Annotated in this window: 53 protein-coding genes (1 of these 53 running past the window's edge); 25 read left to right on the plus strand and 28 right to left on the minus strand. The window is 67.0% G+C overall.

What is annotated here, in order from left to right:
- Positions 1-29: 29 nt before the first annotated feature.
- From HF886_RS12665 to HF886_RS12680, 4 genes are all read right to left on the minus strand, one after another.
- Entirely contained in the window at positions 30-857 is an 828-nt protein-coding gene (locus HF886_RS12665) for an ABC transporter ATP-binding protein (protein WP_169652472.1), read from the minus strand.
- A gap of 73 nt (positions 858-930) precedes the next feature.
- Positions 931-1692, minus strand: a complete 762-nt coding sequence (locus tag HF886_RS12670; RefSeq protein WP_169652473.1) for an alpha/beta fold hydrolase — start codon at positions 1690-1692, stop codon at positions 931-933.
- The gene (locus tag HF886_RS12675; RefSeq protein ID WP_169621587.1) at positions 1689-2744 is read right to left on the minus strand and encodes an isopenicillin N synthase family oxygenase; all 1056 of its coding nucleotides are present in this window, start codon (positions 2742-2744) and stop codon (positions 1689-1691) included. Before HF886_RS12675 ends, HF886_RS12670 begins: the two co-directional genes overlap by 4 nt.
- Complete coding sequence (locus HF886_RS12680) at positions 2725-4122, minus strand: nucleobase:cation symporter-2 family protein (protein ID WP_169652474.1); 1398 nt, start codon at positions 4120-4122, stop codon at positions 2725-2727. The genes HF886_RS12675 and HF886_RS12680 overlap by 20 nt, the downstream gene beginning before the upstream one ends.
- A gap of 224 nt (positions 4123-4346) precedes the next feature.
- Between HF886_RS12680 and HF886_RS12685 the strand changes: the two genes are divergently transcribed.
- Positions 4347-4721, plus strand: coding sequence for a helix-turn-helix transcriptional regulator (locus HF886_RS12685; RefSeq protein ID WP_169652475.1), 375 nt, complete (start codon positions 4347-4349; stop codon positions 4719-4721).
- Between the two features lies 1 nt (position 4722).
- Here HF886_RS12685 and HF886_RS12690 read toward each other — a convergent pair whose 3' ends face one another.
- From HF886_RS12690 to HF886_RS12705, 4 genes are all read right to left on the minus strand, one after another.
- Positions 4723-5319: an ATP-dependent Clp protease proteolytic subunit gene (locus HF886_RS12690; protein ID WP_169652476.1), complete on the minus strand. Its 597-nt coding sequence runs from the start codon at positions 5317-5319 to the stop codon at positions 4723-4725.
- Complete coding sequence (locus HF886_RS12695) at positions 5316-5927, minus strand: ATP-dependent Clp protease proteolytic subunit (protein WP_169652477.1); 612 nt, start codon at positions 5925-5927, stop codon at positions 5316-5318. The genes HF886_RS12690 and HF886_RS12695 overlap by 4 nt, the downstream gene beginning before the upstream one ends.
- Positions 5928-6001: 74 nt before the next feature.
- Complete coding sequence (locus tag HF886_RS12700) at positions 6002-7333, minus strand: MFS transporter (RefSeq protein ID WP_169652478.1); 1332 nt, start codon at positions 7331-7333, stop codon at positions 6002-6004.
- A gap of 58 nt (positions 7334-7391) precedes the next feature.
- Positions 7392-7865 carry a VOC family protein gene (locus HF886_RS12705; RefSeq protein ID WP_169621581.1) on the minus strand — a complete coding sequence of 158 codons (474 nt, stop codon included), beginning with the start codon at positions 7863-7865 and terminating at the stop codon, positions 7392-7394.
- A 282-nt stretch (positions 7866-8147) separates the two neighbouring features.
- Between HF886_RS12705 and HF886_RS12710 the strand changes: the two genes are divergently transcribed.
- Both HF886_RS12710 and HF886_RS12715 read left to right on the plus strand, forming a co-directional pair.
- Complete coding sequence (locus HF886_RS12710) at positions 8148-8573, plus strand: ATP-binding protein (RefSeq protein WP_169621580.1); 426 nt, start codon at positions 8148-8150, stop codon at positions 8571-8573.
- Positions 8574-8702: 129 nt separating this feature from the next.
- Positions 8703-9203 carry a hemerythrin domain-containing protein gene (locus tag HF886_RS12715; RefSeq protein ID WP_169621579.1) on the plus strand — a complete coding sequence of 167 codons (501 nt, stop codon included), beginning with the start codon at positions 8703-8705 and terminating at the stop codon, positions 9201-9203.
- A gap of 46 nt (positions 9204-9249) precedes the next feature.
- Here the strand turns inward: HF886_RS12715 and HF886_RS12720 are convergent, their stop codons facing one another.
- The 6 genes from HF886_RS12720 to HF886_RS12745 form a co-directional block, all read right to left on the minus strand.
- A complete protein-coding gene (locus HF886_RS12720) occupies positions 9250-10683 on the minus strand; it encodes a lipase maturation factor family protein (protein ID WP_169652570.1) in 1434 nt (477 codons plus the stop codon).
- Positions 10684-10758: 75 nt separating this feature from the next.
- Complete coding sequence (recD, locus tag HF886_RS12725) at positions 10759-12654, minus strand: exodeoxyribonuclease V subunit alpha (protein ID WP_169652479.1); 1896 nt, start codon at positions 12652-12654, stop codon at positions 10759-10761.
- Positions 12651-15980 (minus strand): UvrD-helicase domain-containing protein, encoded by a 3330-nt coding sequence (locus HF886_RS12730; RefSeq protein ID WP_346765358.1) that lies wholly within the window; start codon positions 15978-15980, stop codon positions 12651-12653. Before HF886_RS12730 ends, recD begins: the two co-directional genes overlap by 4 nt.
- A gap of 14 nt (positions 15981-15994) precedes the next feature.
- Complete coding sequence (gene recC, locus HF886_RS12735; RefSeq protein ID WP_169652481.1) at positions 15995-19285, minus strand: exodeoxyribonuclease V subunit gamma; 3291 nt, start codon at positions 19283-19285, stop codon at positions 15995-15997.
- A gap of 159 nt (positions 19286-19444) precedes the next feature.
- Positions 19445-19636, minus strand: a complete 192-nt coding sequence (locus HF886_RS12740; RefSeq protein WP_169621575.1) for a hypothetical protein — start codon at positions 19634-19636, stop codon at positions 19445-19447.
- 117 nt (positions 19637-19753) lie between these two features.
- On the minus strand, positions 19754-20005 hold the full coding sequence (locus tag HF886_RS12745; RefSeq protein ID WP_169652482.1) for a hypothetical protein: 252 nt from the start codon (positions 20003-20005) through the stop codon (positions 19754-19756).
- A 331-nt stretch (positions 20006-20336) separates the two neighbouring features.
- Between HF886_RS12745 and HF886_RS12750 the strand changes: the two genes are divergently transcribed.
- Both HF886_RS12750 and HF886_RS12755 read left to right on the plus strand, forming a co-directional pair.
- Positions 20337-21293 carry a ferritin-like domain-containing protein gene (locus HF886_RS12750; RefSeq protein WP_169621573.1) on the plus strand — a complete coding sequence of 319 codons (957 nt, stop codon included), beginning with the start codon at positions 20337-20339 and terminating at the stop codon, positions 21291-21293.
- Between the two features lie 141 nt (positions 21294-21434).
- On the plus strand, positions 21435-22139 hold the full coding sequence (locus tag HF886_RS12755; protein WP_169621572.1) for a type 1 glutamine amidotransferase domain-containing protein: 705 nt from the start codon (positions 21435-21437) through the stop codon (positions 22137-22139).
- Positions 22140-22166: 27 nt separating this feature from the next.
- Here HF886_RS12755 and HF886_RS12760 read toward each other — a convergent pair whose 3' ends face one another.
- The 3 genes from HF886_RS12760 to HF886_RS12770 all read right to left on the minus strand — a co-directional run bounded on the left by HF886_RS12760 (position 22167) and on the right by HF886_RS12770 (position 24934).
- A complete protein-coding gene (locus HF886_RS12760; RefSeq protein ID WP_169652483.1) occupies positions 22167-23138 on the minus strand; it encodes an alpha/beta hydrolase in 972 nt (323 codons plus the stop codon).
- Between the two features lie 174 nt (positions 23139-23312).
- The gene (locus HF886_RS12765) at positions 23313-23801 is read right to left on the minus strand and encodes an FBP domain-containing protein (RefSeq protein ID WP_169652484.1); all 489 of its coding nucleotides are present in this window, start codon (positions 23799-23801) and stop codon (positions 23313-23315) included.
- A gap of 83 nt (positions 23802-23884) precedes the next feature.
- A complete protein-coding gene (locus HF886_RS12770) occupies positions 23885-24934 on the minus strand; it encodes an ABC transporter permease (RefSeq protein ID WP_206038760.1) in 1050 nt (349 codons plus the stop codon).
- Positions 24935-25084: 150 nt separating this feature from the next.
- Here HF886_RS12770 and HF886_RS12775 point away from each other — a divergent pair, with 150 nt between their 5' ends.
- Together HF886_RS12775 and HF886_RS12780 are read left to right on the plus strand one after the other, a co-directional pair.
- Positions 25085-25639: a TetR/AcrR family transcriptional regulator gene (locus tag HF886_RS12775; RefSeq protein WP_169621570.1), complete on the plus strand. Its 555-nt coding sequence runs from the start codon at positions 25085-25087 to the stop codon at positions 25637-25639.
- Between the two features lie 221 nt (positions 25640-25860).
- The gene (locus HF886_RS12780) at positions 25861-26385 is read left to right on the plus strand and encodes a CarD family transcriptional regulator (protein WP_169621569.1); all 525 of its coding nucleotides are present in this window, start codon (positions 25861-25863) and stop codon (positions 26383-26385) included.
- Between the two features lie 53 nt (positions 26386-26438).
- On the opposite strand, the gene mqo is transcribed toward HF886_RS12780, so the two are convergent.
- Positions 26439-27893 carry a malate dehydrogenase (quinone) gene (gene mqo / locus HF886_RS12785; protein WP_346765359.1) on the minus strand — a complete coding sequence of 485 codons (1455 nt, stop codon included), beginning with the start codon at positions 27891-27893 and terminating at the stop codon, positions 26439-26441.
- Positions 27894-27987: 94 nt separating this feature from the next.
- On the opposite strand from mqo, the gene HF886_RS12790 reads away from it, so the two are divergent.
- The 3 genes from HF886_RS12790 to HF886_RS12800 all read left to right on the plus strand — a co-directional run bounded on the left by HF886_RS12790 (position 27988) and on the right by HF886_RS12800 (position 30253).
- The gene (locus HF886_RS12790) at positions 27988-28893 is read left to right on the plus strand and encodes a LysR substrate-binding domain-containing protein (protein WP_169652486.1); all 906 of its coding nucleotides are present in this window, start codon (positions 27988-27990) and stop codon (positions 28891-28893) included.
- 201 nt (positions 28894-29094) lie between these two features.
- A complete protein-coding gene (locus HF886_RS12795) occupies positions 29095-29886 on the plus strand; it encodes a hypothetical protein (protein WP_169652487.1) in 792 nt (263 codons plus the stop codon).
- Positions 29887-29980: 94 nt separating this feature from the next.
- Positions 29981-30253, plus strand: a complete 273-nt coding sequence (locus HF886_RS12800; RefSeq protein WP_169621565.1) for a hypothetical protein — start codon at positions 29981-29983, stop codon at positions 30251-30253.
- A 136-nt stretch (positions 30254-30389) separates the two neighbouring features.
- On the opposite strand, the gene HF886_RS12805 is transcribed toward HF886_RS12800, so the two are convergent.
- Entirely contained in the window at positions 30390-31655 is a 1266-nt protein-coding gene (locus HF886_RS12805) for an alpha/beta fold hydrolase (protein WP_169621564.1), read from the minus strand.
- A gap of 208 nt (positions 31656-31863) precedes the next feature.
- Between HF886_RS12805 and HF886_RS12810 the strand changes: the two genes are divergently transcribed.
- Positions 31864-32652 (plus strand): alpha/beta hydrolase, encoded by a 789-nt coding sequence (locus tag HF886_RS12810; RefSeq protein ID WP_169652488.1) that lies wholly within the window; start codon positions 31864-31866, stop codon positions 32650-32652.
- A gap of 56 nt (positions 32653-32708) precedes the next feature.
- Positions 32709-33668, plus strand: coding sequence for a pseudouridine synthase (locus HF886_RS12815; protein WP_169652489.1), 960 nt, complete (start codon positions 32709-32711; stop codon positions 33666-33668).
- A gap of 518 nt (positions 33669-34186) precedes the next feature.
- Here the strand turns inward: HF886_RS12815 and HF886_RS12820 are convergent.
- Complete coding sequence (locus HF886_RS12820) at positions 34187-34540, minus strand: DUF1801 domain-containing protein (protein ID WP_169652490.1); 354 nt, start codon at positions 34538-34540, stop codon at positions 34187-34189.
- 461 nt (positions 34541-35001) lie between these two features.
- Here HF886_RS12820 and HF886_RS12825 point away from each other — a divergent pair, with 461 nt between their 5' ends.
- Positions 35002-35931 (plus strand): DUF2971 domain-containing protein, encoded by a 930-nt coding sequence (locus HF886_RS12825; RefSeq protein WP_169652491.1) that lies wholly within the window; start codon positions 35002-35004, stop codon positions 35929-35931.
- Between the two features lie 146 nt (positions 35932-36077).
- The gene (locus HF886_RS12830) at positions 36078-36464 is read left to right on the plus strand and encodes a hypothetical protein (protein ID WP_169652492.1); all 387 of its coding nucleotides are present in this window, start codon (positions 36078-36080) and stop codon (positions 36462-36464) included.
- Positions 36465-37452: 988 nt separating this feature from the next.
- Here HF886_RS12830 and ychF read toward each other — a convergent pair.
- Both ychF and HF886_RS12840 read right to left on the minus strand, forming a co-directional pair.
- Positions 37453-38532 carry a redox-regulated ATPase YchF gene (gene ychF / locus HF886_RS12835; RefSeq protein ID WP_169652493.1) on the minus strand — a complete coding sequence of 360 codons (1080 nt, stop codon included), beginning with the start codon at positions 38530-38532 and terminating at the stop codon, positions 37453-37455.
- Between the two features lie 36 nt (positions 38533-38568).
- A complete protein-coding gene (locus HF886_RS12840; protein ID WP_240955113.1) occupies positions 38569-39024 on the minus strand; it encodes a hypothetical protein in 456 nt (151 codons plus the stop codon).
- A 157-nt stretch (positions 39025-39181) separates the two neighbouring features.
- Between HF886_RS12840 and HF886_RS12845 the strand changes: the two genes are divergently transcribed.
- Positions 39182-40408: an AI-2E family transporter gene (locus HF886_RS12845; protein ID WP_240955114.1), complete on the plus strand. Its 1227-nt coding sequence runs from the start codon at positions 39182-39184 to the stop codon at positions 40406-40408.
- Positions 40409-40424: 16 nt separating this feature from the next.
- Here the strand turns inward: HF886_RS12845 and HF886_RS12850 are convergent, their stop codons facing one another.
- Positions 40425-43403 carry an SMC family ATPase gene (locus tag HF886_RS12850; protein WP_169652495.1) on the minus strand — a complete coding sequence of 993 codons (2979 nt, stop codon included), beginning with the start codon at positions 43401-43403 and terminating at the stop codon, positions 40425-40427.
- Positions 43400-44584 carry an exonuclease SbcCD subunit D gene (locus HF886_RS12855; RefSeq protein ID WP_169652496.1) on the minus strand — a complete coding sequence of 395 codons (1185 nt, stop codon included), beginning with the start codon at positions 44582-44584 and terminating at the stop codon, positions 43400-43402. Before HF886_RS12855 ends, HF886_RS12850 begins: the two co-directional genes overlap by 4 nt.
- Positions 44585-44662: 78 nt before the next feature.
- Between HF886_RS12855 and HF886_RS12860 the strand changes: the two genes are divergently transcribed.
- Together HF886_RS12860 and HF886_RS12865 are read left to right on the plus strand one after the other, a co-directional pair.
- Positions 44663-45826 (plus strand): DNA recombination protein RmuC, encoded by a 1164-nt coding sequence (locus HF886_RS12860; protein ID WP_169652497.1) that lies wholly within the window; start codon positions 44663-44665, stop codon positions 45824-45826.
- Between the two features lie 24 nt (positions 45827-45850).
- Positions 45851-46774 carry a DUF6542 domain-containing protein gene (locus HF886_RS12865; RefSeq protein ID WP_169652498.1) on the plus strand — a complete coding sequence of 308 codons (924 nt, stop codon included), beginning with the start codon at positions 45851-45853 and terminating at the stop codon, positions 46772-46774.
- A 33-nt stretch (positions 46775-46807) separates the two neighbouring features.
- Here HF886_RS12865 and HF886_RS12870 read toward each other — a convergent pair whose 3' ends face one another.
- Positions 46808-47806 (minus strand): 4-hydroxy-3-methylbut-2-enyl diphosphate reductase, encoded by a 999-nt coding sequence (locus HF886_RS12870; RefSeq protein ID WP_169621554.1) that lies wholly within the window; start codon positions 47804-47806, stop codon positions 46808-46810.
- Between the two features lie 78 nt (positions 47807-47884).
- On the opposite strand from HF886_RS12870, the gene HF886_RS12875 reads away from it, so the two are divergent.
- The 3 genes from HF886_RS12875 to HF886_RS12885 are packed head-to-tail and all read left to right on the plus strand — an operon-like array spanning position 47885 to position 50093.
- A complete protein-coding gene (locus tag HF886_RS12875) occupies positions 47885-48568 on the plus strand; it encodes a lipid droplet-associated protein (protein ID WP_169652499.1) in 684 nt (227 codons plus the stop codon).
- Positions 48565-49812, plus strand: coding sequence for an exodeoxyribonuclease VII large subunit (xseA, locus tag HF886_RS12880; protein WP_169652500.1), 1248 nt, complete (start codon positions 48565-48567; stop codon positions 49810-49812). Before HF886_RS12875 ends, xseA begins: the two co-directional genes overlap by 4 nt.
- Before the next feature lie 26 nt (positions 49813-49838).
- Positions 49839-50093, plus strand: coding sequence for an exodeoxyribonuclease VII small subunit (locus HF886_RS12885; protein ID WP_346765138.1), 255 nt, complete (start codon positions 49839-49841; stop codon positions 50091-50093).
- A gap of 6 nt (positions 50094-50099) precedes the next feature.
- On the opposite strand, the gene HF886_RS12890 is transcribed toward HF886_RS12885, so the two are convergent.
- Positions 50100-50669, minus strand: a complete 570-nt coding sequence (locus HF886_RS12890) for a DUF4245 domain-containing protein (protein ID WP_169621550.1) — start codon at positions 50667-50669, stop codon at positions 50100-50102.
- 183 nt (positions 50670-50852) lie between these two features.
- Here HF886_RS12890 and glpX point away from each other — a divergent pair, with 183 nt between their 5' ends.
- The gene (glpX, locus tag HF886_RS12895; protein WP_169621549.1) at positions 50853-51890 is read left to right on the plus strand and encodes a class II fructose-bisphosphatase; all 1038 of its coding nucleotides are present in this window, start codon (positions 50853-50855) and stop codon (positions 51888-51890) included.
- A gap of 84 nt (positions 51891-51974) precedes the next feature.
- A complete protein-coding gene (locus HF886_RS12900) occupies positions 51975-53393 on the plus strand; it encodes a class II fumarate hydratase (RefSeq protein WP_169652501.1) in 1419 nt (472 codons plus the stop codon).
- A 21-nt stretch (positions 53394-53414) separates the two neighbouring features.
- On the opposite strand, the gene HF886_RS12905 is transcribed toward HF886_RS12900, so the two are convergent.
- Entirely contained in the window at positions 53415-54014 is a 600-nt protein-coding gene (locus HF886_RS12905) for an esterase (RefSeq protein ID WP_169621547.1), read from the minus strand.
- Between the two features lie 188 nt (positions 54015-54202).
- On the opposite strand from HF886_RS12905, the gene HF886_RS12910 reads away from it, so the two are divergent.
- Genes HF886_RS12910 through HF886_RS12920 form a run of 3 tightly spaced genes read left to right on the plus strand, consistent with a single transcriptional unit; the run spans position 54203 to position 56745 of the window.
- A complete protein-coding gene (locus HF886_RS12910; protein WP_169652502.1) occupies positions 54203-55834 on the plus strand; it encodes a serine hydrolase in 1632 nt (543 codons plus the stop codon).
- Entirely contained in the window at positions 55831-56274 is a 444-nt protein-coding gene (locus tag HF886_RS12915) for a limonene-1,2-epoxide hydrolase family protein (protein WP_169652503.1), read from the plus strand. The genes HF886_RS12910 and HF886_RS12915 overlap by 4 nt, the downstream gene beginning before the upstream one ends.
- A gap of 51 nt (positions 56275-56325) precedes the next feature.
- On the plus strand, positions 56326-56745 hold the full coding sequence (locus HF886_RS12920; RefSeq protein ID WP_169652504.1) for a carboxymuconolactone decarboxylase family protein: 420 nt from the start codon (positions 56326-56328) through the stop codon (positions 56743-56745).
- 87 nt (positions 56746-56832) lie between these two features.
- On the opposite strand, the gene HF886_RS12925 is transcribed toward HF886_RS12920, so the two are convergent.
- On the minus strand, positions 56833-57671 hold the 3' portion of the coding sequence (locus tag HF886_RS12925; RefSeq protein ID WP_169652573.1) for a PhoH family protein. Its footprint extends 442 nt past the window's final position; the window shows 839 of its 1281 coding nt (coding positions 443-1281); its start codon lies beyond the right edge, outside the window; it ends in the stop codon at positions 56833-56835.

Consider the following 57671-nt stretch of genomic DNA (forward strand, 5'->3'; position numbering starts at 1 on the left):
TATCCAGCACGACTCGTTGATCACTACGTCTACTGCAGAGCCGATCCGAAGTCCACCACTCCACGGGGCACTATCCGAGGCTCCGCCTGAAATGCCGTACGAGACTTAGTGATCAGGTGCTGCGCGGCGGCCCGGTTCGCCAATCCGAGAGTGAGAGTGCGCTCACCGACCCGTCGTTTGAGAGTGTCGGGCGTGTCGTGCGCGACGACACGGCCCTCCCGGAGCACCACGATGTCCGTGGCGAGGACCTCCGCTTCGTGCAGGTCCTGCGTCGAGATCAGAAGAGTGCGGTTCGGGTCGCTGTCGTTCAGTCGCGTCAACTCGTTCCAGAAATCCAGACGGGCGAGTGGGTCCAGTCCGGTTGTCGGTTCGTCGAGAACGATGACGGGCGGTTCGCCTATCAGCGCGACCGCCAGATCGACCTTGCGCCGGGTGCCGCCCGACAGCTGCGCGATTCGTTTGCGGCTGTGTTCTCCGAGGCCGAACAGTTCGACGAGTTCGCGCGCGCGTTCGCGTGCGCCTCGCCGGCCCATTCCGAGCGCGAAGCCCTGGAACTCGAAGATCTCCGTCGGGGTGGCAAGGGGATCGAGCGCATTCGACTGGGGTGTGAGTCCGATCGAACGTCGTGCGTCCCGCAGGTGTTCGCGGGAGTCGTGGCCTTCGATGCGAACACTTCCCGAGGTCGGGGTACGGATAGTCGCGATGATCTCCAGCAGGGTGGACTTTCCTGCGCCGTTGGGGCCGAGGACGATCGTGCGACTACCGCGGGCAACATCGACCGACACGTCGTCGAGGACGACGCGGTCACCGTAGGACTTGGTCAGGGCGTGGATTTCGATCGCGGGTGAAGTAGGCACGAAACCAGACTACCTACCGGAAGGTAGGGCAGCAAACAAGCGGCCCCTGCAACCGAAACCGGGCAGTGCCGTCCTACCGCGACCCCACTGACACGGTTGCTGCAGGTAGCACGGCCGAACACCACTCCACGAGTGCCCGCGCAAGCTCGGTGCGCGCGGACAACTGGGGGGCATGGTCGGTGTCCAGGCTCACGACCGTCGCTCCCGGAACGAGCCGCTGCATCTCCCTCTGCGCGGCGAGTGGGACCGAACGGTCGCGTAGCGCCTCGATGTACAGCCTCGGCAGCGATCCGAATCGATCCGCCGTCCAGATGGGCGCCATGAGCCGCGCAGCCTCGAGTTGCGGACGCAGTCTGCGCGCCGCCTCCATCGCATCGACGGCGTCGGCCTCGTGAAAGAAGACTGCGGCAGCGGCTTCGGGCGGCACCACGGTTCCGCGACCGTCGGCCGTGACCTGCAACCACTTCGAAATCCCCACCGGCGGTTCGAGTCCCAGACCGTCGCACAACTGCCCGAAGTCGACGCCGGACGGCAGCATCATTCCCGCCACGTACGCGACTCCGGCGACACGGTCGGGCATCATCTCCGCGACCTGTGTCGCAACGATGCCACCGCCGGAGTGCCCGACGACGAACACGGTGCCTTCGAGTCCGGCCACGTACTCGGCGACGTGTCCGGCAACGTCGTCGAGCGTGACATCGCGGTCGGCCCACCGGCCCACCCCGGGCAGCGACAACGCGTGCGGTGCATGCCCTGCCGCGGTCAGTGGTTCCGTCACCGTGTCCCAGACCCAGCTACCCGCCCACGCCCCGTGAACGAGGACGACATGGCTCACGATCGGTTCTCCCCCGCTGCGGCGAGCACCCGCGCCGCTTCCCGCTCTGCCGCGGTGTTCTTCGTGCCGTGCCGGGAGCCGGCAAGCTTCGCCTTGATGTGGTCCCGCACGACGACGGGTTCGTACGGATCGGGACCCGCATACTCCGGCAAGGTGGAGACGACCGCGTCGACGTTGCCGTCGTGGAAGTAGGCCACCGAACGACGACGCTGAATGCGACCGTCCACGACGGGAGGCTTGACCCGATGCAACGTGGACATCCAGTGATCGTCGGTGATGCGGGCGGTGAGGTCGCCGAGATTGACGAGCAGCGCTCCCGGCGACGGGGACACGTCGTGCCAGATGCCGTCGCTGCCCAGCACCTGCAAACCCGCAACCCGATCGGCCCACAGCACGGTGACGATCCCGAAGTCGGTGTGCTCCCCCATGCCCGTGAGGTCGCCGTCGAGGTTCACGGTGCCTTCGGGCAGGGCGTAGTTGTTCATCCGCAGCACGTCGATCGAGTGATCGGTCAGGTCGGCGAAGAAGTCCGGTGATTGGCCGAGCGCGTCGGCGAAGATGCGCGTGAGGGTGCGGGCGACCCGGCCGGCCTCGGCGTAGTACGCCTGCACCCGGTCTTCGAAGCCGGGCACGTCGGGCCAGAGGTTGAGTCCGTAGTCGTCTTCGGACAGGTCCAGGTCCGGGAAGGACCGGGCTTCGGTTCCGACGTTGTATGCCTCGAAGAAGTCGTTCATGCGACTCGCGGACTCGACACCGAGGCTCAGGCTGAGCGACTCGCTTTTCGGCGGGCTGTAGCCGCGGTTCGCTCCTTCGACCCGATACTCGCGCTTGACCTCCATCGAGAGACCGAAGAAGTCGTCGACGGCGGAGGTGAGTCCGGCGATCGCCGTCTCCGGAATGCCGTGGCCGAGGATCTGGATGAAGCCGACCCGCGAGCATGCATCGTCGACCGCTCGGGCGACGGCGGCACGCTCGTCGGCGCTGCCACCCCTCACATACGGGTCGATGTCGACGGCGGGAACCTCGAACGGCTCAGACGGTTGCGGGCTCACGTACCACTCCTACGGGTGAAGGAAGATCGGCCGAGGTCTCGGGGGCCGGCGTACCAGGGCCGGACGCGGCACGTGCCATGCGCCCGAGCCGCGTGTGGTTGAAGAGCAGGTTCAACGAGAAGGCGGTGATGGCAGCCAGGGTGATACCGCTGCCGAGCAGGATCTGCGCTGCGGACGGGAACCTGCTGAATAGTCCTTCGGATAGTTCGGGCAGCAGACCCACGCCGACCGCGACCGCGGCGATGGTGGAGTTGATGCGGTCGGACAGGTCCACCGACCGCAAGGTGTTGATGCCGACCAGGGCGACGGTCGCGAACAGGATCAGCCCGACACCGCCGACCACGGGCTTCGGCAGGCCCGCGACGACCGCACTCACCTTCGGCAGCGCGCCGAGAACCACCAGGATCGCTCCCGACGTCGCGGTCACGTAGCGGCTGTACACCCGTGTGGTGGCGACGGCACCGACGTTCTGGGTGAAGACGGTATCGACGAAGGCGTTGAAGATACCGCCGAGCACGGCAGATGCGCCGTCGCCGACGAGGCCGCGTGCGATGTCCCCCTTCGACACTCGTTTGCCGGTGATCTCGCTGACGGCGAGCATGCTCGCGGTGGACTCGGCGAACACGACCGCCATGACGATGCTCATCGCGACGACTGCGGTGATCGGGAATTCGGGCGCCCCGAAGTGGAACGGTGACGGCAGGCCCACCCAGGACGAGCCTGCGACGCCGCTGAGGTCGATCATTCCCAGCGGTACGGCGGCCGCTGTACCGACGACGAGCGCTATCAGCACACCGAGTTGGGCCCAGATGCCGCGGCCGAGACAGAGAAATCCGATGGCGACGGCCATGACCAGGACGGCGAGCAGAATGCCCGCGGGCGAACCGTACGACGGAGCAGAGGGATCGCTGCCGACGATCAGCCCACCGGCGACACCGATCAGTGAGATCCCGACGACAGTGAGCACGGCACCGGTCACGAGAGGCGGGAAGAACCGGATGATCGTGGCGAACGGCCAGGCCAGTGCGAGACCGATGATGCCGCCGACCAGCATGGAACCGTAGACCGCCTGAAGCCCGTATTCCTCGGCGATCAGGATCATCGGAGTGAGACCCGCAAAGGTGGCGCCACAGACGATCGGAAGCCGCACGCCGGCGAGTTTCCCCACCCCGAGGCTCTGCACGATGGTGATGAGACCGGCGATGAGTAGATCAGCGCTGATGAGCATCGCGATGGTGTCGCTGTCGAGTCCGACCGCCGCGCCGAACACGAGCGGGACGGTGATGCAACCGGTGTACATGATGAGGACGTGCTGGATACCGAAGGCAAGTTGCCGGAAGAACGGCAGTCTCGTGTCTACGGGGTGCGGTGAGGTCATCTGCTCGCTCCCAATTCGTATGCGGGGCTGTATACGCTGCCGGATACATCCTGGGGCCCGAAGTTTTCCGGCTCGAGTCCTCATGTTTCGCGTAGGTAAGGACAATCTCACCGCGGAAATACCGGCCCGACGCTCGGGCACGACGAACAGTGTCCGGCCGCGGAGAGTGTTCATCGACAGCTGAACCCGGAACGCACGGGCGGTCGTGGGAGCAGAATGACGCCATGGATCCGAAGCAGGACTCGGTCGTCGATCTGGCCGCCGCCCGCGCCACGCGCACGTCCCGGCGGCCCGAGCCGCGCGCCAAGGCGCCGCAACCTGCACTGCTCCGGCAGATCTACGGCGAGATCCTGCGTGACGAGCGCCGCGACCAGGATCGCAGCCTCGACGATGTCGCCCGTGCCGTCGGAATGTCGAAGCAGTACCTGTCGGAGGTCGAGCGCGGCCGCAAGGAAGCATCGTCGGAGATCCTTCGGTCGGTGTGTGACGCGCTGGAACTGCCGATAGAGCAGTTGCTCGGCCGGGGGATCCGCCGGATGACCGCGCACCGCACGCTCCGGGCGCCCCGGAGCGGCGGCATCGAACTGTGCGCGGCGTGAGCTAGAAGCCGTCCCGCTCGAGCAGGACGTGATCGGCCAGTCCGTACGACACGGCCTCCTCGGGCGAGAAGATGCGGTCGCGGTCGGTGTCTCGGCGCAGTTGCTCCACATCGCGTCCGGTATGCGCGGCAAGGATGTTCTCGGTCTGCGCCCGCACGCGCATCACTTCTGCGGCTTGCAGCGCGAGATCGGAGATGGTGCCCTGCCCTTGCGCCGACGGTTGGTGCAGCAGCACCCGGGAGTGGGCGAGCACGTGCCGCCGTCCCGGTGCGCCGGCGGCGAGAAGCACCGCCGCCGCCGAGGCCGCCTGGCCCATGCAGTACGTGGCGACGCGTGCCCGCACGAACTTCATGGTGTCGTAGATCGCGAGCATCGCGGTCGACGATCCGCCCGGCGAATTGATGTAGAGGCCGATCTCGAGATCGGGGGTCTCGGCTTCGAGATGCAGCAGCTGTGCCATCACGACGTTGGCGACACCGTCGTCGATTTCGGTTCCCAGAAAGACGATTCGCTCGTTGAGGAGCCTGCTGAAGACATCGAACGAGCGTTCCCCCGCCGGCGTACGTTCGATGACGTTGGGGATCGTGTAGGTGCTCATGACAGTCCGATCGGTCGGCCCGCGCCGAACGGCGCGAGTTCGGCGAACGACGCGGCGACGGCGTCGATGATCCCGTACTCACGTGCCTGATCCGGGGTGAACCAGCGGTCCCGGTCGCTGTCCCGCTCGATCTCCTCCACGGATCGGCCGGTGGCCTCGGCGAGAATCTGCTGCGACTGGCGCTTCATGTATTCGAGGTTCTCGGCCTGGATCTCGATATCGACGGCAGTGCCCGCAAATCCGGCCGACGGCTGGTGCATCATGATGCGGCTGTGCGCCAGTGCACTCCGTTTGCCCTTGGTTCCGGCAGCCAGCAGGACCTGGCCCATGCTGGCGGCGAATCCCACGGCGACGGTTGCCACGTCGTTGGGCACGAGCATCATCGTGTCGTAGATCGCCAGCCCGGCGTGCACGGACCCGCCGGGTGAGTTGATGTGCAGGACGATGTCCCGGCGGTCGTCGGCGGAGGCGAGGAGGACCAGTTCCGAGCAGACACGCTCGGTCGTCTCGTCGTTCACTTCGCCGGTGATCTGCACGATGCGCTGACGGAGGAGCCTGTCGGCGAGTTGGTCGCGGTAGTTGGTCTGTGGGGGCGGTGGAATGGTCATGGATCCACCTTCGCCGGATCGGGCAACGCGGCAGCGGCTTTGTCCGCTCACGGCAGACGAGCACCGGGGCAATCCTATTCGAGAACGGTTCCGGCCTTTTCGGGAAGTGTGATCGCCGCACATGCCGCCACGACGAACGACGCCGCGAACACACCGAACACCAATGCATTGCCGCCGGAGTCGAGCAACAGGGGCACGAGCAGCGGCGCGACGATCGACGCGAGTCGCCCGAATGCGGCCGCCGAACCTGTGCCCGAGCCGCGGACCGGTGTCGGATACAGCTCCGGGCCGATCGCATACAGTGCGCCCCACGCACCGAGGTTGAAGAACGACAGTGCCATCCCTGCCGCGATGACGGTCCCCGGCGTCTCGGCGAGACCGAACAGTGCCGCGGCCACTGCGGAACCGGCGAGGAAGGTCGCGAGGGTTGCGCGCCGTCCCCACACTTCGATCAGCCATGCGGCTACGGCGTAGCCGGGCAACTGCGCGAGGGTGATGATCAGTGTGTAGCCGAACGAGGTGACGAGGTCGAACCCCTGGGCGACCAGCAGGCTCGGCAACCAGATGAACGCACCGTAGTACGACAGATTGATGCCGAACCAGACGATCCACAGCGCGCCGGTGCGCGCGCGGAGGTTCGGAGCCCAGATCGAGACCCGCCGGCCGGTGTCCGTCGGTGCGGTGGGTTCACCGGAGTCCGGCGGCGAGACTTGTGAATCCGGGGCGGTGGTGGCGCGCCCGGCCGACTCCTCGTATTCGCGGACGATCGCTTCGGCTTCGTCGTATCGACCCTTGCTCTCGAGAAACCGCACCGATTCGGGCATCCCGAACCGGACGACGAGCGCATACGCTGCGGGCACGAGGCCGACAGCGAGCGCCCACCTCCACCCGTCGTCGTTCAGCGGCACGACGAAGTACCCGATCAGCGCCGCGAGAAGCCAGCCCACGGCCCAGAACGCTTCGAGCGCGACGACCACCCGGCCGCGGATCTTGCGGGGCGCGAATTCGCTGACGAGTGTGGAGGCGACCGGAAGTTCGGCGCCCAGCCCCAGACCCACGACGAACCGGAGGGCGATGAGCATCGCCACCGAGGTCGACAGCGCCGCCGCGCCGGTCGCGAGCCCGTACACGAGCAGAGTCGTAGCGAACACCTGACGACGGCCGATCCGGTCGGCGAGCAGTCCACCCACCGACGCACCGATGGCCATCCCGGCGAAGCCGATCGACCCGATCCAGGACAACTGCGTCGACGACAGATCCCACTGCACCGCGAGCGCGGCCATGACGAACGAGATCAGGCCGACATCCATCGCGTCGAGCGCCCAGCCGGTGCCGGAACCGGCGAGGAGACGGCCGTGCCTGCCGGTGAACGGCAAATCATCCAGGCGCTGCGTGCGTGTGGGCATAACCGCGAAAATTACACGGCACCGCGCCGGGCAGGCACGGTCGGGCACCTACGGGGTCTCATCCCCGCGCTGCGGCCTCGAGCGTCGGCACGTCGATCTTCCGCATCGTCAGCAACGCGTCGGTCACGCGTTGGGCCGCGGCCCGGTCTGAGGAGCCGAGCAGTTCGTCGAGCCGCTGCGGCACGACCTGCCAGGACAATCCGTACTTGTCCGAGAGCCAGCCACACTGCGACTCTTTTCCGCCGTCGGCGGTCAGGGCGGTCCAATAGTGGTCCACTTCGTCTTGGGAAGCACAGTCGATCTGGAAGGACACCCCCTCGTTGAAGGGGAACTGTGGGCCGCCGTTGAGCCCGTAGAACACCTGGCCGTCGAGGACGAACTCCACGGACATCACCGTGCCCTCGGGCACCGGAGCCCCTTCCCCGTAGTACGTGATCTCTCCGACCCGCGAGTTGGGGAACACCGTCGTATAGAACTGTGCGGCGTCCTCGGCATTCATGTCGAACCACAACCACGGCGTGATCTTGGGCATGGTGTTTCCTTCCCGGACGGTCTGTCTTCGGTGTCGACGGTGGTCCGCTGTGGCCACCATTCATGGAGTACGACCCGGAACGGCGACGGAAATCATCACCGGAGTCACAACAATGTTTCTTTCGTGATCATCAGGATGTGGATTCATGCATCCGGTGGGGTATGCCTGCTGCGTGCAGTTGCCCAAGAGTGCCTCCGAATCAGCCGGCTTCGCAGTGTGTACGCAGGGGAAACCCGGTGTGCCGGCAGCCGGACCGCTGTCCGCCGTCCGAGTGGGTCTCCGATGCTGACGGACAGCAACGGCACTGCATCCTTCGCGTCCGGGGGGATCTTCTTCAGGGGTGTCCGCGCCGATCCCGCCTACATCTCGGATCTCCGTCGTGCCGTGCGGCAATGGCTCGAGCAGCTCGATGTCGACGACGACCGCAAGCACGATGTCGTGCTGGCAAGCTACGAAGCCTTGGCCAACGCGGTGGAACACGCATACGACCCCGGTGACGCGTCCGCTTCCCTCGACTTCGAGGCGACATATCTGCCCCTCGATCATGTTCTCGAGGTCCGGGTTGCAGACCACGGTTGCTGGCACGACGCCGACGGGTCCCCCAGCTCGCGAGGCCACGGTCTTGCCTTGATACGCGGTCTTGCGACCGACGTGGTCATCACCCCGAGCCCGCAGGGCACGCACGTCACCATCCACTGGTCGCTGTAGCGCGGGTCTCGTCACCGCGACGTCCGGTCGGCCTCGGTGGGAAGTGTTTGCGCCCAGTCGAGCTCGGGTATATCGGCCGGTACTGCGCCACTGCCGACCCGCCGGCGGGCCCGATCCTACGAGGTGTCCATGTCCACCGATGCGCTCGTCATCCTGAAGAACGACCACAAGGAGATCCGGAAGTTGTTCCGCGATTTCCGTAGCGCCGGCGACAACGCGGTCAAGACCAAATCCGCGATCGTCGACAAGATCATCACAGCGTTGACGGTCCACACCTACATCGAGAACGAGGTGCTGTATCCGCGGGTTCGTGACCTCGTCCCCGACCTCGAGGACGACGTCCTCGAGTCGTACGAAGAACACCACGTCGCCGATGTGCTCATCTCCGAACTCGCTGCGATGTCGCCCGACGACGAACGTTTCGATGCCAAGACCACCGTGCTGATCGAGAACGTCGAGCACCACATCGAGGAAGAAGAGGACGAGTGGTTCCCGCAGGTACGCGAGAGCCTCGGCCGTAAGACGTTGCAGGAGATCGGGGCGGAACTTCTCGAATGCAAGGAGAAGGCGCCCACATCACCCGCGCAGCCGTCGGCACTGAAGAAAGCCGTGGACGCGGTCGCCTCCTAGCGCAGTCGTCTCCTGGCACGCGGCGCGCGGACCGTATCCCGTCCCGTCACGGCATCTGCATGTCCGACAACGCCATCGGCATCATGAAGTCTGCGACGGGCTCGCGCACCCACCACGCTCCGGTCGCCCTGCGCTCCGTTCGAGTGGCGTAGCGGTACCGGAACAGCCGCGCCCGGACACGAACCGGCGGTTGATCAGGGAACGGGTTGTGCCGCAGCAGCTTCAGAGTATCCCGATCGTTTTCGAGTAGCTTGCGCACGAAGCGGGGAAACCAGAGGGCGGCGTAGTCCCGCGAGATCGCGGCGAACCACATCAGCCAGTCGAGGCGGAGGTGGTACGGAGCGTATTGGCGGGGCCGCCGCCGCACATCCCCCGGTTTTCCCTTGAACTCGTACTCCCGCCATTCGGTAGCGGGCGTGTCCACCCGGTCCGCCGTCCCCTCCACGATCACCTCACGGCGGGTCCGGGTGATACTCCCGAAGGCCCCGTAGGCGTTGACGAAATGCCATTGATTGAACGACGCGTTCATCGCTTGCCGCTTCGACGCGAGGTTCCGGGCCGGGCGGTAACTGAGCACCACCGTCACCACCGTCAGGGCCACCACCGCCACCGTGAACGGGAGCGGGGTCGGCCCGTAGTCCGTTTCCACGGGGATGAACCGGGCGTAGAACTCGTCCGGCAGTACGGAGAACGCCAGGACGATGGTGATCCAGTTGAGCCAGGCGAAGTTGCCGCTGGCCACCAGCCACAACTGGGTCAGGATCATCACCGCGGCCGCGATTCCGGCCACAGGCTGCGGGAGGAACAGCGCGAACGGAACCACCAGTTGCGTGACGTGATTTCCGGCCACCTCGACCTTGTGCACGGGCCGGGGCAGCAGATGGAACCAGCGGCTCAGCGGTCCGGGCATCGGCTGTGTCTCGTGGTGGTAGTACAGGCAGGTCAGGTCGCGCCAGCACGGATCGCCCCTCATCTTGATCAGCCCGGCCCCGAACTCCACCCGGAACAGCACCCAGCGCATGAGGATCAGCACGAGAAACGGCGGTGCGACGTCGGCGTTGCCGAGAAAGATCGCCAGGACACCCGCCTCGAGCAGCAGCGACTCCCAGCCGAACGAATACCACGCCTGGCCGACGTTGACGATGGACAGATAGAACGCCCACATCACGAACCAGACGCCCATGCACACGACCAACGGCATCCGCTCGGTGAACCCGACGAGCGTGAGCGCCGCCAGGATCGCGCCGACCGTGGCGAGGGTCGCGAAAAGACGGTCGGAGTACCGGAAATGGAACAGACTCGGCGAACTCCTGAAACTGCGTGCGGCCAGGTAGTCGGGCACCGGAAGCAGTCCTCGCGTACCGATCAGCGCCCGGAACTGCAGAAGTGCGGCAAGGAATGCGACCAGGTACAGCGCGGCGAGCCCGCGGGTGACCAGAAGCCGCCCGATCGTGTAACCGTCCGCCGCCGCCCACTCCATCACGTCAGCCCGTGTCCGCTCCGCTGTCCCCGTCCACCTGTACGAGCATGGCACCGCCGGAGCCGGGCGGGACGACTACGCCGGGATTTCCCGACGTAGACCGCTCGCTCGCAGCACCTGCCGTGCCACGCCGGCGCGTACCGATTCCTCGGTACCGATGACCCGGACGTGGACGCGAGCCCGGGTGATCGCGGTATAGAGCAGTTCCCGGGTGAGGAGCGCGGACTTCGCTTCGGGCAACACCACCGACACCGTGCCGTACTGACTGCCCTGGCTGCGGTGAATCGTCATCGCATAGACCGTGTTCACGGCGGACAACTGGCTGGGGTGCAGCAGATAGGGCTCCTCCCCTCGCGCGAAAGCCGCGACGAGTTCGTCTCCGCGCCGGACGACCACGCCGGTGTCACCGTTGTAGATGCGCATGTCGTGGTCGTTCGCCGTGACGAGCAACGGCTGTCCGGGATACCAGCGTTCCGGATCGAGATAGCGTCCGGTGGCGGCCCCGATCCATTCGGTGGCCTGGCGTGCCCACCGTTTCACGCCCGCCGGGCCGTCGCGGTGCGCACACAGCAACCGATGGCTCTCGAACCGCTCGAGTGCTGCGGCGACGTCGCCGCGCTCTGCTGCCGCCGTCACCTCCTCGGCCGACCGGACCACGTCGGCTCTCAGTGCGGTGAGATCCGACGGGCTCACGAACGACACCTCGGGGCTGCTGCTCCCGAGGATCTGCATGACCTTGTCGCCGTCGCCCTGGCGGACCGCGGTCGCCAACTCTGCGATTGCACCGCCGAAGCGTCGTCCCCGGCTCAGACGCACCACACCGCCGCGCAACCGTGCGTGTTCCCTGACGCTCAGTCCGCGCTCTGCCAGATCACCGGGGGCGGCAAGATCGCGTGGGACCGCGAGGTCGTGCGGGACCGCACGCTCGAACACCGGGTTGAGCGTGCCGGTGATGGGCCGACCGACCAGGTCGGCGAGCACCGCACCGGCATCGACGGACGCGAGCTGATCGGGATCGCCCACCAGCACCAGCCGCGTGTCGGGACGCACCGCTTCGAGCAGACGGCACATCATCGTCAGCGACACCATCGACGTCTCGTCGACCACGATCACGTCGTACGGCAGGTGATTGCCGGCGTGATAACGGAAGCGGGTGCGGCCGCGTTGCCATCCGAGCATCCGGTGCAGGGTCATCGCCGTGAGGTCCGGAGGAAGTTTCAGCTCGGTTTCCTGCTCGCGCACCGATTCCTGCAGGCGGGCCGCGGCCTTTCCGGTGGGAGCGGCGAGGCCGATTCGCAGGTCGCGCCCGTGGAGTGTGGTGAGCAACGCGAGGATGCGTGCGACCGTGTGGGTCTTGCCTGTGCCCGGGCCACCCGCGATCACCGTCGTCAGATGGGTGGCCGCGAGCGCGGCGGCGATACGCTGCCGATCGGGGGCAGGAGCGGGAAGCGACGGGTCCGCCTGGTCCCGGAACAGGTTCGTGAGAGCCGAACGGAGTTGCTCCTCGTCTACCTCGGGGAAGCGGCCTTCACGCTCGGCCAGGACCCGCCGGATCGTTTGCTCCTGCCGGAAGTACCGGTCGAGGTACAGCAGCGGCCCGTCGGCGGTCTCGACCAGACGCAGTGGGCGCAGTGTGCCCGGGCCGCCGCCCACGACGAGCGGGCTGCGGCGCAGGGCGGCGAGGACGTCCTCGTCTCGCGGCCACGGGAGGTCTTCGGGAGCGACCAGGGGGTTCCCGTTTTCGTCCTCCTCCACGGTGACATCACGCAGGCGGGTCAGGTCGAGGCATACGGAACCGGCACGCACCGCGCGGACCGCGAGTGCGGTAGCGAGATGCACGTCTGTGTCCGTTTCCCCGCCGAGGGTGGCGAGGCGCACGGCGACGTGCACGTCCGCGGCGGCGAGGGCGCCCGCCTCGTTGAACGTCCGGAGGGCGCCTTTGCCGCGCTGGGCTATTCGCGCATCTGTCACGACACGGCCTTTCCGGCGAGCAGGTCCGACAGATCGGCGACGAGGGCGGCCGGAGGCTGCCAGTCGAAGACACCGCTGCCGGGTGGGCTTTCCGGGCCGGCCATCCCCCGGACGAACAGGTACTGCACCCCGCCGAGATGCACCTCGGGGTCGTATCCCGGCAGACGCCAGCGCAGGTATCGATGCAGTGCCACCGCGTACAGCAGGGCTTGCATCGGGTAGTGCGCACGGATCATCTCGGCGGCCATCGCCTCACGGGTGTAGTGCGCGGTGGTCAGTTCGTCGACCCGCGCGAGACGGTTGGTCTTGTAATCCACTATGACGAAACGGGATTCGGGGGTGCGCAATACCGCGTCGATACTGCCGGTGAGGTAGCCCCGCAGCGGCACCGGCTCGAGGTGTCGCACCGCATCGGCATACGGCAGCATCGGATCACCGGGGGCGAGGTGCCGGCGCATCAGGCTCGCCACGCCCTCGAGCGTGACCGTGATCGGCGCCGGGGTGTCACCGCCGGTCAACGGCAATTCGAAATCCAGTTCCGCGAGCCTGGCGGCGGGACGGAAGTCGGCGAGGGTCCGGCCGAGCGGGCCGAGCGGGGTGCGCAGCACCGGGAGCAACGCGCCGGCCAGTTCGTCGGCGTCGATCTGCGACAACCGTTGCGCGACGACCTCCCGGCAGCAGGCACGGAGTTCGGCTTCCAGGTCGGCAGCCGAGGTATCGACGACTTCGAGCACCGCGTGCACGAGGGTGCCGAACACCGTGCCGCCGGGCAGATGGTTCATCGGGGACGGAATACCCGCGACTGTTGCCTCGGTGGCCGTGTCCGCGGCGACGAGCGGAGCCTCTTCCGGCTCGTCGTCCTTCTCCGGTTGTTCCACTTCGCTGCCCACACCCGGCTCGTCGTGCGCGGCGGCGGTGAGCGCCGAATAGGATGTGCGACGCCATGTTTCGTCGATCACCCGGTCGAACTTCGCCGCGGCGAGGCGGCCGTATTCTTCCCGGGGCGCCGACCAGGTGAGGTGGGGAATCGGGAACTGTCCCACGGGTTCGACGGCGATCAGTCCGCCCGCGGGGGCAGCCCACCTGTGGAACTCCTCCGCCATCGCGTCGTCGTGGGGCACTCGACCCTCCGCGGCCAACTCCGGCGAGCCCGGTTCGCGGGCGAACAGCAACCGGTGCAGCGGTGAGCGCGACGTGGGAGTCGACGGCGCCCAGGAGAGCGTGAGCTGACATTTCGCCCGGGTGACCGCGACATACAGCAGTCGCAGTTCTTCACCGGCCTCTTCCTCGTCGTGCGTGCGCTTGCGTTCCGCGTAGCCGGGACTGCCTTTGCCGCCCACGTCGAGGATGCGACGTCCGTTCTCGTGGAGCAGGAGTCTGTCGGGCTCGGGATTCTTCGCGGCGTCCCAGCCGTACGGAACGTAGACGACCGGGAACTCCAGGCCCTTGCTGCCGTGCACGGTCAGGATCTGCACGGCCGCGGCGTCGCTGTCGAGACGCCGGATGCGGTCGGCCGACCCGCCGTCGGGGTCGTTGATCCTGTCTTCGAGCCACCGCGTCAGTGCCGCGAGACCGAGTGATTGACCGGCCGCCGCATGTTCGAGCAACTGTGCGACGTGCCGTAGGTCGGTGAGCCGGCGTTCGCCCGACGGCTCCTCGAGCAGTCGCGCCTCGAGCGCACCGTACGCTCCGATGCGTTCGAATACCGCGGAGAAACCCGATCGGATGTACACCGCGGACAACTCGCGCAACAAGCCGCCGATTTCGGCGACCAGTTCGTCGCCGCGTTCGTCGACGTCGGACACGGTGCGCCCGAGCAGCGGGGTCAGTGCCGCGAGCCGGACGCGATCGGCCCGGTGCGGCTGCTCCAGCGCGTAGAGCACCCACAACCACTCCCTGGCCGCCGAGGTGGAGAACACACTCGTCCCCCCGGCCAGTACGCACGGCACGCCGGCGGCCACGAGTGCGTCGTGGACGAGGGACACCTGCTTGTGCTTGCGCAGCAACACCGCGATGTGAGCCGGCTCGACACGCTCCGGACCACGGCCGAGATCGACTGTGACGTCGTCGTTGTCGAGGATCTTGACGATATCTGCCGCGACATCCTGGGCGACACGCGCCCGGAGCCCGTCCAGGTTCCTGGGGAATCCCCAGTCGTTGAGGGGGCCCGCGCCGGCACGCGGCAGATGCCTCAGCCGTATCGGGGCGAGACCGGTCATCCGGGATCTGGGTTGTGCGGCATCGACGCGGTTCGCGACGATTCGCGGATCTCCCAGCGCCGCACCGCCGTACACGTACTCGCACGCTGCCACCAGGTCGGCGTCGCTGCGCCAGTTGGTGGTCAGCTCGCAATGCGCGTCCGACGAGGACACTGCGTCGAGGTAACTCAGTACTTCCGCGCCGCGGAAGGCATAGATCGCCTGCTTGGGGTCGCCCACGAGCACGAGCCGGCAGTGCCCGTGGAACGCCCGCCGCAGGATCTCCCATTGCTTGGGGTCGGTGTCCTGGAACTCGTCGATCAACACGACACCGAACCGGTCGCGCACACGGCGACACGCGTCCTCGCCGTGGTCGGGGTCGAGCAGAACGCGGTGCAGGAGAGCGAGTTGGTCGTCGAAGTCACGCAACCCCATACGCCGTTTACGGTGCTCGACCTCGCTCCGCACCTCGCGCGCGAAGTCCACCCGCTCGCCCGCGGGAGTGCCGTCGGCGCCCTCGGGAGCCAGTTCGGATTGGGGATCGAAGATCGCGGCGCGTGCTGCGGTCTTCGCCTCCGCAAAACGGATCGGTGCCTCGCTCCGCCCGTAGCGGCGCAGGTACAGATCGGTGACCACCTCGGCGGTGAGGTCGTCGACGTTCTCGACCACCGTGACGTCCGGCTCGCGTTCACCGGCGATACCCAGTTCACCGAGCATCCTCTGACAGAATCCGTGCGTGGTGGAGATGGTGCCCGCGTCGAAATCCGACAACGCCTGACGCAGTCGCGCGCGGCGGTCGTGGACGTCGTCGGCGGCGAGGTAGCGGATCAGCGGATCGGCGCTCCCCCGGGCCGTGTCCGGGTCCGCGAGAGCAGTCGCCACCTCCGCAAACCGGTTACGGGTACGTTCGCGCAGTTCCTGGGTTGCGGCACGGCTGAAGGTCACCAGCAGAAGCTGGGACAGGTCGACCACACCCTCGGCCACGAAACGCGTCGCGAGTCCGACGATGGCGTAGGTCTTGCCCGTACCGGCACTGGCTTCGAGGACGGTGGTGCCCTCGGGCAGGGGGGCGAGCAGATCGAAACTCGCGGTGGACACGCTCGATGTCGCCGACGACGATACGGACACGAGATTTCCTTCCGTCACGGCCTGGCCTGATTCTCCGACGCGAGCAACGGCTCCCACAACCGGCGCGCGAGGACACCGAAACGACTGGGATCGTCGAACCAGGAACGTTCGTCGTCGAGAGGCTTCGGGTCTGTGAGAGCACCGAGCGTCACTCCCGATCCGTGCAGGTAGCTCACGTGCCGATCCTGCCCGTCGCCGAATGCACCGCCGAAAGCCCGGCTCGCCGCGGTGATCGCCATCTCGACCGAGTCGCCCCGGTGCCGCCGCTCGGCATATTCGGAAGACGCTCCGGTCACCATCGGCAACGGTGTCCGCAGTCCCCGGTCGCGCAGGTCTACGAGGCGCCTCAGTTGTTCCGCGGCGTCGGCGGGGGCGAGCAAGGTGGACCGCCACGCCGGCAGCCGCGAGCGGCTTCGCCCGGTGGTGACGGCCTGCCACTGCCCCGGCCGGCCGGACGCCGCAACGGCAAGCAACTGCACCCACGCGGTGAGTCGATGTTTGGGACCGAGCTTGGAGTACGTACTCCGGGCTACGACCGTCCCGTGCACGCCGCTCACTGTGCCGGTGAATCTGCGCCCGTCCCCGAGATCGAAGACGACGTCGACGGTCTGTGCGCGTCCGGCATGGACCGGCGCACATGCCGCGACGAGGCCTTCGACCTCGTACGTCACATCGTCGAGCACCTTCTCGCCGAGCGCATACGGTGGCAGCGTGCCGCGGCGCCACTCCGCTGCCCGGAAATCCGCGGCCGACATTCCCGCCAGCCGCGCTTCGAGCATGCGGTCGCCGAGGTTCCACTTTGCCAGCGGGTCGAGTTCGGCATCGAGAGCATCCACGATGCCTTCGTCCAGCTCGGGGATTCGTACGCCGAGGCGTTGCCGCAGAAAGCCCTGGCTCGGGTGAACCAGGAACGCGACGAGGTCGTCGAGGTCGACGTCCGTGAGCACCGGAGGAGCGAGCGTCTCCACCGCCAAACCGGACGGCGCTACAGGATCGCGCGAATGCCGTTGTGTTGCTCGGGCTCCCGCGAGTTCGGCAGCATCGAAACCGAACGGGGCGTCGGCCCGGAAGTTGCGGGGATCGAAGGGCTGCAACGGATGACGGCGCACGATCGCCTCGTCGTCGGCGGTCGTGCCGGCCATCGTCGTGATCACGTCGCGAATCTCCGTGAGCGGAATAGCCGGTGGCCGTGCGGCACCGGTGACCGCGTCCGCGCCGGTGTAGAACAAGAGAACCCGCTCGGTCGCGGACATCATGGCATCGAGAAGCAGCTGACGGTCCTCGCTGCGGGAATCCCGTTCTCCGACACAGGGATTCTGCGCAAGCACATCGTCGCCGTCGATGTGCGCATTGCGGGGGAAGACGTCGTCGTCGAGCCCGAGCAGCACCACCACGCGATGAGGTACCGACCGCATCGGCACCATCGTGCACACCGTGAGTTCACCCGTGCGGAAATTGGCTCGGGTCGGGCGTCCTGCGAGGCGGCTCGCGAGCATGGCGCGCACATCGGCCAGCCGCAGTTCCGCGCCGCCCGCGTGCTCGACAGCGGCACCGATCTCACGGTGGGCCTGCGCGAGCTGCCATGCGTCGGCGGGCGCGGCATCGGTGAGCAGATCGAGCGCCTGCATGAGCGCGGCCGACCACTTCTCGGCCGGGTGCGGACCGCGGATCCCCAGCAGCGACACCGTGAGCCTGTCGATGTACTCGGCGAACCTGCCGGCCAGATCGATGTCGTTGCTGTCGACGTCGTCGAGGGGCAGTGCGAGGGAGAGCCATTCACCGCCGGACTCGTCGGCGGCGACGCCGAGGAGAATCCGGTCGAGGGCTGTCCCGAAGGTGTTCTGCGGGAAGTCGGCAAGACCGAACGGGCGGCGTTGCCACGTGCCGAGTCCCCAGCGTGCTCCGGTCTCGGCAGCCCATTCCTGGAGCCGTTCGAGATCGTCGTCGTCGAACCCGAACCGGCGCCGAACCGGGGCCGCGGCCGCGAGATCGAGCACTTCGCTGGCCGTGACGCGGGCGTCGGCGAGGCCGAGGAGGGTGTCGAGCACCGACAGGACCGGATTGGTCTGGCGCAGCCCACGATCGGCGAGTCGCACCCGCAGCGTGTGCCCCGCGTGCTCGCCCACTCCCCGCCCGAACGCGGCGTGCACGAGAGGGGCATAGGTCTCGACGTCCGGGCACATCACGACCACATCGCGCGGCTCGAGGGTGGGATCGTCCTGGAACAGGTGCAGCAGACATTCACGAAGGACCTCGACCTGGCGGGTCGGTCCGTGACATGCGTGGATCATGACGGTGCCGTCCGCCTGCGCGGAGCCCGGCTCCGGGGCGCGGTCCGCCCGGATGTCCGACTGCACTCGGCCGAGCAACGTGGCGGGCGGCTCGGGGGCCGCGTGGGTGATCTCGGTGGCCTCGAGGCCCGACAACCGCCTTTCGAACTCGCGCACGTCACGTCCGAGCGCTGCGAGCAGCGGGTGACGGACACGGAGCGCGCTGTCGTCCTCGGCGCGACACAGCGGGGTCTTTCCGTCCGCGAGCGCAGTCCACATGGCAGGACTCGGGTGCGGAACCCACAGGTGCACGTCGCGGTGGGCACCGAGCGCCGAGACCACCGCGAGTTGCACCGCGTCGAGACGGGTGGGGCCGAACAGCGACACGCGGCCGGGCAGGCCGACGATCTCCGGTTCGGCACGCAACCGCGCGCACAGGGTGCCGAGTTGCTGGGACGGACTGTCGGTGCCGATGCGGTCGCGCACGCGACGCCACAGTTCGGCCTGCCAGCGGAGGTGGTCGGCGAGCGGGGCGCCCGTTCCGTCGGTGTCCCGTCCGGCCGCCCACTCGGCGATCATGTCCGGACGTTGCAGTCCGTAACTGCGCAGGAGGTCGGCGAGATGTGCGGCGGTCGCATACCGGCGCCCCGCCCGATGGTCGTCGGCGCCGTGGCCGAGGTGCCGGGCCAGCGCGGCGCACCACGGCTCTCCGACGGAGTCGTCGATGACGTCGAGCACGGTCCACAACACTCGGGAGTGGAGCCAGGGGTCGTCTTCGGCGGTGGTGTCCGACGCGGCGGCGAGCACCTCCGCGACCAGCCGGGACGGGGACGGGAAATCGATGTTGGCGGCGACGCCGTCGCCGTGTGTTGCGCCCAGCACCGTGGACAGACGCTGTGTGAGCCAGCGTTCGATGCCGCGAGCGGGCACGGCGACGATGTCGCGTGCGAACGGGTCGGCGAGCGGCGCCGTCAGCAACTCGCCGAGCGCGTCGGCAAGGATGTCGGTGCGTTCGGCACGGTGCAGCGTGAGCACGCGTGGGCCCCCTCGTGGTCGACTCGGTCGTCGCTACGGCTTACCACACGCGACGGACACCGCAACGATTGTGCAGGTCGAACGCGAGGACCGCCTGAGCGCACATACGAGACCCGAGGCGGGACCTGGCTCGCAGGACGGGGTGCAGTGTGGAAGAGGTCACTCGGGAAGGTCGAACAGCGGAATCTGGTCGCGCATCGTCAGGCGATCGATCTCCGCCCGGTATCTCTCGCCGAGTTCCTCGGCGACATGCGGCGGGCATCCCAGCTCGCTACCGATCTCTTCCCAGCTGTGACCGGCTTCGCGGCGCTCCCACGCGAAGCCGCCGTCCTCGTCCCACGGCGCCGACATGAACAGATACTGCACGTGCGCACGCCGGACCGCAGCGGAAATTCCGAACGAAAGTGTCGTGCATGTCCGGGGCCCGTGAACCGGGACCTCCCCGTCGCGCGGCGACGACGACGCGGGTCAGAGGCAGGCGACGAGGATTGCTGCGAGACCGCCGATCATGGCGGCGAATGCCATGCCCGCACCGAGGGATCCCATGAGGACACCTCCGGCGATACCCCCCAGCAGTACCAGGCACGCGAACAGTGCGGGGCCGGCCCAGGAGTGCTCGACGAACGCGGTCTCCGACAGGTCCGACGCGCTGCGACGCGTACCGGCGACACTCGGCTGCGCCCAAGAACCCGGACTATTGGGACTTTTCGGGCCTGCCAATGGGTTAGGGGGTACTACGGTCGTCATTCGCTGTCTCCAACTTTCGTCTCACTCGAGTGCCGAGCAGAACCCGGAGAGGCCTTGCGGCTCGATCTCGTAGATTCTCTGGCTCACCGACGTGCTGGGAGCTATGCCCCGGACGTCGCACCCCTAAACAACGCGCGCACGCCCCTGGCCCGGGAGACCGGACCGTGAAAGGAAATTTCTGCTGGGTCAAGAATACTCGATTGTGTCCTGCGTCACGCGATGTTCGGGATCCATCTCGTCGGGTAGCCGTTACAAGTGACATCGCTGGAGCCCATCGACCCCAAGTGCGAAGGAGCAACACACGATGACCCAGACCAACACCGCGGCGCTGCTCACCCAGCTCCGCACCTTGCACCAGCTCACCCACGCCGAAACCCAGGTGGCAGAGACCCGTGTCGCACAGGCCCGTACCGAAGCGGTGCGGCGGGAGCTGACCGAGAACGCTCAGAACTGCCGCGTCCGCGCCGTTGCGATCGAGGAAGCCATCCGCGAGCTCGGCGGGCTGCCCGACGTGATCGGCCCGGTCCTCGGCCGCGCGACCACCGCCGTCAAGACACTGACCGAACAGGCGCAGCCGTTCGACGAGGCACTGCTCGGTGACCTCGCTCTCGAACACCAGCTGCTCGACCGCGCCCGCTACGTCAAGGCGCTGGCGACGGCGGACGGCAACTCGTCGATCGTGTCGCTCGCGAACAAGCTCATCAAGGCTCACAGCGCGACTGTCGAGTGGCTGACCACCGTGATCGCCGAAGAGGCACTCGGTGGGCCCGCAGCCTTGCGGCGCACACCGCTCCAGGCGGCAGCCGGCGCGGCCGTGCGCTTGGTGAATACCCCGGTCAACTGGTCCACCCGCGGCCTCGACCGTGCCATCGACGCAGCCCGCTCGACCCGCCCGCGGATCGAGTCGATCCTGACACGCGGCGCACATGCCGGTGACGTCGCGGCCAAGACCCTCGGAGCCAGCCGCGATTCGGCTCTCGAGACTGCGGAACGGGTCAGCCGACGCGAGGGTGCGGACGGCACGGCGGAAGCCCTGCACCGGGTGCGCACCGCATCGGGTGTCCTCGCCGCGGACGAGTTGCCGATCGAGGATTACGACAAGCTCAACGTCAGCAGCGCCGTCGCAGCGGTGAAGGAACTCACCGAAGCGTCCGACATCCGCGCAATCGTTGCGTACGAGGAAGCACACAAGAATCGTCACGGCGTCGTATCCGCCGCCCAGACGCGCCTCGCGGCCATCGCCCAAGAGGTGCTCAGCTAGCCCGCACCAGGGCGCACACCCGAGCGAGTCGCCGGGTCCGGAGTCTCCGGGCCCGGCGATTTCCGTTCGTGCAGTACCTCGTGTCCACCGCACCCCGAATGGGTACGCGGCAGGACGAGGAATCAACCGGAGAGGACCATCATGACCAAGTTGCTTTTCGCGGTCTCCGCGGCCGACCATTGGACGCTGAGCGACGGCACGCAGCATCCCACAGGGTTCTGGGCCGAAGAGCTGGTCGAGCCGTACAACGTGTTCGACCAGGCAGGTTACGACATCACGGTCGCCACGCCGGGCGGACGTACGCCGGTCGTCGACCAGGCCAGTCTCGAGCCCGATGCGGCGGGCGGCGAGGACCGCGCCGCGGAGCTGAAAAAGGCATTGGAGGAGCTTCAGCCGACGCTGGCCGGCGCCGCAGTCCTCGAGGACGTCGACGCCGCCGACTACGACCTGCTGTTCGTCCCCGGCGGTCACGGACCCATGCAGGACCTCGCCGTCGACGAGCGGTTCGGTGAACTCGTACGTCACTTCACGGAATCGGGGAAGGTCGTCGCGATGGTGTGCCACGCCCCCGCCGCACTCTTGCCCGCGTTCGCCTCCGGTGGCCGCTGGTTGTTCGAGGGCTACAAGCTGACCGGGTTCACCAACATCGAGGAAGTACAGGCCGGACTGGCCGGCAAGGCACCGTGGCTTCTGCAGGACCGGCTTCAGGAAGCCGGCGCCCTGTTCTCCTCGGGAGACGCATGGCAGCCGCACCTGGTGGTCGACCGCACGTTGTACACGGGCCAGAACCCGGCCTCGTCGCGGCCACTCGCAGAACGTGTGGTGAGCGACCTCGCTGCACGGTGAGCGCTGCGCCGTTCGGGCGGTGACCGCTCAGGCGGTCACCTTCCGGGCGAAGGCGATCGTGCGCGCGAGCGCGTCCCGAGCGTCGGGGGTGGAGAGGTCGAACTGGTACTCGTGTTCCAATTCCGGCTCGTGGCCGTCCGGGTAGAACAGCGAATCCACCTCGACGCCGAGGCCGGTCAGCCTCTCCGCGAACGGCCGGGACTGCGTCGCGGTGAGCGGGTCGCCATTGCCGCCGGTGATGTAGGTGGGTGGGAAGTTCGCGGTGACGAGATCGAGAGTCGACATCTGCCGCGCGGCCTCCGACTCCGCGAACTTTCGTTCCCCGAGGTAGGCCCACATCGCTTGCTCGACGCCACAGCGGATCAGGTCACTGCCGCCGCCCAGGGCAGCCACGTTGTAGATTCCGCAATTGAGAACCACCCCCCTGACCTGGCCGGACGCGAAGTGGGGACTGATACCGAGCCTGGCGGCATAGGACGGGTCCGTCACAGCCAGGGCGAGCTGGGCCGTCAGCTGAGCGCCGGCCGAATCTCCCGCCAGAACGATGCGCTCGGTGTCGATGTGGAGTTCTTCGGCGTGGTCGAGCAGGTAGCGTTGCGCGTCCGCCAACTGTTCGACCGCAGCGGGATAACTGTGTCGCGGCGCGAGTGAATAGCCGACGGAGACGACGGTGAACCCGGCGTCCGCCAGGCGCCGGTAGTAGCCGGCGTAGTCGGCGCGGCTACCGGCGATCCAGGCTCCGCCGTGCACCCACACGATCGTCGGGAGCGCCGAGGTTGCCCCGGTGGGACTGTAGACATCAAGGCAGGCGTCCACGTCCCCGTCCCGATACCGGAGACCGCCGACGAACTGCGTCTCGGGGGCTCCATCGTCGAGTTTCGCCGTGAGCCGCTTCGCGTCGCGCTCGAACACGGCCCGGACCACGAATGCGCCGGGAACCGGCGTCAGGGCCAGCGCGGAGTAACCCCGGGCGACCGCGTCGGCGATAGCCCCGACCATCCGTGGTCCGGCGCCGCGACGCGGAGTAGGGGCCGTATCTGTTTTTGCTTGCGACACCCGTGGCTCCTACTCGTCGTTACCGTGGAAACCCGCACCGTCCGGGACCCCACCGATCATGCCAAACAATGCGGCGGCGTCCCGGAACACGGCTGTCGGCGAGGCTGCACGCCACCGTCAGTGAAAAAGCCTGTCCACGAAGGCGTGGAGATTCTCGCGAACGCGCGCGATCTTTTCTTCGGGGCCGAGATCCTCGCGGTACCGGCTTCCGAGTGCGGGCTTCTTCTTGCCCCGCGCATACAGCGAACATGCCAGGTCGATGCACATGTAGGTGCCGAGGGTGTTGCCTGCGCGACCCGCGTCACCGACCTTCCCGGCACTCATCAAGGCGATCCCGCCTCGCGTGTGGGTGGTCAGGCACACCGTGCACATCTGCGACTTACCGGAACCGTTCGGTTCGAATCGCATCGCGATCCCGACGAGACCGGTCTCGCGGGGTACGACGATGTATCCGCGGCCTGGATACGCGGGGTCGGTCCATCCCAGGAAATCCAGATCCTCCCAGGGCCGGTCGGCGAGGTCGCGGGGCGCCGGCAGCCGCTTGGCCTCCCCTTTGGAGCAGTTGACGAACGAGGCTCTGATGTCCCGCTCGGTGATCGCGTCCATGCGGTGTCTCCTCAATCGTTTGCACGGCTAACCGAAGGGACGGTACGCGCGGAGGCCGAGCGGGGACAAACGTTTTTCGGTCCTCAGGCTGCCGGAACGGCGGAGGCGGCCACAGGAGCGTCCACCCGGGTGCGACGCATGCCGATCACGTACAGCGCAAGTCCGACGACGATCCATGCCGCGAGAGTGCACGCCGCCACGAGCCCGCCCGTTCCCTGGAAGTAGGCCGCGGAGCGCACGAGGGTCCCGGCTGCGCCGGGGGGAAGGATCTGGCCGAACGTGCCGAGCCCGCTCGGGAGCCATGCAGAGGTCGTGGAGATTCCGGCGAGGGGATTTCCGAGGAACATCATCGCCATCGCACCGATGGTGAAACCTTTGGCCCCGAACAGTTTCTGGAGCCCGGCCAGCGGGAACGCCAGTGCCGCAATCCCCATGGCGATAGAACCTGCCACTGCCCAGAATCCCGTGTCCACGCTGCCGAACGCGTAGGTGAGAACGGCGGCGACGATGGTCCCACCGACGGCGGCGAAGGTGAACAGCCCCGCCAGATACCAGCCGTTGCTGCGCGGGAGAATTTTGCGGAACGCGACGACCGGGACGATGCCGCCGAACACGAGAGGGAAGGCCAGTCCGCCGATTCCGACACCGGTGGGGTCCGACGCAGGCAGCGGGACCACGTCCTCCACCGTGACCGGCGAGGCCGTCACCTGGCCGACAGCGTTGGCCGTACCGGCGAGTGTGCCGGAGATCGTGGCCGAACCGGCACTGGCAACCAGCGCGTGCACACCCGACTCTTCGACGACGAACCCTCCGACGATCTCTCGGTCGAGGATGGCGTCGCGCAGATCCTGTTCCGAGTCGTACCACTGGGGTGTGTAGGCGTCGGGAGCGGCGGTCACGAGGGCCTGCTCGAAGTCGTCGACGACCCCCGACGTCCCGGCCAGGCCCACGCTCAGGTCGTGCGCCCCGCTCTTCAGCGACGGCATGATGAAGACCATCAGCAGGAGAACAAGGATCACGCCGAGGCCGGCGGTCATACCCAGCAGCATGAACGCCGAGTGAGGTGTGCGCTTGTTCACGACGGTGGACGGGTCCGCGTCACGAGCGGGCGTATCGGCGGTCAGGTGGGACATCGACTCTTCTTTCACAACGAACCCGGCTATAACCGGATGACATTCCTCCGATTATAGCGGAAGATAACCCTCCGGTTGGAGATCTGGTGTCAAATGGAACACGACCCGTCCCTCGTGCAGCCATCACCGGCACCCGACGAAAGAGAACTCATGCGTTCCGATGCCGCCAAGCGTCGCCAGGCGATAATCCGGGAAGCACGGCGCCTGTTCGCGGCAGAAGGAAGCGACGTCGCACTCGAGCACATCGCGGAGGCCGCGGGAGTGGGGATCGCCACTCTGTACCGCAACTTCGACTCGCGGGCCGCCCTGGCCGACGAGGTCTCGCTGTCCATCCTCGGCGAGATCCAGGACGCCGCCGACGAGGCACTCGATCTGATCGGCAGCGCTCCGGACACCGCATGGGTCGACTTCGTCCACCGGCTCGTGGATTTGGATCTGGGTGCCCTCGCCGCGGCACTGGCCGATTTCGTCGCAGACGAGATCTCCGGGCCCGTCCGGGATTCACAGGCGCGAACGCTCGCCGGGGTCGAGAATCTGCTCGCCGCCGCGCGATCCGAAGGACTCGTCCGCCCGGATCTCGGCGCACTCGAACTCGTCCTCGCGATCGGTATGATCACCCGCCCCCAGCCCGACGCGATTCGCCGGGCGACGCCCGGCCTTGTGCCGCAACTCGTTTCGATATTTCTGGCGGGGATGCGGCCGTGACACACACCGCGTGAGAGATCTCACCCGCCACGACACGTCGGACAAGTGGGACAATAGAAGAGTCGGCTCGCGGGCTCCGGCACGTCCATCCGTATGGGTGCGGCGCCCCGTGTCTGCGTCACTGCGTTCCCCCGCAGATGGCACGACAATCGTCTCGGTGCCGCGATAACGCCCACCGGACGGTCGATTCCGACACCCGCGTGCACAAGAAAGCAGTCCCCATGCAGTTCTCGACCGGTCAAATCGTTGTCCATCCCCACCACGGCCCAGCAACCGTCACCGAGATCTTCGACCGGACGATCAAGACCACTCGGCTGTCCTATCTCCGGCTCGCCATCCACCGGTCCGATCTCACGATCGACGTACCCGTCGCCAAGGCGGAGGAACTCGGGCTCCGGGAAATCTACGACACGACGGAACTCAAAGATCTCTTCGAGGTTCTCCACGCACCCACACCCCCCGAAGACAACGGCTGGTCGCGCAGGTTCAAAGACCACCAGGACAAGCTGAGGCTCGGCGACCTCCTCGTCACCGCAGGCGTCGTCCGGGACCTGACTCGCCGTGAGCACCGGTGTGGCCTCTCATTGGGTGAGAAGAAGATGCTCCGGTCTGCCCGCAACGGCGTGCTCACCGAGCTCTGCCTGGCGCTGTCCATCCCGGACGAACAGGCCGAGACGCTGCTGGACTCGGCCATCCTCGCGCCCCGGCCGGCCCTGGAACAGCAAGCTCTCGCTGCCGCCGGCTGAACAGGCGGACAACACGTACGCGTCCGGCGCGCGCCCTCCCGACCGCCGTCCGTTCATACTCGGCTCTCCGACGGTTCGTCGCCGGCGCTCCCGGGCAGCGCGAGTCCCGGCATCAGCTGCTGCAGCGTCGCCTCCCAGTGGCGAGCCCGGTCCGGGAAACACGCCGTGAGCACGTCGACCATGGCGGCAGGCGCGACGGACGCGCCGGGTGACGCCCCCAGCAGACCCGCGATGGAACCGTCCGCGCCGGTGACGATCTCGGTTCCGAACGTCAGCACTCCCACCTTGCGCCGATCCGGCTTGATCAGTTGTGCGCGCTGACCCGCGTCGATCGAGTACCACTCGCCGGGCGACGCTGCCGGATGAAACCGTTGCAACTGACCGAACTTCCGTTCCGGTGAAGCCAGAAGCTGTCCGACGAGGTAGCGAACCAGCGACACGTTCTGGAGGCCCACCGCGAGAAGCGAACAGATGTTGTGCAGTCGAATCGTCGTGAGCAGGTCGGTGAGCCGCCCGTGTTTGAGCAGACGCGTACTGAAGGTCGCGTACGGGCCGAACATCAACGCGCCGTGGCCATCGACCACCCGCTTGTCGAGGTGCGGCACCGACATCGGCGGGGCGCCCGAGTCCGCCTGGCTGTAGACCTTCGCGTCGTGACGGGCCACCAGATCGGGGTTGTCGGTGCGGAGGAACTGCGCTCCTATCGGGAAGACCGCGTAACCGCGAACCTCCGGGATGCGTGCCTTCTGGAGGAGTTTGAGTGCGTACCCTCCTGCCCCGACGAAGACGAACCGGGACCGCACCGTGAATCGGTGGTCCCCGGTGTTGCCTCGCCCCGACACGGTCCATCGTCCGTCTCGATCGCGACGTAGCCGCGTCACCTCGTGGCCGGTCCGAACTTCCGCGCCGGACTCGCGCATTCCTTGGAGCAAACCCTGTGTCAGGGCGCCGAAGTCGACGTCGGTGCCGCGCTCGTCGCGGGTGGCCGCGACAACTCCGGACCCGGTTCGACCGTCCATCAGCAGCGGTGCCCATCGCGCGATGATGTCGGGATCCTCGGTGTACTCCATGTCCGAGAACAGCGGCGACCGGCGCAGTGTTTCGTATCGCTGTCGCAGATAGCGCACGTCGTGCTCCCCGAACACCACGTTAATGTGGGGTGTCGTATTCGTGAACGAAGCTGCGAGCACACCGGATTCGACGAGTGCCCCCCAGAACTGACGAGAGATCCGGAACTGCCGCCCGATTTCTGCGGCGCGCGACGGATCGCCGGGATCGGGCATGTAGTTGAGTTCGCAGAATCCCGCGTGGCCTGTTCCGGCGTTGTTCCACGCGGCGCTGCTTTCGGACGCCGTGTCGTCGAGGCGTTCGAGAACGAGGATCGACCAGTCGGGCTGAAGCCGGGTGAGCAACGCCCCCAGCGTCGCGGACATGATGCCGCCGCCGATCAGTACGGCGTCGTAGATCTCCGGTTGTGTCGGCCCACCGGTGGCGCGAATCTCCTGCACGTCTGCACACCTGCTTCCGTATCGAGGTCCTTCCAGAGTGCGCGCCAGGTGACCATTCCGTCCAATGACATCGTCGCTGGAATACGATCCGGATATGGATCGGTTTCTCTCGGACGAGACGGCCTCGGTAGTGCCATTGCTCGCTGCGTTCGACGCGGCAGCGAGAGAGGGGCACATCACGCACGCCGCGGACAGGCTGGGCGTCCCGCAGTCGTCGGTCAGTCGCCGCATCAAAGCCTTGGAACACACGATGGGCGTATCGCTGTTCCAGCAGATAGGACGCGGGGTGGCGCTGACAACGGCCGGGCGTGAACTGCACGCGCGCACCCGGGAGACGATCCGGGAACTCGACGACGCGATCAACACCGTCCGCAGCCACGCCGATCCCGACAGTGGGATCGTCCGGTTCGGCTTCCCCCTGACACTCGGTCCGGTCAGCGTCCCGTCGCTCCTCGCCGAATTCCATCGCGACGCCCCGCGCATTCGCCTCCACCTCGTTCAGGCACACGGTGAAGCACTGGCGGCGATGGTCCGAGACGGCCGACTCGATCTGGCCGTGATGATCCCGCCACCGGAGGATCTCGTCGTCACCGTCCTCGGCAGTCAACCGTTGTTGCTGCATGTCGCCGACACCCACCCGCTCGCGGAGCGAGACCGCGTCGACCTGGGCGAACTCGCCGACGAACACTTCATCGCCGGCCCACCCACCTACCACGTCCGCACCGAACTCGACAATTACTGCCGCGCAGCCGGATTCGATCCCTACATCGCGTTCGAGATCAGCGAGTTCGACACGATCCGCGCACTCGTCGCACAAGGACTCGGCATTGCGCTCCTGCCGCGAGCGGAGATCCCACAGCCCGGTGTCGCGACCGTGCAGGTCAGCGGGATCGCCGACCGCCCGATCGGACTGGCGATGGGCACACGCCATCCCTCCCCCGCGGCCCTTCGGCTGCACACACATGTCACGACACGGGCACAGTGGCCGCCGGAACCGTAGCCCGACCGGAACCGAACTGCGTCGTGCGCGGCCGTAACAGCCCCACCCGAACACCGATATCCCGGAAAGGACAGCACCCGCCCGACCGAAGGAGTACGGATGTCGACGCAACCTCCCCCCGATGGGTATGGGTACGGGTACGGACCGCCCCCGTTCGAACAGCCACCCCGGCGGCCGAAGTGGCCATGGGTTGTGGGCGGAGTGATCGTCGTTGCACTCATCGCGACTCTCGCCGGCCTCGCCGTCGTGCTCGTTCGCAACTCGGCCTCCGAGGCCGAGGACACGGCGGCTGCCGGTTCGCCGGCACGCACGGTCACCGTCACCGCCGGCTCGCCTACCACGTCCGCGCCACCGCCGGCAGCGACCGAGTCTGCGACTGCGGAGCCACAGGCACTGCCGACCGACGGGATCTTGAAAGTCGGGGTGGACATCGCACCGGGCGAATACGCAGTACGCCCCACCCGGTCCTACGGCGGTTACTGGGAGCGGCTGTCGTGCTTGACGGGGGACTTCACGTGCCTGCTGGCCAACGACAACGTGGAAGGCAACAGCTACGTGGTCGTCCTTCCGGGAGATGTCGCACTGCGGATCGACGGCCTCGAACTCGTTCCGACGGGCAATCCCGCCCCCGGCACGGCACCCCCGGCCGCGGGACCCGCACCGTCGAGTCCCCCGCTCGACAACACGGACGGCCAAGGTTTCGTCGGCGTGCCGCAGGCACGCTGCAATCACACCAACGCCGCCGTCTTCGCCGGACAGACTACCGAGTCGCTCGTTGTGGTCTGCGAGACCGGAGCGGGACGGTTGTACTACAAAGGGGTCCGACTCAGCGACGGAGCTGCTCTGGAGATCGACGATCCCGTGGCGTCGGGGAACGGTTTCACCGCGACCAACAACGGTGTGCAGTACCGCATCTCACCCGACGCACTTGTCATCACCGAGGGCTCGTCGCTGCTCGGCGAGGAACCGATGCTCCAATACTGGACCCGGTAGCGCTGTGCCACGTATTCGTTCTCACATCTCCGGAACCGGTAGTGGTCGGTAGTAACCGACAAACGGCGCCGGTGGGTCAAGTAGATTTCTCATCATGGCGAAGAACGAAATACCGCACCAAGATCTCAACCTTTCCCACATCGGCAAGTACGTGCGCGTGGACCTGAAGAACACGGTCACCGAGCACGAGACCCTGGCGGCAGGTGTTCTCACGCGCATCACCCATCACCTGAGCATCGAAGAAGACAACGCGCCGATCACCCGGATCACCGTCGAACTCGCCGGTACCGACGTGGACTTCGCGCTGCGTGACGACTGCCCCGTGCGGATCGCGGACAGTCTGAAAGAGTTGTTCGGCAACACCTGAGCCCGGCCGAGCGCACGGTCCCGGAAGGTCCCTGAACGGCCGACCCGGGGCCGTGCCGCAACGGGAGCGAACGGACACCGTGAGCCCGATGGTTCGTCGCCGCTACCGGCGATCTCTCCGAAGCCTCCCGACGCCGCTAGGATCCAGCGCGAAACGGAAGCCGGGACGCGACCGTGGCCGTCCACCGACCGACGACGACCGCGCCGATGATCGCTCGCCGCATCAGATTCGCCGCCCCACGCCGGGGCAACCCGGCGATATGATGCTCCATCGTCGCCGGAGACTCGGACCTGTTGTCCGCCAGCATCTTTGTCACATACACAGCCGCGAGCTGGTGGGAATCCATGGCACTGTGACCCAGGATCGGTATCGACACCAGCACCGCGCGGGGTACCAGATCTACGATCTTTTCTGCGATCGGAGGTGGTGTCCGCAGGTCGCGGCCACCGGAGATCACCGCGGTCGGCCACGAGAATGCCGGGATCTGCGCGGGAAAGTCGAAGGGTTCCCCTACGAACTCCGGATGCCGCGCCGCGGCAGCCGCGAAAATCTCCTGCTGGTCGAGCAGTTCACCGTCGGGCGGTAGCCCATATCCGAGCTCGCGGAAAGCAATCCGCGAAACAAGATCGGGTTCGAAGAAGAACGGTGCTCCTCCCCCGTCTATCTCGGCCGAGCCGGCGTTTGCCATCCGATTCCAGATGCGCCGTAACCGTCCGTTGCTCCGCTGGACGAGTAACTCCCGGAGAAGGTCCGGACCTCCGTACTCGTATGCGATCTGCACGACCACGTTGATCTCCGGCTCCGGCACCCCACGCGCGAGCGCGGTACGCAAGGCTTCGACTACCGGCGCCAGATCCGGATCGGTCGCTTCGAGAAACAGTCCGCGCCGGTACGAGCGTGCACCCTCGATGTCATCCGCAACGGACAGCATCGGCGAATCGAGGACCATTCCCACCACCCGATCCGGATACCGAACCCCGAAGCCCTGTGCAAGGTACGTGCCGTAGGACGAGCCGTAGACGATCACACGCTCGACCCCCGCATCATCGAGGACCGCGGCGAGATCCTCGACCACGTGGTCGACCGTGACCGCTTCGCTCGGCAGCTCGTTGCCGTGCAGATCGCGGCGCGACAACCCGACACCGCGATGCTCCATCATCAGGACGTCGAGTCCTGCATGCTCTGCTCGACGGCGCAAACTGCGATAGGGCAGGACGGAAGCAAGTCCCGGTCCGCCGGGCACCATGAGCACAGGAACTTTCCCGCGTGGGCCGGTCCGGACGTAGGCCAGCGGAAATTGTGTCTCGGTGCCGTCTCCGACCGGTCGCATCACTTCGTGCCCGTGGCTACCGGCGATCTTGCGGGCCGCCCTCTTCAGCACGGTCGCCTGGAGTGAAGCCATGTGCCCACTCAACCACGACGGACCGCCGTGCGAACAGAAGTGCTCCGAATCAATACTCGACATGTCCGTTGTGCGACCACTACAGTAGCGCCGTGAAGCTGCGCCCGAGCCTTCCTCCATGCGAGTGGCGTTCCGCGCGCCCGGACCTACCAGCCGGGATCCCCGAGACAGACGGAGTATTCGCGCGAATCGAGACGGAACCCCGCCGATGACCGAATCCGTGCACTGGCGCCTGGAACACGGCCCACGAAACGGGGAAACCATCGTCATGCTCCACGGCAACAATGCCGGGGGCTGGATGTGGGGTCCGCAGATCGAACGCCTCCCCGAGCGTCATCTGCTGACCCCGGATCTACCGGCGCTCGGCGAGCGCTACGGGCTGCGGTGGCCGGGGATGCGCGCTGCCGCCGACGACATCGCCGAGATCATCCGCAAACACGCAATCGGCGGAACCGCGCACGTCGTCGGCCTGTCACTCGGTGGGTTCGTCGCCGTTCATCTCGTGCATCGTCACCCCCAGCTCGTTCGCAGTTGCATGATCACAGGCGTTGCGTTCACCGGGCTGACGTCGCTCGAACGCTTCCTCATCCCGCCTCAGATCCCATTGTGGCGCAAACGTTGGTACTGGCGAGCACAGGCTGCGGCGTTCGGCGTTCCGGCCGACGGGAGGGACCTGTACGTCGAATCGGCAGTCCGCGTCTCCCCCGACACCAACCGGCGCATCTTCCGCGAGGTCGCCGAAAGCTCCATCCCTCCGGAGCCTTTCGCGTACTCCGGCCCGATATTGGCTGTCGCGGGCGAGAAGGAACAGCGCTCCGTGCGTGACGCCTTCCCCGCCCTGGGGAAAGCGCTCCCTCAACTGCAGACGTGGGTAGCGCCGGGGATGCACCATCCGTGGAACGTCGAAGATCCGGACCTCTTCACCACGGTCCTCCGCACATTCGCCGAGACCGGGGAACGGGAAGCGGCCGACGAGACCACCCGCCCCAATCCCTGACGGCGGGTCTCGACCCGCATCGCGGTGAGCCCGACCGACGGTGGGATCATTACCAGATGCCGATGCCCTCACCGCTCCCCGTCAGAGACGGCGTGGGACCGACGCGGCTGCAAGTACCGACTTCAGGGCCGTGGGAGACGATCGCCGAGTACACGGTGACGAGATTCGGCCATCTGGACCCCGACGAGCTGTACCGGCGGTTCGATGCGGGCGAGATCGTGGGCCGCGACGGCCACCCGATCGGCCGTCACACCGCGCTGGGTGTGCATCCTTTCGTCTGGTACTACCGCGACCTGCCGGCCGAGGAGCCGATTCCCTTTCACGAGGAGATCCTGCACACCGACGACAACCTCGTCGTGATCGACAAGCCGCACTTTCTTCCGACCACCCCGGGCGGTCGGTACCTGCGCGAGTCAGCACTCGTCCGCCTGCGGCTCCGTCTCGACAACCCGAACCTGACTCCGATCCATCGTCTCGACCGCGCGACGGCCGGCGTGGTGATGTTCTCTGCCCGGCCCGACACTCGCGGTGCGTACCAATCCATGTTCGAGAAGCGTCAGGTCACAAAGGTCTACGAGGCGGTGTCGACCCAGCCGACGTCATGGGATCCCGGCGTGCCGGCGCTCGGAGGTCGCCCGCTTCCCATCCTCTACCGCAACCACATCGCAGTTCATCGTGGAGAGCTTCGGGCCGTCGTCGACGACATTCGTGAGCCCAACGCCGAGACGCTGATCGATGTGTGCGCGACCGGCAGGAGTCTCTCGGGACGTGCTGTGCTGCACACGCTTCTGCGTCCACGCACCGGACGGATGCATCAGTTGCGAGTGCACCTCGCGGCGCTCGGGATCGGGATCCTGGGTGATCGCTGGTATCCCGAACTGTTGCCGGAAGCGCCCGACGACTATTCGCAGCCTCTCCAATTGCTCGCGCGGGAAGTCGAATTCACGGACCCACTGACCGGTGTGCCGCGCCGCTTCGTCACGCGACGCACTTTGGATGAAGCACCGATTTCGTAGGCCCTGTCTGCCTATCAGGCTTCACGCGGCCCGTGTCGCGATATGAAACGGAACGGCTGCCGTCCTCGCGGGCACAGCAGTTCTCGGCCTTCTGGGTGTCCAGGCCGGGAAAGCGTGGAAACGGGCACATGAGAAGAGGCGGGACCAAGCGGACATGGCACGAGCGCAACGATCACGACTGGAAGCGCGCGCAAGGCATCAGAACGAGTGGTATCTGGAGGGCGACAGCCGGGGCATCTACGGCGAGTTTCCGCGCGTCGACTTGGACAAGTTCTGGGAACCGCTCGCCACGTGCAGAACCCAGGTCCCCGGTCGCCGATCAGGGGCCTACTGCCGACTGTACGAGGCAGCGCTCGATCTGCCTGCAACCGCGGGTCGGTGTCGGCCAGTAGCGGGGCGATCCGGCGCACCCCGCTACGGACCGAAGCGGAAACCTCACCGCATCTCGAATCCCGTACAGCGTGTGAAGCTCTGCCAACCAACAACATTCGATCGGAAAGCGGACTTCACACCGTAGCTCACTCGACCACCGAACGAACGATCTCGGCGATGCGTTTCTCGGTGCCCTCGTCGACGGTCTCGAAGTACCACGCGGCGGGCATCAGCGCCCCGTCCGCCCCGCCTGCAGGTCGGAACGCAGCCTTCTCGGTGATCGCGAGATTCAAGCGTTCGTCATTGCGCAGGGTCACGAGCGCGGGGGTGCCGGCCGTTTTCGCGTAGGCAGGCATTCCGTACCAGATCCGCGGCTTCAGGGTCGGGGCCGTGGCCACGATGATGTCGTGCACACGCTTCACGACGGCCCGCCGCGGCTCTTCCATCTTCGAGATCTTGTCGAGCACCTGCGTCAGGTTTTTCTCGTCCTTCGAAGACATGTCACGTCCTTTCGTCAGCCGATGCCGGGCATCGGCGAAATGAAGTTGGCGTATCGATACGCCGCACTCCATCCGGACATGTCCTGACTGCTCAGGCCTCTCCGCGATGATTCACGTGGTCGTCACGTGGAAGCGCACGGTGGAACGTGCCACCGGAATCAGGATAGCGGTCATGCAGACACATGCCCCCGATACGACGGATTCCAGTCACATGTTCGACTAGAACCTCACCCACTTCCGGCACGGAACAACGTCACTGTCCTTCGTCGGATCGCGCAACTCACGAATGACGCGCAAATCTCAGAGGTCAGGAACTACACGTTGAAGCGGAACTTTAGCGAGTTCCCCGATATGCCGCCTGACCTGCAGAAATAGGCTACTATGCGGCAGTCCTAGCCCCGTTCTAGCCCCATAGGTCCACTCAGGGCAGCTTGTCAGACCAGCGTGAGACGATCCCTCCCATGACCTACATCCATTGGGCGCCCGACAACGGCGAAGTTCATCACTACACCGATACGGGCGGTCTCATCGGAATCATTCAGGGAAAAAAATTCTGGGCGACAAACATTCAGTTCATGAATGACTCGCTCGAGTATGATTTTGGCCTGCAGAAAGTGGCAAAATCCCTGGACGATGCCCTTGAAAGATTGAGGTCGAACGACTCGGAAGAAACTCCCTTCACAGCCGAACTCCAAGCATCCGTGCAGACCGTCATCAGAATGCTAAGGGGAGCCGGGTCAAATCCCAAGGATGGACAGTACGTGTGCTGCTTCTCCAGACATCCCGACGACCTCGGACAATGGCGCGGTTATGCGAAAGATGGGTACTGCATCACTTTCGATGAAGAACTGTTGACAAAGAGCCTAGCAAGCTCCCAGCCCGACGAACGGGCCGTGAGATGCGGCAACGTCGACTACGGCGGCCAAGCCTTCGGATGGACCGAGGCGGAATATACAGATGCAGTGCTGAAGCGCATGCACGAGATCCTCCATAATCCTGATTCGAATTTGTCGGACTACGGATTCTCCGCAGACGACCCCATTTTCGGAGAAATAGTCGATCAGAAAGACCTAAGTGCACTAGCTGCAATCGCCGGCGTGGCTGCCGTTCAGGGCCCGATTCCATTCCTCAAGGAATCATGCTTTGCCGCCGAAATGGAAATGCGGGTGTGCGTGTCACACCCCCACGGAGTTAAATTCCGCACTTCCGCCATAGGCCCGATTCCCTACGCCGAGTTGGCATTTGATCCGAACTCCATCAAGGCGGTAACCGTGGGGCCCGGATTGAATATGAATCTTCGACAAGCGACCCTCGAATACCTGCTGGCACACGAGTTCGGCAAAGACCACGAGATCGAGGTCCAGAATACGGGGCTGTCCTTCAGGGGTTAGCCCCTAATCGCCCGCAGGTCGGTAGGCGCCGATGAGGGCGCCGGTCGTGTCGCGCAGACACGCCACAGTAGAAACGGTACAAATAGCATGTGTATGGATGGCTTGTAGCCCTGATCGGTGTGATTGGTGGCCTGGTATCAGGGTCAGTGGCGTCGTTGATCGCTCCGTGGGCTCAGTGGGGCGCCGAGAAACGACGCGGGCAGCACCAGCGCAAGATCAACAAGATCAAGGTATGGCGCGGAGAGATCGACAAACTCCGGAAGGCAGTCGAGGAGTGCCGCGCGGCGTCGGACGTTACCGACTACAACCCCGACTACGAGTACTACCCGCTGAAGGAATCCGAACTTAAGCGCGCGCTCAATCTCGACACCCAGCAGTGGTACCACAGCCTTCTCGAACAGCTGGATGCCAATGAACGCAGCCAACTTGAGGCCGACCTGCGCGAGTACGCCCAAGAAAACAACGGCGAGCCTGCGATCGCCGCCCTGTCCAAGACGATTGAAAAGCTCGACAAGCGCTGGGGACTGACCTAGCGCCTGATCGCTCGCACGTTCGTCGGCTCCGGTACTGCCGGGTGCGCGAACGCAGCATTCATCGGATTGCTCCAATTCGGTACGAGAGTTGACGGGCGAGCGAACCGAGCACTGCTCAGGTTCTGTAATTGCTGCCGGTCTCTGACCGAACTGGGTACTGCTGATTTGCTCAACTGTCCGCGGACGCTGTCACGCGGGTAATGCGGGAAGCCGCTGATCCCGACCGGGTGCCGGGGTGTTGCGGTAAAAGCGGGCACTGCCCGGTTAACGCCAGGCTACGGCTACTGGTGGCCGCGCGCCAATGCAAACGCCCTGCTACCCGACGGAACTAGTTCCCGAGTAGTTCTGGGGTGTGGCTGTGGTAGCCGCTACTAAGGCACCGTGCGTTCCTAGCTGCGACGATCCGTCGTTCGTAACTGACTTACAACTGGTGGCGCGAGTCGGGGATAGCAGACCGTTCTTACATAGCACGCACTGCCACGGCTCAGCGTGGTCCGAGAGACCAATGCTAAGGGAACAACAGATGACTACGTTGTGATCGAGAATAAGAGCACCGCTATCACGGCTGAGGAACTGCGCATAGACCTTCAGGAATGGCAGAACTCGGTGTTCCGCCAGAATGACGACCCATTCAGTCTCCCGCCTCTCCATAAAATCCGGTGGCCTGCCGCGTTTTCAATGGGCGACGCGACGCAGATCAACGCGACGCTCACCTGGACGGAACCGAGCGGGCCTCAGTCCGTCGAGTTGCCGGTGACTTATAGCTAGCTGATCCAACCGCCAAATACTTTAATCACGTTGAGCGCCTCGCCCTGCGGGCGAGGCGCTCTCGGGTGCTGGCTCGGAAAGGCCGCCGCTAGCCCTGCCTTAGCCCCAGCAGGGGCTAATCAGCCACTAATCCGCAGGTGCGCTATCACTGCTCAGAAAGTGGCCCTCACCTGCGGGTTCGTGATGACGATTCGCCGCCCACCTGGGCGATGTAGCCCCATCAAACGTTGAAGCGGAACTCCACGACATCGCCGTCGGCCATGACGTAGTCCTTGCCTTCCATCCGGACCTTGCCCCGGGCCTTGGCCTCAGCCATCGAACCGGCGGCGTCGAGGTCGTCGAACGAGACGATCTCGGCCTTGATGAAGCCACGCTCGAAGTCGGAGTGGATGACGCCGGCGGCCTGCGGTGCGGTGTCGCCCTGGTGGATGGTCCACGCACGCGCCTCCTTCGGACCCGCGGTGAGGTAGGTCTGGAGGCCGAGGGTGTGGAAGCCGACCCGCGCGAGGGAGGCGAGGCCCGGCTCGTCCTGACCGATCGAGTCGAGCAGTTCCTGAGCTTCTTCCGGCTCGAGTTCGATCAACTCGGACTCGACCTTGGCGTCGAGGAACACGCAGTCCGCGGGAGCGACGGCCTCGCGCAGTTCCTGCTTCTTCGCGTCGTCGGTGAGCACCGTCTCGTCGGCGTTGAAGACGTAGAGGAACGGCTTGGTGGTCATGAGGTTGAGCTCGCGCAGCAACGCGTAGTCGAGGGTGTCCTTCTTCGAGAACAGGGTCGCGCCCTCGTTGAGGACGGCCTGCGCCTTGACCGCCTCCTCGTACTGCGGCTTGAGGTCCTTGTTCTTCTTCGCGTCCTTCTCGAGACGCGGCAGCGCCTTCTCGAGGGTCTGGATGTCGGCGAGGATCAGCTCGGTCTCGATGATCTCGATGTCGGCGAGCGGGTCGACGCGACCGTCGACGTGGATCACGTCGTCGTCGGCGAACACGCGCACAACCTGGCAGATCGCATCCGCTTCGCGAATGTTGGCGAGGAACTTGTTGCCCAGGCCCGCGCCCTCGGACGCGCCCTTGACGATGCCGGCGATGTCGACGAAGGACACGGTGGCGGGCAGGATGCGCTGCGAACCGAAGATCTCCGCCAGGCGATTCAGCCGCGGATCGGGCAGTTCGACCACGCCGACATTGGGCTCGATGGTGGCGAACGGATAGTTCGCAGCCAGCACATCGTTCTTGGTCAGCGCGTTGAAAAGCGTCGACTTGCCGACGTTGGGAAGACCGACGATTCCGAGGGTAAGGCTCACGGGTTCAATATTCTACGCAGGCCCTGCGCGGTCGCCTCATCCGCACGCCACCCGCACCAACTGCGCGATCCGCGCGGCCTGCTCGTCGTCGGGCACGGATGTCCCGTCGGCGGCGAGTTCGCCGACCGTGTCGTTGACTTCCTGATCGCCGGCGCCGTCCTCGATCAACGGGCACGTCTCGGTGACGACGGACTCGATCGACGAGGTTTCCCGGTCGGCGGACAACTGCGGGTAGCCGGCACGGAACGCCGCCACGAACGCACTCATCTTGGCGTCGTCGAACGCTTCTCCGGCTTTGTCGGCGGCATCGGAGGCTGCCTGCTGAACGGAGGAGAGGACCCCGCCGGCTTGTTCCTGCACATTCGTCGCTGCCTCGCTCGCCGAGGAACGCGCCCCGTCCACCGTCGGCGCGTCGTCCGAGCTGCACGCGCTGAGAGCACCGGCGACAGCCACCGCGACCAGCATTGTCGATGCCCGAGTTCTCCGGGACATGCCCGTTCCATACGTCACGTTTCGAGAGTGCCACGAGCGGGGACTCTCGGTCGGGCAAATCCGACAACCCGCTCATGCTCGGATTCCGGGCGTGGTGACCGTAGATTTACGGACGTCGGGCACGTCGACTCGCACAGACATGTCGGAAGGACCAGCGTTGACCGAATCGAAATCCAGCCCATGGGGGACGAACCCCGCCTCGACATCGTCGAAGACTCCTGATCGTGCCACCCTCATCGGTGCCGGCGGAATGTGGCTCGCGAAGTGGTCCGCGATCCTGGTTGTGATCGCTGCGGGTGCCGTCGTGCTGGGCTGGATCATCCAGAAGATGTGGGTGATCGTGCTGCCGGTCGCCCTTGCGATCGTGGTCTCGACGATTCTGTGGCCGCCGACCCGGGCGATGACCAAACGCGGACTCCCGCCCGCACCGGCCGCGTCGATCACGCTCGTGCTGTTCTTCGCGATCGTGGGCGGCATCATCGCCGGCATCGTGCCGTCGGTGGTCAATCAGGTGCCCGATCTGGCCAACAAGGCCACCGAAGGCATCAACACGGTCCAGGACTGGGTGAAGGGCCCGCCCATCAACCTGCAGGACGAGCAACTCGACAACGCCGTGGACGCGGTGGTCGAACGTGTCCAGGGCAGCGCTGCCTCGATCGCCGGGGGCGTGTTCTCCGGGGTCACCACCGCCGGGTCGCTCCTCATCACGTTCGCACTTGTCCTGGTGCTGTCGTTCTTCTTCATCAAGGACGGACCGCGTTTCATCCCCTGGCTGCATCGGGTCAGCGGCAGCACTGCCGGGCGGCACCTCGAAGAGGTCCTGACCCGGATGTGGATCACGCTCGGCGGGTTCATTCGCACCCAGGCCGTCGTGAGCCTCATCGACGCGGTGTTCATCGGCATCGGTCTGGTGATCCTCGGTGTACCGCTCGCGCCGGTGCTGGCGATCCTCACGTTCATCGGTGGATTCGTCCCGATTGTGGGTGCCTTCGTTGCCGGTGCCCTGGCCGTGCTGGTCGCGCTCGTCGCCAACGGCTTCACCACGGCTCTCATCGTGCTGGCACTCATCATTGCGGTGCAGCAGATCGAGGGGAACGTCCTGCAGCCCGTTCTCCAGTCGCGGAGCATGAATCTGCACGCGGCCGTGGTGCTGCTCGCGGTCACTGCCGGATCGTCGCTGTTCGGCATCGTCGGTGCGTTCCTGGCGGTGCCGGTGGCTGCGGTCGCCGCCGTCGTGATCCGCTACATCGGCGAGCAGATCGACAGTCGCTCGGCCGAAGTCGATCCGGACGACGCGACGAAAGCTCTGCCCGCTCCCGGCGACGCCTCGGCGCCCGATCCGAACGCCTCCACCGGGCCGGAGCCCGAGCCGGATCAGAAGTGACGGACGCTCCTGCGGGTCAGCTCGCGACCTGAACAGTGGATCCCGACCGGCCGCGGATGACGTGCAGCCGGCTCGGGATCCGCTGCCGCATCTCGTCGACGTGGCTCACCACCCCGACGACCCGACCTCCGGCGCGCAATTCGTCGAGCACTCCCATCACCGCATCCAGGGAGTCCGCGTCGAGGGTGCCGAACCCTTCGTCGATGAACATCGTGTCGAGGACCAGTCCGCCGGCTTCCGCTGCGACGACGTCCGCGAGCCCGAGCGCCAGCGCCAGCGACGCCTGAAACGACTCGCCGCCGGACAGGGTTTTCGTCGACCTGACCACGCCGGTGTATTCGTCGTGGATGTCGAGCCCCAGGCCACCGCGTCGACCGCGGGTGTCGGCCGCGTCGGAGTGCACGAACTCGTACCGGCCGCCCGACATCCTGCGCAGTCTCTCGGACGCGGCCTCCGCCACTTCCTCGAGACGCGCCGCGAGCACATAGGAGCGCAGCGACATCTTCTTGGCATTGGAGCCGCCACCGGCCACGACGTCCGCGAGGTCGGCGAGTTCGGCCTGCTCGTCGCGGAGAGGGACAAGTTTCGCGTACGCCTGCTCGAGACGCGCCGTGTAGGCGTCGATGTCGAGGTACCGGCGGGCAGCCTCGGTGGCGGCAGCGTGCGCCCGGTCGAGCGCGGCAGCGCCCGCGGCGACCGCTGCCCGCGCCCCGGGCACATCGGCCGTCTCGTCTCCGGTGAGAACGGCTATCGCAGGCTCGGCGAGCGTGGCCTGCGCGACCGCCCGTTCGTTGTCGGCCGCTCGGAGCACACGATCGATCTCGTCGATCCGCTCCCCCAAACGGAGCGCCGCACGCGCAGCGTCGAGGTCGGCGAAACCGGCCTCGGTGGCGGCGGCGAGCGCCTCGGCGGACCGCTGCTCGGCGACCTTCCTGGCATGGGAGGCCGTCGAGCGCGCATCGAGCAGCGCGGTCGCAGAGGCGGCGAGCTCAGCGGCCCGGCGACGCCGCGGCGCGAGGGAGTCGGCATCACCGACCGCAGCGGTGATGCGGTTGCGGACCTCCGCGGCCTCGGCGGAGAGCACCGCGGTGCGGCGGTCCAGGTCTGCGAGTTCGGCCTCGACGCGGCGGATTCGTTCGTCGAGGTCGGTGGCGAGACGGTGCAGTTCGTCGACCGCGGCGCGACGCCGCACCAGATGTTCGGCGAGCGCTTTCGCCGCGTCGTGTGCGTAAACCGCGTCGGCGTGACGGACGGTGAGATCCTCGACCGGAACGTTGCCGCAACGCTGACGCAGCACCGCAACGGCCCCGGAGATCTCGGTTGCCGCGGTCCGCGCGTCGGCGAGCGCTCGCTCCGCGCGCTGTTCCGCAGCCTGTGCGGCGGCCTCGTCGTTCTTCGTGACCGTGTCCGGCGCCGGGACGGCGGGAGCGGGATGCTCTGTGGCACCGCAGACTTCGCACGGCTCGCCGGCGGTGAGCCGGGCCGCCAGTTCGGCGGCCATCCCCTCGATACGGCGACGCCGGATGTCGAGATGCCTGTCGCGGGCGTCGTTGAATGCCGAGTGCAACGTCAGCACCCGTTGCTGTGCTCGTTCGAGGTCGGTGCCGAGCGCGGCGAGTTCGACTGCGGCACCGAGAGAATCCGCGGCGCGGTCGCGGGCGGCGACAAGTCCCGGGAGGGACGCGGCGGCCTGCTCCGACTCGCTCACCGCGGCGACCGCGGCAGCGAGCCGGTCGGGCAGTGCAGCGCGCTCGGCGACCCGTGTCGTGTGGTCGTCGCCGAGGGCGCGGCGGCGCTGGGCCACTCGGCCCAGGTCCGCCTCGATCGTTGCCACGTGCCGATGCTGCTCGAGCAGATCGTCGAGCCGCGCAACCTCCGCCGACCATTGTTCGCACCGGGGCCGGATCACGGCGCGGTCGGTGTCTGCGGGAACGTCACCGACCTCTGCCAGCAGTGCCCGGCCTTCATCGTGTTCCTCGAGCGGAGCGCGGGCTGCGCGCGCGGCCCTGGCAGCAGCCTCCGCGTCCGCGACGGCCCGCGCCGCATCGAGATCGACGACCGAGACCGGAACCGCGCGTCGCGCGGCGTCGCGCTCGCTGCGCAACCGCTGCCGGTCGGGTTCGGAGGCCGTCAGCGTGTCGAGCACTGTGAGGGCGCCGGCGCGGCGATGCAGATTCTGTTCCAGCGCGACGGCGGTGTCGAGCGCGCGGCGGTTCTCCGCGTCGACTTCGCGGGCGCGTTCGAGGACCGCGGCGGCGGCATCGCGGGTGTCGGCGGCTTCGGCGGACAACCGGTGTGCCCACTCGACCGGGTCCGCGTCGGCTCCCGCCTCGATACCCGCGGCGGCGGCCACCTTCGCGGCCAGAAGGTCGACCGTTTTCTGTTGTTCGGCAAGGAGTTTGCCGCCCGTGCCACGGCGGTCGCGGAACCATTGCTCGACATCCCCGAAGCGAGTCGTGTCGAACAGTCGCTCGAGCAGCTTGCCGCGCTCGTCGCTGCCCGCGCGCAGGAACTTCGCGAACTCACCCTGCGGCAGAAGCACCACCTGGAAGAACTGTTCGGCGCTCATCCCCAGCAAGCCCTTGACGGCGTCACCGATGTCGGGGATCCGGGACAGGTTCTCGCCCTGCCCGTCGAGCCAGGTCAGTGTCGCCTTGGCCTGCTGCTTGACAGTGCCGGTGCCCCGCATCTTGGGACGTTCGTATTCGGGACTGCGTTCGAGGACGATCCGCCGACCCGAGATGGTGGCTTCGAGCCGCACCCGCGGTGCGACACCGGCCGGAGCGTGGTCGGAGAGGAGGCGCCGGCCGTCGGCGCGGGCCCCGGGAACGGTGCCGTACAAGGCGAAGGCCACAGCGTCGAGGATCGATGTCTTGCCCGCGCCCGTCTGTCCGTGGAGGAGAAACAAGCCGTCGGAGCCGAGCTCGTCGAAGTCGATCTCGACGGTGCCGGCGAACGGGCCGAACGCCGTGACCTCGAGCGTGTGGAGTCTCACGCGGGCACATCCGTCCGGGCGCGGTCGGCGCCGGGCAGTACGTCGCCGACGCCCTGCTTGCGGTCGGCGTCGCGCAACGCCTGGCCGATCCACCCGAGCTCACGAGCCGACGGTGCGGAGCGCACGTCGCCGAGGAACGCCTCGGCGATCTGCACGTCGCTGCGACCGCGCACCTTGTCTCGGTAGGTGCCTTCGGAGAAGGACGCGGGACGCTGCCACTCGACGTGTACGGCGTGCGGGAACCGTTCCTGCAGCTTGCGCATCGCGTCGAGGGGACGGACCGGGTCGGTGAGTGTGGCCGAGACGTAGTGCTCGGTCGCTTCGGCGTAGGCGGGATCGCCGAGCAGCGTGTCGAGCGTGCCTGTCAACTTGGTCAGCGGCCGGACCACCGGCAGTTCGATGCGTTCGACGGACCGGAGACCGGTCTCGTCGAGGTCGGCGATCCACACCGCTTTGCGGTGGGTGCGTTCACCGAAGGAATAGGGCAGCGGAGATCCGGAGTACCGCACGTGCTCCGCGACGGTCTGCGGCGAATGCAGATGCCCGAGTGCCACGTAGTCGGCGCCGGCGAACGACGCGGCAGAAACCGTCTCGACACCACCGACGGAGATCGATCGTTCGGACCCGGTCGGCTCGGCACCGACCACGAACGCGTGCGCGAGCACCACGGTGCGGCCCCCGCGCCGAGCGGCGTCCTCCCGCACGCGGCGCATCGCGGCATCCAGGATCTCCTGGTGCGAACGCGCTGTGGGCACACCGAGTTCGGTGCGGGTGATCTCGGGCTCGAGATACGGAAGGCCGTAGAACGCGACCGGCCCGTGCCGGTCCTCCAGGACGACGGGGTGCTCGATCTGCGACACCCGGGTGATCAGGTGCAGACCGCCGTGCGCGGCGAACGCTGCTCCGGCTCCGAGCCGCACCGGCGAATCGTGGTTGCCCGAGGTCGCGACGATGACCGCACCGGCCGCGCGGATGGCCTCGAAGCCCGCATTGCACACCGCGACCGCGTCGGAACTCGGGATCGAACGGTCGTAGACGTCGCCGGGCACGACGACCACATCGATGTCCTGCTCGGCGACGAGGCCTGCGATCGCGTCGAGGGCACGACGCTGGTCGGCGAGAAGGTCGACACCGTGGAAGGTGCGCCCGATGTGCCAGTCGGAGGTGTGCAGGATGCGCATGGACACCGACGGTAGAGCAGCGTTCCGACACCGCCGGGTTCCGGGCGGGTGTCGGACGGATGCGGCATCATGCGCCACATGACCGCACTCACGGCACTCGGACTGCTCGTGGCCCTCGTTCTGGGCGCCGTTCTCGGGTGGCTCGCCCGCGCTTCGCGCGACGGTGAACGTGCGGCGCGGGCCGAGTCCGAGCTCGCCGCATTGCGCGGGAACGAAGCACAGCTGAGGCAGTCGCTGGCCGCGGTGAGCGAGGACGCCGCACGGCGCCAGTCCGGTGCGATCGGCGAGCAGGTGTCGCGTCTGGTGGATCCGCTGCACGACGCGGTGGGCGCCCTGGCCCGGCAGGTCGAGCAGGTCGAGCGGAGCCGCGTGCACGCGTATGCCGGGCTCTCCGAGCAGGTCGAAGGGATGCACCGGGTGTCGCAGCTGCTGTCCACCCGGACGCAACAGCTCGTCACCGCGCTCCGGGCACCGCAGGTTCGCGGACGCTGGGGTGAGATCCAGCTCGAGCGCGTCGTCGAACTCGCCGGGATGGTCCGGCACTGCGATTTCGACACGCAGGTCGGCAAGGACGGTGTGCGCCCCGACCTCGTCGTCTACCTGGCGGGCGGCAAACAGATCGTGGTCGATGCGAAGGTGCCGTTCGCCGCCTACCTCGATGCCGCCGAAGCCGATGATCCCGCCGAGCGCACCAAGCACCTGACCCGCCACGCGCGCCAGCTACGCACCCACGTGGACCAGTTGTCCGCCAAGGCCTACTGGGAGTCGTTCGACCCGAGCCCCGAGTTCGTGGTGCTGTTCGTCCCGGGCGATCCGTTTCTCGATGCCGCGCTGGGTGCCGATCCCGATCTGCTCGAGTACGCCTTCGCGCGGAACGTCATCCTCTCGACCCCCACGACGCTCGTGGCGCTGTTGCGCACCATCGCGCATACCTGGAGGCAGGAGGCGCTGTCCCGCGACGCCGCGACGATCCACCGGCTGGGCCGCGAGTTGTATCAGCGTCTGGGCGCGGTCGGTTCCCATCTCGACCGCCTCGGGTCACAGCTGGGCAAGGCAGTCGAGACCTTCAATGTCACGGTGTCGTCGATGGAGACGAGGGTGGGAGTCACAGCCCGCAAGCTCCACGACTTGGAGATCTTCGACGGCGACGTACCCGAGATACGACGGGTCGACGCCTGGCCGCGCCGGAGCACGCAACAGGGCAGAACGGAATCCGACGGTCCTGTCGACGAAGCAAGCTGACGCCGCCGCGCTAGTGTTTAGCTCGTGTCTGCAACCCAACGTGCCCGCTCGGCGGTGCCGCTCGACACGCGGTCGTTGATTTCGACGGTGCCGGGCGTGCCGTGGTGGGGTGCGCTCACCATCGCGGCGGGGTCCACCGCCGTCGGGATTCTGATCGACGCCGCGCGTGGCAACGAACTCACTTCCGCGTTCACCGCCTTCTACGTGCTCGGATGCATCGCGGCAGTCGTCGCGGTGCGCCATCGTGGGCTGTTCACCGCCATGGCACAACCGCCGCTGCTTCTCATGGTGGCGGTCCCCCTGGGCCAGGAGATCATTTCGACGGGAAGCTCGTCGGGCCTCAAAGACCTCCTGCTCAACGTCGCGTACCCGCTGGTGAACAGGTTCCCGGCCATGCTTCTCGCCACGGTCGTCGCGCTCCTGATCGGCGGTTTCCGGATCTACGCCGCTCAGCAGAGCGCGGGAGGAGCACGTTCGCGTGCCCCGCGGCAGCGCGCACGTTCGGCATCGAGGACACGTGCCGCAGGTCGCCGGACGGCAGATCGCGACAGCGAGCCGAGACGGACACGCAGCGCTCCGCGTACGACTCCCAGGTCCGCCAAGCCGTCGGCTGCGGCGGGCGCCGCGCCCGTGCGCAAGGCACCGCCGCCGACCGCATCGGTACGCGACGTCACCGACAGCCGGGCCGAACCCGCGCCCAGACGCCGCCCTGCCCCGGTCGGCGACGGTGCGCGCGCCGTCGACCCCGCGCCGCCCGTCGCACGCACGCCACGGCGCCCGCGTCCGCCTCGCACAGATTTCGTGCCGCCGGCCGACGAGCGCGCCCCGCGCCGCCGTCCGCCGGCAGCCGAGCCGGTCCGCAGGGAGCCGCGTCCGGCCGTCGCACCGCATCCCGCGCCGGCGTACGACCCGCCGCAGGTGCGGTACCGCGACCGCTACGAAGACTGATCCGGGCGGACCGCTACGCGGACCGGCCGACGGTCAGTGGCGCGCCGCGCGCAGCTCGCGCGGCAGGGCGAACACCAACGTCTCGTTGGCCGTGGTCACCGACCGCACGTCGTGGAAACCGTGCTCGTCGAGCAGATCGACGACGCCCTGCACCAGAATCTCGGGCACCGACGCACCCGAGGTGATGCCCACCGTCTCGACGCCCTCGAGCCATGCCGGGTCGACTTCGCGGGCGTAGTCGACCAGGTAGGCCGCACGCGCACCGGCATTGAGCGCCACTTCGACGAGACGCACCGAGTTCGAGGAGTTGCGTGACCCGACGACGATGACGAGGTCGCACTCGGGGGCCATGGCCTTCACCGCGACCTGCCGGTTCTGGGTGGCGTAGCAGATGTCGTCGCTCGGCGGATCCTGCAGCTGCGGGAACTTCTCCCGGAGTCGCTGCACGGTCTGCATCGTCTCGTCCACGCTGAGCGTGGTCTGGGAGAGCCAGATGACCTTCTCCGGGTCACGGATCGTCACAGAATCCACGGCGTCGGGTCCGTCGACGAGCTGGACATGCTCGGGGGCCTCGCCGGCGGTGCCTTCGACCTCTTCGTGGCCCTCGTGGCCGATGAGCAGGATGTCGTAGTCGTCGCGCGCGAACCGCTTGGCTTCCTGGTGGACCTTGGTCACCAAGGGGCAGGTCGCGTCGATGGTGCGGAGTTCACGTTCTGCGGCGGACTGGTGCACTGCCGGTGACACACCGTGTGCCGAGAACACCAGCACCGATCCCGGCGGAACCTCGTCGGTTTCGTCGACGAAGACCACACCACGATCGGCGAGAGTCTCGACGACGTGCCGGTTGTGCACGATTTCCTTGCGGACGTACAGGGGTGCTCCGTACTTGTCGAGGGCCTTCTCGACCGTTTCGACAGCCCTGTCGACACCGGCGCAGTAACCGCGCGGTTCGGCGAGGAGCACTCGTTTGCCCGAGGCCGCGCTATGGGCCGATCGAGTGATCCCGACTTCGAGTGGAACAGACGCAGACATACCACCAGAGTACGGGCCGGGTGATCCCCGGGCCCGGCTCGGCTACCAATCATGCGGTTCATCGGGCAGGCTTGAGGGATGATCCGTCCACCGTTCATGGCACGGGTGGCCGCCGGCATGGCCGTCACCGCCTACGAAGAGACCCTCAAACTGCCGAGTACCGCTGTCTCGCTTCCGATGACGACGGTGAGCCAGATCCTTCAGACGACGATGCGGTTTCAGCAGGTGCTGACGTCGCTGGCGATCAAGGGCGATCATCTTTTCGAATCTCTCGGCGCACGCCCCGAGGAGAACCCGGAGTGGGCGGTGTTCGACGAGTCCGCTCCATCGGACACGAACACCGGCACCGGCGCAGGTACCGGCACGAACGGTGAGGGGTCGGCCACCCCCGGCCGCTTCGCCCTGTATTCGACACCTCCACCGGTTGCCGACGACGAACCAGCCCCCTCCGCCGCCGAGAAGCCCGCGTCCGAGGCGGCGGCACCGGCGCCGAGGAAGCGTGCGGCGAAGAAGGCCGCCGGCAAGTCTGCCGCTGCGAAATCCACCGCCACGAAGACCGCCGCCACCAAGACCGCCGACGTTCCCGAGATCGTCGAGTATCTCGACTACGACTCGCTGACGCTCGCGCAGTTGCGCGCGCGTCTTCGTACCCTCTCGGCCGAGGATCTCACCGCTCTGCTCGACTATGAGACCGCACACGCGGCGCGCGCCCCGTTCATGACGATGCTGTCGAACCGGGTCACGACCGTGCGTGACAAGTGACGGCGGCGCAATCCGCGGCGCGGCCCAATTCTCCGGAGAATCCGTGGCCGGTCCGCACCGTCTCGCAGAAGGTCGCCGGGTGGATCGATCGGCTCGGCACCATCTGGGTCGAAGGCCAGGTCACCCAGATCAATGCGCGCCCGGGCACCCGGACAGCGTTCCTGACCCTGCGCGATGCCTCCGTCGACATGTCGTTGCCGGTGACGTGCGCCCCTCAGTTGCTGCAGGACTCACCGGTGCCGGTCACCGAGGGCAGCCGCGTCATCATGTTCGGCAAGCTCACCTACTGGGCGGGCCGCGGCACCCTGTCGCTGCGGGTCACGGAGATCCGCGCCGTCGGAATCGGTGAACTGCTCGCCCGCATCGAACGGCTGCGGAGTCTGCTGACGGCCGAGGGACTGTTCGATCCGCGGCTCAAACGGCCGCTGCCGTTCCTCCCCCGGCGCATCGGTCTGATCACGGGCAGGGCCAGCGCCGCCGAACGCGACGTGGTGTCGGTGGCTCAGCGACGCTGGCCCGCGGTACAGATCGACGTGCGGCACACCACCGTGCAAGGCCCGACCGCTGTGCCGCAGATCCTGGACGCACTCGAGGCCCTGGACGCGGACCCTGCCGTCGACGTGATCATCCTCGCCCGCGGCGGAGGCAGCGTGGAAGATCTGCTGCCCTTCTCCGACGAGGCGCTGTGCCGGGCCATCGTGGCCTGCACGACCCCCGTGGTCAGTGCCATCGGACACGAGCCCGACAGCCCGCTGTCCGATCACGTCGCCGATCTGCGAGCCGCGACACCCACCGACGCGGCCAAGCGTGTGGTCCCCGATGCCGTCGCGGAGCAGATGCTGGTCGACGAACTGCGGGCCCGCTCGGCGTCGGCGCTGCGCAGCTGGGTGCGGCGGGAAGAACACGTGATCGCGCAACTGCGTGACAGACCGGTGCTGGCCGACCCGTTCCGCGCCCTCGATCGCCGGCACGAGGAGATCGACAGGCTGCGGGAGGCCGGGCGGCGCGACATCGGGCGGACGATCGCGATGGCGTCGTCGACGCTCGAACACATGCGCGCCCGCTTGAGCACGCTGGGACCGGCTGCGACCCTGGCACGCGGGTACGCCGTCGTGCAGCGGGTCGTGCCCGGCGGAACCCCCGAGGTGGTGCGTTCGCTGGGCGAGATGCCCATCGGCACCCAGCTCCGGGTGCGGGTGGCCGACGGCGCCGCCCGGGCTGCGGTCATGGGACACGAAAAATGACGAATACGAGAACTGAGGCAAGAACTGTGGACGACGCCAACGCCGACGTGCGGGAATTCGGCTACGAGCGGGCGCGAGACGAACTGGTCGGCGTCGTGAAGATGCTCGAGCAGGGCGGACTCGATCTCGACGAATCCCTTCAGCTGTGGGAGCGCGGCGAAGCGCTCGCCAAGCGCTGCGAGGAGCATCTTGCCGGTGCCCGTGAACGTGTCGAGAGCGCGCTTGCCCACGCGGACGACCTCGACTCGGACGAGGACGCCGACGAGTACGACGAGGAGTAGGCCCTCTCAGGGCACGATCGGCTCGGCCTGACCCGCGGCGGTGGCCAGGGCGGTCAGCTCGGCCTCGTCGCCTGATCCGCCGATCAGGATGCGGACATCTCCGAAGTCGGACACCCACAACGGTTCGACGCCTTCGCCGCCGTAGACGACCCATTCGCGTCCGTCGACCTCGCGGAGGTCGGTGACGGCGCGCGAGCCTCCGGCGACGAACGACACGAGTTCGGTCTGGCCCGCGTTCGACTGGGTGAACCTGACGTACCGGCCTGCCGGCGTGATGTACCCGACGGTGCTCGAGTCGCCGCCCTCGGCGCCGGAGATGATGCTGCGGCTACCCGAGTTGGCCTGCCAGTCGTCCGGGACCTCCGGCTGACGGATCGGGAAGCCGAGTTCCTGCGCGTCGTACTGCAGACCTGCATCGACGTCGAAGGACGGCACCGGACCGGCGGTCGGTCCACCCGGACTGAACGAGCACTGGCTGGCGATCGCAGCGATGAGAAGACACAGCGCGACCAACGGAATCAGCGACCAGGCCATGTCGCGGGAGTCGTTCAGGATGCGGGGTTTGTCGGATGCCACCCATCCAGTCTGACAGCCCGATGCCGGGCGTGCCGACGCCGCCCGGGTCCGGCAGCCTGCGCGACCGGCGGTGGTGAGACAATCAGGACGCGATACACGTATCGGATCGTGCGGGCGCCGAACGGCGGCCGCCCACGTGCCGGCGCCCCGCGTCGACCGAAAATCTTCAGGAGGCAGTAGCCCATGACGGCCAGCACCCCATCTCGTCGCGAAGCTCCGGACCGCAACCTCGCACTCGAGTTGGTGCGTGTGACAGAAGCAGCGGCGATGGCTGCGGGTCGCTGGGTGGGACGCGGCGACAAGGAAGGCGGCGACGGAGCCGCCGTCGACGCGATGCGCCACATGGTGAGTTCGGTGTCCATGCAGGGCGTCGTCGTGATCGGCGAGGGCGAGAAGGACGAAGCGCCCATGCTCTACAACGGCGAAGAGGTCGGCAACGGCGACGGCCCGGATTGTGATGTCGCGGTCGACCCGATCGACGGCACCACGCTGATGGCGAAGGGCGCGCCGGGCTCGATCGCGGTACTCGCGGTCGCCGAGCGCGGCTCGATGTTCGATCCGTCCGCGGTGTTCTACATGAACAAGATCGCCGTGGGCCCCGAGGCTGCCGATGTGATCGATCTGTCCGCCGGCGTCGCGGAGAACATCCGCCGGGTCGCGAAGGCGAAGAACCGCGCGGTCTCCGACACCACCGTCATCATCCTCGACCGTCCGCGGCACGCCGAGATCATTCGTCAGACCCGGGAAACCGGCGCGCGTATCCGGCTCATCTCCGACGGCGACGTCGCCGGTGCGATCGCGACGGCACGGCCGGACTCCGGGGTCGACATGCTGCTCGGCATCGGTGGTACCCCCGAGGGCATCATCGCCGCGGCGGCGCTCCGCTGCATGGGCGGCGAACTGCACGGGCAGCTCGCTCCGACCGACGACGACGAGCGCCAGAAAGCCCTCGACGCCGGCCACGATCTCGACCGGGTCCTCACGACCCGCGAACTCGTCACGGGCGAGAACATCTTCTTCTGCGCGACCGGCGTGACCGACGGCGACCTGCTCAAGGGCGTGCGCTACTACGGTGGCGGCGCGACCACGCAGTCCATCGTCATGCGAAGCAAGTCCGGCACGGTCCGGATGGTCGAGGCGTACCACCGTCTCGAGAAGCTCGGTGAGTTCTCGTCCATCGACTTCCACGGAGTCGAGGGCGCTGCGCCTCCGATGCCCTGATCTCGTCTGTGGTGCGGGGCGGTTCGACGGAGTGTGTCGTCGTGCCGCCCCGCATCGCTGCTGTGCCGGGCATACGGTGGATTCATGACCGACACATCCGAACAGTCTTCCCAGCAGTTCCGCATCGAGCACGACACGATGGGTGAAGTCCGGGTTCCGGTGGATGCCCTGTGGCGGGCCCAGACTCAGCGTGCCGTCGAGAACTTCCCGATCTCGGGTCGCGCACTCGAACCGGCGCAGATCCATGCACTGGGCCTGCTCAAGGGCGCGTGCGCCCAGGTCAACAAGGATCTGGGGTTGCTCGATCCCGCGAAGGCCGACGCGATCATCGCCGCCGCGAACGAGATCGCCGCGGGCAAGCACGACGACCAGTTCCCGATCGACGTGTTCCAGACGGGGTCCGGCACCAGCTCGAACATGAACACCAACGAGGTCATCGCGTCCCTGGCGAACCGGGGCGGGGTGGACGTGCACGCCAACGACGACGTCAACATGTCGCAGTCCTCGAACGACACCTTCCCCACTGCGACGCATGTCGCGGCGACCGAAGCGGTCGTGAAGGATCTGATTCCCGCACTCGAACACCTCCGCGCTGCACTGGCCGCGAAATCCGAGGAGTGGCGCACCGTCGTCAAGTCCGGTCGCACGCATCTGATGGATGCCGTGCCCGTGACACTCGGACAGGAATTCGGCGGCTACGCCCGCCAGATCGAAGCGGGAATCGAGCGACTCGGAGCGACGTTGCCGCGGCTCGGTGAACTGCCCATCGGCGGTACCGCGGTGGGCACCGGCCTCAACGCACCCGAGGACTTCGGTGTACGTGTTGTCGCAGAGCTTGTGAAGGCCACGGGCGTCGAGGCGCTCCGGCCCGCACTCGACAGTTTCGAGGCGCAGGCGGCACGCGACGGACTCGTGGAGGCGTCGGGCGCGCTTCGCACGGTCGCGGTGTCACTTACCAAGATCGCGAACGATGTGCGCTGGATGGGGTCCGGCCCGCTGACCGGTCTGGGAGAAATCCGCCTTCCCGATCTGCAGCCGGGCAGTTCCATCATGCCGGGGAAGGTCAATCCGGTTCTCCCGGAAGCGGTTACGCAGGTGGCCGCGCAGGTGGTCGGCAACGATGCCGCAATCGCGTGGGGCGGTGCGGGTGGCGCGTTCGAACTCAACGTCTACATCCCGGTGATGGCCCGTAACCTGCTCGAGTCGATCCGTCTGCTCGCCAACGTCTCCCGGCTGTTCGCCGACCGCTGCATCGAAGGACTCACCGCCAACGTCGAGCGTCTGCGCACCCTCGCCGAGTCGTCACCGTCGATCGTGACGCCGCTCAACTCCGCGATCGGGTACGAGGAAGCCGCGGCTGTGGCGAAGGAGGCACTGAAGGAAGGCAAAACCATCCGGCAGGCCGTGGTGGACCGCGGCCTGATCGGTGAGAGCCTCAGCGAGGAAGAACTCGACCGCCGCCTCGACGTCCTCGCGATGGCGCGCGTCGAACGCGAGAACTGACCCCGCCGGCGCGGGCGCGCGTCATTCCTGGACGACTTCGGTGGCACCGTCGATGTAGGTGATGTAGCCGAACTGGAAATTGCTGCGGAACCCTCCGGGAACGACTTCCTCGTCGCTGATGGGGAAGCCGAGTACGCCGCCCGCGCCGCCGTCTGCCTCCCACGCGACACGGATCTCGCCCCACACGATGTGGGCATCGGTGTCCGGGCTCCAGGCGATGATGCCGCCGTCGAACTCGGCGACGTAGCCGTCACCGACCTCCTCCTGGTTGCCGGTCGCATTGCCGAGCGGACTCTCCGCGCCTCCGACCTCCATGTACTTCGCGAGGATCGGTCCGCTGAGTTCGACCTCCTCGCCGTTCGGTCCGGGCACGGCGCTCGACTGGTCGGCGGCCGGTTCGGACGGTTCGCCGGAACCGGTGCTCTCGGCATCCTCGCCGGCGGTGATCGACTCGACCGCGCTTTGCGCCTGCGACCCGACGCTTTCGGCTGCGGATCCGACGGCACTGGTCGCGCTCCCGACCACGTCCGATGCGGAGTTGTCGTCCCCGCAACCGACCGCTACCAGTCCGACGGCAGCAACTGCCGCAGCGATGGACGCACTTCGTCGTGGAATTCTCATGGCGTCGCTCCTCGAAGGCTCGCAGCCCCGATACTCGGCACTGCCGGAAGTTCGGACTCACACCGAGTTCCAGGGTGCCCGATCCCGACGACGAAATTGGCATTTCTGCTGTTTCGCCACGCGAACCCGGATCAGGACTCACTGCGTCTCGCCTGCCGATAGGATTCGCGGCAGCGAAAGAGGCCGACATGCGAGTTTCACGCCGTCATCGTTCGACCATGGCTGTCACCGTCGTGGTGCTCGTCGCCGCCGGCTGCGCATCCACGAGCACCGACAACACCGAGAGCAGCGAATCGCCGTCACCCGGCGCGCAAGCCTCGGCGACGGCAGATCCCACCCGCAACCTGTCACCACCCCAGGTCGCCGGCGTCGACATCCCGGACGGACAGATCGACGACGCGGTCTCCCAGCTCGGAGATCTGGCCCGAGGGCTCATGGACAGTTCCGGCATCCCGGGTATGGCCGTCGCGGTCGTGCACGGCGGCGAGACCGTCTTCGCAGAGGGTTTCGGAGTACGCCGAGCCGGGTCCGACGAACGGGTGGACGCGGAGACCGTCTTCCAACTCGCCTCGATGTCCAAACCGATCGGTTCGACCGTCGTGGCGCACCAGGTCGCCGAAGGCGTGGTCGCCTGGGACACTCCGGTTGTCGAGCACCTCCCGACATTCACCCTCGCCGACCCGTACGTCGGTTCCCATGTCACCGTCGGGGACCTGTATTCGCACCGCTCCGGCCTTCCCGAGCACGCGGGTGACGACCTCGAAGACATCGGCTACGACCGCGCCGACGTGATCGAACGTCTCCGCTATCTGCCGCTGGCGCCGTATCGAATCACCTACGACTACACCAACTTCGGACTCACCGCCGCTGCCGAATCCGTCGCGGTGGCCTCCGGGGAGGGCTGGGCCGACCTGTCGGAGCAAGTTCTCTACGAACCCCTCGGCATGACGTCGACGAGTTCCCGGTTCGCAGACTTCGCGGCGCGGGAGAATCGCGCCACCGGGCACATCCTCGTCGACGGGGAATATGTGGCCCGCGACGTGCGGGTGCCCGACGAGCAGTCCCCCGCCGGCGGAATCAGCTCGTCGGTCGAGGACGTCGCGAAGTGGCTGACCATGCTTCTCGCGAACGGCGAGTACGAGGGTGGACGCATCGCATCGCCCGCGGCGCTGCAAGCAGCGTTCACACCCCAGTCGACGTCGTCGCCACCCGAGACCCCGGACAGCCGGACGGGATCCTACGGTTACGGATTCGATGTCGGCACGAGCTCCTCCGGTCGGGTGACGCTGAGCCATTCGGGAGCATTCGCATCCGGTGCCGCGACCGTGTTCACCGCGATTCCGTCCGCCGACGTCGCGATCGTCGTCCTGACGAACGCCGCCCCCATCGGGGTGCCGGAGATTCTCGCGGCGGAGTTCGCCGACCTGGTGCAGTTCGGGGAGGTCCGCGAGGACTGGTCCGGCCTGTATACCGACGCGCTGTCGTCCTTCGCGGATCCGGTCGGGTCACTCGTCGGTCAGTCGCCACCGGCCGATCCGGAGCCGCCCAAGCCGCTCGCCGACTACACCGGCGTCTACGACAACGAGTACTTCGGCCCGGCACGGATCGAGGAAAACGACGGTGAGCTGGCATTGGTGATCGGCCCCGACGACCGGACGTACCCGTTGACGCACTGGGACGGCGACGTGTTCACTTTCCCGCTCAGCAACGAGAACGCTCCCGACGGCACGATGTCGAAAGCTGTGTTCACACCGGACGACGTCACATTCGAGTACTGGGACACCAACGGCCTGGGCACATTCCGCAAAGGAGACGCATGAGCGAGGACAGCACCACCATCCCGACTTCGGGTAGCTCCATCGTCACGGTCCAGAGTTTCCTCGACGCGCTGGCGTCGGGGGAACTCGACGCCGCGACGGATCTGCTGACCGACGACATCGCATGGCACAACACATCCCTACCGACCGTGCGCGGCCGCAGCCGGGTACGCGGAATGCTCCACGGAATGGCACGTCCGTGGGTCGGGTTCGAGGTCGTGACCCACCACATCGCGACGGACGGGGACGTCGTCCTCACCGAACGGACCGACATCTTCCGATTGGGGCCGGTCGAGATCGGTTTCTGGGTGTGCGGCACCTTCCATCTGCGCGACGGACGGATCGCCGTGTGGGACGACCACTTCTCCCCTGGCAACATGGCGCTGGGAGCACTCCGCGGGCTCGTCCGTGCTGCAACCGGTCGCCGGGCGGTCGCGGCATAGAATTCTGCGGTCATCGAACCGGTCGGTGACAGGCCGACAAGGAGCAGTGCCATGACCGACGCCGAGTACACCCCGGGTTTCGCAGCGGGACTCGAGATCCGGCGCGAAGTGATGGGAGACGACTTCGTCGAACGGGCCTTCGACCGCGCTCGCGGCACGGACTCGGAGGAGATGCAGGAGTTCGTCACAGAACACGCGTGGGGCGCGGTGTGGTCGCGGCCCGGTCTGGATCGACGTAGCCGCAGCCTGCTCAACCTCGGCATGCTCATCGCCCTGCGCGCGGAGAACGAGTTGCGCGGGCACGTTCGCGGCGCCCTGCGCAACGGTCTGTCCCGCAACGAGATCGTCGAATCGGTCATCCACTGCAGCGCGTACTGCGGCGCTCCCGCGGGATTGGCCGCGATGCGCGTGGTCCAAGAAGTCCTCGAAGCCGAATTGGGACCGCTGACGGACACCGACGAGACCCGATAGCCGGATGCCCCGTTCCCTCGGCAGGAGGAAACGGGGCATCGGGCCGGTCACCTGTGCGGTGCGCCGCAGGGCTACCGCACGCCGTCTTCACACTCCCGGCGCGAACTCCTCGAGCATGTCGGTCACGAGTGCCGCAATCGGCGACCGCTCGCTGCGCGTCAGGGTCACGTGCGCGAACAGCGGGTGACCCTTGAGCTTTTCGATGACCGCGGCGACACCGTCGTGCCGTCCCACCCGCAGGTTGTCGCGCTGCGCGACGTCGTGGGTGAGCACGACGCGTGATCCCGCCCCCAGCCGCGACAGCACCGTCAGCAGAACGTTGCGTTCGAGGGACTGGGCCTCGTCCACGATCACGAACGAGTCGTGCAGCGACCTGCCGCGGATGTGCGTCAGGGGAAGCACTTCCAGCATGCCGCGGCTGATGACCTCGTCCATCACCGCAGGGCTCGCGAGACCTTCGAGCGTGTCGAACACCGCCTGACCCCACGGGTTCATCTTCTCCGCTTCCGATCCCGGCAGGTACCCCAACTCCTGGCCGCCCACGGCGTACAGCGGCCGGAACACCACCACCTTGCGGTGCGAGCGACGCTCGAGCACCGCGTCGAGGCCTGCGGTCAGCGCGAGCGCGGACTTCCCGGTGCCCGCCTTGCCGCCGAGCGAGACGATGCCGATGGACTCGTCCAACAGCAGGTCCAGCGCGACCCGCTGTTCCGCGGAACGCCCGTGCAACCCGAATGCCTCCCGGTCGCCGCGCACCAACTGGACCCGCTTGTCCGCCGTCACCCTGCCCAGCGCACTCGACGAACCTCCCAGAAGACGAATTCCCGTGTGGCACGGCACGTCCCGAGCCTCATCGAGATCGACGACGCCCTCGGCGAACAACTCGTCGATCACCGTCCGATCCACGTCGAGTTCGGTCATACCGG

It is taken from the genome of Rhodococcus sp. 105337 (assembly GCF_012844225.1).
Taxonomy (GTDB): Bacteria; Actinomycetota; Actinomycetes; order Mycobacteriales; family Mycobacteriaceae; genus Rhodococcus.

Bases quoted from the DNA above. Each gene is read 5' to 3' on its own strand.
- HF886_RS12680 (WP_169652474.1), bottom strand. From the start codon at position 4,122: ATGACCTCACCGCACCCCGTAGACACGAGACTGCCGTTCTTCCGGCAA.
- HF886_RS12685 (WP_169652475.1), top strand. From the start codon at position 4,347: ATGGATCCGAAGCAGGACTCGGTCGTCGATCTGGCCGCCGCCCGCGCC.
- HF886_RS12690 (WP_169652476.1), bottom strand. From the start codon at position 5,319: ATGAGCACCTACACGATCCCCAACGTCATCGAACGTACGCCGGCGGGG.
- HF886_RS12695 (WP_169652477.1), bottom strand. From the start codon at position 5,927: ATGACCATTCCACCGCCCCCACAGACCAACTACCGCGACCAACTCGCC.
- HF886_RS12700 (WP_169652478.1), bottom strand. From the start codon at position 7,333: ATGCCCACACGCACGCAGCGCCTGGATGATTTGCCGTTCACCGGCAGG.
- HF886_RS12705 (WP_169621581.1), bottom strand. From the start codon at position 7,865: ATGCCCAAGATCACGCCGTGGTTGTGGTTCGACATGAATGCCGAGGAC.
- HF886_RS12710 (WP_169621580.1), top strand. From the start codon at position 8,148: ATGCTGACGGACAGCAACGGCACTGCATCCTTCGCGTCCGGGGGGATC.
- HF886_RS12715 (WP_169621579.1), top strand. From the start codon at position 8,703: ATGTCCACCGATGCGCTCGTCATCCTGAAGAACGACCACAAGGAGATC.
- HF886_RS12720 (WP_169652570.1), bottom strand. From the start codon at position 10,683: ATGGAGTGGGCGGCGGCGGACGGTTACACGATCGGGCGGCTTCTGGTC.
- HF886_RS12740 (WP_169621575.1), bottom strand. From the start codon at position 19,636: ATGTCGGCGCCGTGGGACGAGGACGGCGGCTTCGCGTGGGAGCGCCGC.
- HF886_RS12750 (WP_169621573.1), top strand. From the start codon at position 20,337: ATGACCCAGACCAACACCGCGGCGCTGCTCACCCAGCTCCGCACCTTG.
- HF886_RS12755 (WP_169621572.1), top strand. From the start codon at position 21,435: ATGACCAAGTTGCTTTTCGCGGTCTCCGCGGCCGACCATTGGACGCTG.
- HF886_RS12760 (WP_169652483.1), bottom strand. From the start codon at position 23,138: ATGGTCGGGGCTATCGCCGACGCGGTCGCCCGGGGTTACTCCGCGCTG.
- HF886_RS12765 (WP_169652484.1), bottom strand. From the start codon at position 23,801: ATGGACGCGATCACCGAGCGGGACATCAGAGCCTCGTTCGTCAACTGC.
- HF886_RS12770 (WP_206038760.1), bottom strand. From the start codon at position 24,934: ATGTCCCACCTGACCGCCGATACGCCCGCTCGTGACGCGGACCCGTCC.
- HF886_RS12775 (WP_169621570.1), top strand. From the start codon at position 25,085: ATGCGTTCCGATGCCGCCAAGCGTCGCCAGGCGATAATCCGGGAAGCA.
- HF886_RS12780 (WP_169621569.1), top strand. From the start codon at position 25,861: ATGCAGTTCTCGACCGGTCAAATCGTTGTCCATCCCCACCACGGCCCA.
- HF886_RS12790 (WP_169652486.1), top strand. From the start codon at position 27,988: ATGGATCGGTTTCTCTCGGACGAGACGGCCTCGGTAGTGCCATTGCTC.
- HF886_RS12800 (WP_169621565.1), top strand. From the start codon at position 29,981: ATGGCGAAGAACGAAATACCGCACCAAGATCTCAACCTTTCCCACATC.
- HF886_RS12805 (WP_169621564.1), bottom strand. From the start codon at position 31,655: ATGGCTTCACTCCAGGCGACCGTGCTGAAGAGGGCGGCCCGCAAGATC.
- HF886_RS12810 (WP_169652488.1), top strand. From the start codon at position 31,864: ATGACCGAATCCGTGCACTGGCGCCTGGAACACGGCCCACGAAACGGG.
- HF886_RS12815 (WP_169652489.1), top strand. From the start codon at position 32,709: ATGCCGATGCCCTCACCGCTCCCCGTCAGAGACGGCGTGGGACCGACG.
- HF886_RS12820 (WP_169652490.1), bottom strand. From the start codon at position 34,540: ATGTCTTCGAAGGACGAGAAAAACCTGACGCAGGTGCTCGACAAGATC.
- HF886_RS12825 (WP_169652491.1), top strand. From the start codon at position 35,002: ATGACCTACATCCATTGGGCGCCCGACAACGGCGAAGTTCATCACTAC.
- HF886_RS12840 (WP_240955113.1), bottom strand. From the start codon at position 39,024: ATGTCCCGGAGAACTCGGGCATCGACAATGCTGGTCGCGGTGGCTGTC.
- HF886_RS12855 (WP_169652496.1), bottom strand. From the start codon at position 44,584: ATGCGCATCCTGCACACCTCCGACTGGCACATCGGGCGCACCTTCCAC.
- HF886_RS12860 (WP_169652497.1), top strand. From the start codon at position 44,663: ATGACCGCACTCACGGCACTCGGACTGCTCGTGGCCCTCGTTCTGGGC.
- HF886_RS12870 (WP_169621554.1), bottom strand. From the start codon at position 47,806: ATGTCTGCGTCTGTTCCACTCGAAGTCGGGATCACTCGATCGGCCCAT.
- HF886_RS12875 (WP_169652499.1), top strand. From the start codon at position 47,885: ATGATCCGTCCACCGTTCATGGCACGGGTGGCCGCCGGCATGGCCGTC.
- glpX (WP_169621549.1), top strand. From the start codon at position 50,853: ATGACGGCCAGCACCCCATCTCGTCGCGAAGCTCCGGACCGCAACCTC.
- HF886_RS12900 (WP_169652501.1), top strand. From the start codon at position 51,975: ATGACCGACACATCCGAACAGTCTTCCCAGCAGTTCCGCATCGAGCAC.
- HF886_RS12905 (WP_169621547.1), bottom strand. From the start codon at position 54,014: ATGAGAATTCCACGACGAAGTGCGTCCATCGCTGCGGCAGTTGCTGCC.
- HF886_RS12910 (WP_169652502.1), top strand. From the start codon at position 54,203: ATGCGAGTTTCACGCCGTCATCGTTCGACCATGGCTGTCACCGTCGTG.
- HF886_RS12915 (WP_169652503.1), top strand. From the start codon at position 55,831: ATGAGCGAGGACAGCACCACCATCCCGACTTCGGGTAGCTCCATCGTC.
- HF886_RS12920 (WP_169652504.1), top strand. From the start codon at position 56,326: ATGACCGACGCCGAGTACACCCCGGGTTTCGCAGCGGGACTCGAGATC.